At 57.9% G+C, this 55,028-nt stretch carries 63 protein-coding genes and 1 tRNA gene (2 of these 64 cut by a window edge); 33 read left to right on the top strand and 31 right to left on the bottom strand.

Annotation, left to right across the window (positions count from 1 at the left end; genetic code table 11):
* The 4 genes from GS632_RS06110 to rsmA all read left to right on the top strand — a co-directional run.
* Positions 1 to 1,912: the 3' portion of an LPS-assembly protein LptD gene (locus GS632_RS06110; RefSeq protein WP_171721463.1), read on the top strand. 245 nt of this gene lie to the left of the window's left edge; 1,912 of the gene's 2,157 nt are visible here — the last part of the coding sequence; its start codon lies beyond the left edge, outside the window; its stop codon occupies positions 1,910 to 1,912.
* Entirely contained in the window at positions 1,903 to 3,156 is a 1,254-nt protein-coding gene (locus GS632_RS06115; protein ID WP_171234418.1) for a peptidylprolyl isomerase, read from the top strand. The genes GS632_RS06110 and GS632_RS06115 overlap by 10 nt, the downstream gene beginning before the upstream one ends.
* Entirely contained in the window at positions 3,153 to 4,118 is a 966-nt protein-coding gene (gene pdxA, locus GS632_RS06120) for a 4-hydroxythreonine-4-phosphate dehydrogenase PdxA (protein WP_171237714.1), read from the top strand. The genes GS632_RS06115 and pdxA overlap by 4 nt, the downstream gene beginning before the upstream one ends.
* A gap of 84 nt (positions 4,119 to 4,202) precedes the next feature.
* A complete protein-coding gene (gene rsmA / locus GS632_RS06125) occupies positions 4,203 to 5,045 on the top strand; it encodes a 16S rRNA (adenine(1518)-N(6)/adenine(1519)-N(6))-dimethyltransferase RsmA (RefSeq protein WP_171237715.1) in 843 nt (280 codons plus the stop codon).
* Positions 5,046 to 5,097: 52 nt separating this feature from the next.
* Here rsmA and GS632_RS06130 read toward each other — a convergent pair whose 3' ends face one another.
* From GS632_RS06130 to prfA, 3 genes are all read right to left on the bottom strand, one after another.
* A complete protein-coding gene (locus GS632_RS06130; protein WP_171179851.1) occupies positions 5,098 to 5,676 on the bottom strand; it encodes a DUF4167 domain-containing protein in 579 nt (192 codons plus the stop codon).
* 241 nt (positions 5,677 to 5,917) lie between these two features.
* Positions 5,918 to 6,763, bottom strand: a complete 846-nt coding sequence (prmC, locus tag GS632_RS06135) for a peptide chain release factor N(5)-glutamine methyltransferase (RefSeq protein WP_171237716.1) — start codon at positions 6,761 to 6,763, stop codon at positions 5,918 to 5,920.
* Positions 6,760 to 7,815 carry a peptide chain release factor 1 gene (prfA, locus tag GS632_RS06140; protein WP_171619443.1) on the bottom strand — a complete coding sequence of 352 codons (1,056 nt, stop codon included), beginning with the start codon at positions 7,813 to 7,815 and terminating at the stop codon, positions 6,760 to 6,762. The genes prmC and prfA overlap by 4 nt, the downstream gene beginning before the upstream one ends.
* Before the next feature lie 62 nt (positions 7,816 to 7,877).
* Between prfA and GS632_RS06145 the strand changes: the two genes are divergently transcribed.
* Positions 7,878 to 8,159 (top strand): hypothetical protein, encoded by a 282-nt coding sequence (locus GS632_RS06145; protein WP_171179847.1) that lies wholly within the window; start codon positions 7,878 to 7,880, stop codon positions 8,157 to 8,159.
* 15 nt (positions 8,160 to 8,174) lie between these two features.
* Here the strand turns inward: GS632_RS06145 and GS632_RS06150 are convergent, their stop codons facing one another.
* The 4 genes from GS632_RS06150 to GS632_RS06165 form a co-directional block, all read right to left on the bottom strand.
* The gene (locus tag GS632_RS06150) at positions 8,175 to 8,576 is read right to left on the bottom strand and encodes a DUF1499 domain-containing protein (RefSeq protein ID WP_171179845.1); all 402 of its coding nucleotides are present in this window, start codon (positions 8,574 to 8,576) and stop codon (positions 8,175 to 8,177) included.
* A gap of 77 nt (positions 8,577 to 8,653) precedes the next feature.
* A complete protein-coding gene (speB, locus tag GS632_RS06155; RefSeq protein WP_171721464.1) occupies positions 8,654 to 9,589 on the bottom strand; it encodes an agmatinase in 936 nt (311 codons plus the stop codon).
* Between the two features lie 87 nt (positions 9,590 to 9,676).
* Positions 9,677 to 10,651 carry an agmatinase gene (gene speB, locus GS632_RS06160; RefSeq protein ID WP_171721465.1) on the bottom strand — a complete coding sequence of 325 codons (975 nt, stop codon included), beginning with the start codon at positions 10,649 to 10,651 and terminating at the stop codon, positions 9,677 to 9,679.
* Between the two features lie 12 nt (positions 10,652 to 10,663).
* On the bottom strand, positions 10,664 to 11,827 hold the full coding sequence (locus tag GS632_RS06165; protein WP_171721466.1) for a M20 aminoacylase family protein: 1,164 nt from the start codon (positions 11,825 to 11,827) through the stop codon (positions 10,664 to 10,666).
* Positions 11,828 to 11,893: 66 nt separating this feature from the next.
* Between GS632_RS06165 and mazG the strand changes: the two genes are divergently transcribed.
* The 3 genes from mazG to GS632_RS06180 all read left to right on the top strand — a co-directional run bounded on the left by mazG (position 11,894) and on the right by GS632_RS06180 (position 14,200).
* Positions 11,894 to 12,751, top strand: a complete 858-nt coding sequence (gene mazG / locus GS632_RS06170; RefSeq protein ID WP_171237850.1) for a nucleoside triphosphate pyrophosphohydrolase — start codon at positions 11,894 to 11,896, stop codon at positions 12,749 to 12,751.
* A 61-nt stretch (positions 12,752 to 12,812) separates the two neighbouring features.
* Entirely contained in the window at positions 12,813 to 13,754 is a 942-nt protein-coding gene (locus tag GS632_RS06175) for a nucleoside hydrolase (protein WP_171237717.1), read from the top strand.
* Positions 13,751 to 14,200, top strand: coding sequence for a GNAT family N-acetyltransferase (locus tag GS632_RS06180; protein ID WP_171179832.1), 450 nt, complete (start codon positions 13,751 to 13,753; stop codon positions 14,198 to 14,200). Before GS632_RS06175 ends, GS632_RS06180 begins: the two co-directional genes overlap by 4 nt.
* On the opposite strand, the gene GS632_RS06185 is transcribed toward GS632_RS06180, so the two are convergent.
* The 6 genes from GS632_RS06185 to GS632_RS06210 all read right to left on the bottom strand — a co-directional run bounded on the left by GS632_RS06185 (position 14,197) and on the right by GS632_RS06210 (position 18,716).
* Positions 14,197 to 14,361: a hypothetical protein gene (locus tag GS632_RS06185; RefSeq protein ID WP_171179830.1), complete on the bottom strand. Its 165-nt coding sequence runs from the start codon at positions 14,359 to 14,361 to the stop codon at positions 14,197 to 14,199. The two genes, GS632_RS06180 and GS632_RS06185, sit on opposite strands and share 4 nt — an antisense overlap.
* A gap of 141 nt (positions 14,362 to 14,502) precedes the next feature.
* Positions 14,503 to 15,042 (bottom strand): GNAT family N-acetyltransferase, encoded by a 540-nt coding sequence (locus GS632_RS06190; protein ID WP_171237718.1) that lies wholly within the window; start codon positions 15,040 to 15,042, stop codon positions 14,503 to 14,505.
* A 48-nt stretch (positions 15,043 to 15,090) separates the two neighbouring features.
* A complete protein-coding gene (gene eno, locus GS632_RS06195) occupies positions 15,091 to 16,368 on the bottom strand; it encodes a phosphopyruvate hydratase (RefSeq protein WP_171237719.1) in 1,278 nt (425 codons plus the stop codon).
* A 136-nt stretch (positions 16,369 to 16,504) separates the two neighbouring features.
* A complete protein-coding gene (locus tag GS632_RS06200) occupies positions 16,505 to 17,383 on the bottom strand; it encodes a DMT family transporter (RefSeq protein ID WP_171721467.1) in 879 nt (292 codons plus the stop codon).
* Positions 17,384 to 17,514: 131 nt separating this feature from the next.
* Positions 17,515 to 17,928, bottom strand: coding sequence for a Fur family transcriptional regulator (locus GS632_RS06205; protein ID WP_050602224.1), 414 nt, complete (start codon positions 17,926 to 17,928; stop codon positions 17,515 to 17,517).
* A gap of 83 nt (positions 17,929 to 18,011) precedes the next feature.
* Entirely contained in the window at positions 18,012 to 18,716 is a 705-nt protein-coding gene (locus GS632_RS06210; RefSeq protein WP_171179822.1) for an endonuclease/exonuclease/phosphatase family protein, read from the bottom strand.
* Positions 18,717 to 18,937: 221 nt separating this feature from the next.
* Here GS632_RS06210 and GS632_RS06215 point away from each other — a divergent pair, with 221 nt between their 5' ends.
* A complete protein-coding gene (locus GS632_RS06215; RefSeq protein ID WP_171721468.1) occupies positions 18,938 to 19,825 on the top strand; it encodes a DMT family transporter in 888 nt (295 codons plus the stop codon).
* Between the two features lie 15 nt (positions 19,826 to 19,840).
* Here GS632_RS06215 and GS632_RS06220 read toward each other — a convergent pair whose 3' ends face one another.
* On the bottom strand, positions 19,841 to 21,259 hold the full coding sequence (locus GS632_RS06220) for a YdiU family protein (RefSeq protein WP_171237722.1): 1,419 nt from the start codon (positions 21,257 to 21,259) through the stop codon (positions 19,841 to 19,843).
* 86 nt (positions 21,260 to 21,345) lie between these two features.
* Here GS632_RS06220 and GS632_RS06225 point away from each other — a divergent pair, with 86 nt between their 5' ends.
* From GS632_RS06225 to GS632_RS06235, 3 genes are all read left to right on the top strand, one after another.
* Positions 21,346 to 21,765, top strand: coding sequence for a cupin domain-containing protein (locus GS632_RS06225; RefSeq protein WP_171237723.1), 420 nt, complete (start codon positions 21,346 to 21,348; stop codon positions 21,763 to 21,765).
* Between the two features lie 96 nt (positions 21,766 to 21,861).
* Positions 21,862 to 22,593: an extensin family protein gene (locus tag GS632_RS06230; RefSeq protein ID WP_171721469.1), complete on the top strand. Its 732-nt coding sequence runs from the start codon at positions 21,862 to 21,864 to the stop codon at positions 22,591 to 22,593.
* Between the two features lie 45 nt (positions 22,594 to 22,638).
* Positions 22,639 to 23,529 (top strand): fatty acid desaturase, encoded by an 891-nt coding sequence (locus tag GS632_RS06235; protein WP_171721470.1) that lies wholly within the window; start codon positions 22,639 to 22,641, stop codon positions 23,527 to 23,529.
* A gap of 67 nt (positions 23,530 to 23,596) precedes the next feature.
* Here the strand turns inward: GS632_RS06235 and GS632_RS06240 are convergent, their stop codons facing one another.
* The 3 genes from GS632_RS06240 to GS632_RS06250 form a co-directional block, all read right to left on the bottom strand.
* On the bottom strand, positions 23,597 to 24,058 hold the full coding sequence (locus tag GS632_RS06240) for a hypothetical protein (protein ID WP_171237726.1): 462 nt from the start codon (positions 24,056 to 24,058) through the stop codon (positions 23,597 to 23,599).
* A gap of 10 nt (positions 24,059 to 24,068) precedes the next feature.
* The gene (locus tag GS632_RS06245; protein ID WP_171179807.1) at positions 24,069 to 24,359 is read right to left on the bottom strand and encodes a hypothetical protein; all 291 of its coding nucleotides are present in this window, start codon (positions 24,357 to 24,359) and stop codon (positions 24,069 to 24,071) included.
* A 78-nt stretch (positions 24,360 to 24,437) separates the two neighbouring features.
* A complete protein-coding gene (locus GS632_RS06250; RefSeq protein ID WP_348540094.1) occupies positions 24,438 to 25,559 on the bottom strand; it encodes an anhydro-N-acetylmuramic acid kinase in 1,122 nt (373 codons plus the stop codon).
* 243 nt (positions 25,560 to 25,802) lie between these two features.
* On the opposite strand from GS632_RS06250, the gene tyrS reads away from it, so the two are divergent.
* The gene (gene tyrS / locus GS632_RS06255; protein ID WP_171237727.1) at positions 25,803 to 27,056 is read left to right on the top strand and encodes a tyrosine--tRNA ligase; all 1,254 of its coding nucleotides are present in this window, start codon (positions 25,803 to 25,805) and stop codon (positions 27,054 to 27,056) included.
* A gap of 85 nt (positions 27,057 to 27,141) precedes the next feature.
* Here tyrS and GS632_RS21975 read toward each other — a convergent pair whose 3' ends face one another.
* Complete coding sequence (locus GS632_RS21975) at positions 27,142 to 27,894, bottom strand: hypothetical protein (protein ID WP_216601719.1); 753 nt, start codon at positions 27,892 to 27,894, stop codon at positions 27,142 to 27,144.
* A 200-nt stretch (positions 27,895 to 28,094) separates the two neighbouring features.
* On the opposite strand from GS632_RS21975, the gene GS632_RS06265 reads away from it, so the two are divergent.
* Both GS632_RS06265 and GS632_RS06270 read left to right on the top strand, forming a co-directional pair.
* Positions 28,095 to 28,850, top strand: a complete 756-nt coding sequence (locus GS632_RS06265; RefSeq protein WP_171237728.1) for a 3-hydroxyacyl-CoA dehydrogenase — start codon at positions 28,095 to 28,097, stop codon at positions 28,848 to 28,850.
* 27 nt (positions 28,851 to 28,877) lie between these two features.
* Entirely contained in the window at positions 28,878 to 29,408 is a 531-nt protein-coding gene (locus tag GS632_RS06270; RefSeq protein ID WP_253284433.1) for a sugar O-acetyltransferase, read from the top strand.
* Here the strand turns inward: GS632_RS06270 and GS632_RS06275 are convergent.
* The 3 genes from GS632_RS06275 to GS632_RS06285 form a co-directional block, all read right to left on the bottom strand.
* Positions 29,405 to 31,213 (bottom strand): ABC-F family ATP-binding cassette domain-containing protein, encoded by a 1,809-nt coding sequence (locus GS632_RS06275; protein ID WP_253284434.1) that lies wholly within the window; start codon positions 31,211 to 31,213, stop codon positions 29,405 to 29,407. The genes GS632_RS06270 and GS632_RS06275 overlap by 4 nt on opposite strands.
* Before the next feature lie 67 nt (positions 31,214 to 31,280).
* Positions 31,281 to 32,021 (bottom strand): GNAT family N-acyltransferase, encoded by a 741-nt coding sequence (locus GS632_RS06280; RefSeq protein WP_171721471.1) that lies wholly within the window; start codon positions 32,019 to 32,021, stop codon positions 31,281 to 31,283.
* A gap of 100 nt (positions 32,022 to 32,121) precedes the next feature.
* On the bottom strand, positions 32,122 to 32,595 hold the full coding sequence (locus tag GS632_RS06285) for an outer membrane protein assembly factor BamE (protein ID WP_171237731.1): 474 nt from the start codon (positions 32,593 to 32,595) through the stop codon (positions 32,122 to 32,124).
* An 85-nt stretch (positions 32,596 to 32,680) separates the two neighbouring features.
* Between GS632_RS06285 and GS632_RS06290 the strand changes: the two genes are divergently transcribed.
* From GS632_RS06290 to GS632_RS06325, 8 genes are all read left to right on the top strand, one after another.
* Positions 32,681 to 33,217: a DUF177 domain-containing protein gene (locus tag GS632_RS06290; RefSeq protein ID WP_171721472.1), complete on the top strand. Its 537-nt coding sequence runs from the start codon at positions 32,681 to 32,683 to the stop codon at positions 33,215 to 33,217.
* A gap of 205 nt (positions 33,218 to 33,422) precedes the next feature.
* Positions 33,423 to 33,629 carry a 50S ribosomal protein L32 gene (gene rpmF / locus GS632_RS06295; RefSeq protein ID WP_008756996.1) on the top strand — a complete coding sequence of 69 codons (207 nt, stop codon included), beginning with the start codon at positions 33,423 to 33,425 and terminating at the stop codon, positions 33,627 to 33,629.
* 24 nt (positions 33,630 to 33,653) lie between these two features.
* Positions 33,654 to 34,742, top strand: a complete 1,089-nt coding sequence (gene plsX, locus GS632_RS06300) for a phosphate acyltransferase PlsX (RefSeq protein ID WP_171234439.1) — start codon at positions 33,654 to 33,656, stop codon at positions 34,740 to 34,742.
* A 21-nt stretch (positions 34,743 to 34,763) separates the two neighbouring features.
* On the top strand, positions 34,764 to 35,735 hold the full coding sequence (locus tag GS632_RS06305) for a beta-ketoacyl-ACP synthase III (protein ID WP_171237733.1): 972 nt from the start codon (positions 34,764 to 34,766) through the stop codon (positions 35,733 to 35,735).
* A gap of 96 nt (positions 35,736 to 35,831) precedes the next feature.
* A complete protein-coding gene (gene ihfA / locus GS632_RS06310) occupies positions 35,832 to 36,134 on the top strand; it encodes an integration host factor subunit alpha (protein ID WP_152458234.1) in 303 nt (100 codons plus the stop codon).
* 18 nt (positions 36,135 to 36,152) lie between these two features.
* Positions 36,153 to 36,758: a MerR family transcriptional regulator gene (locus tag GS632_RS06315; RefSeq protein ID WP_171721473.1), complete on the top strand. Its 606-nt coding sequence runs from the start codon at positions 36,153 to 36,155 to the stop codon at positions 36,756 to 36,758.
* A gap of 61 nt (positions 36,759 to 36,819) precedes the next feature.
* Positions 36,820 to 36,896, top strand: a tRNA-Pro gene (locus GS632_RS06320).
* A 61-nt stretch (positions 36,897 to 36,957) separates the two neighbouring features.
* Positions 36,958 to 38,037 carry a 2'-deoxycytidine 5'-triphosphate deaminase gene (locus GS632_RS06325; protein WP_171237735.1) on the top strand — a complete coding sequence of 360 codons (1,080 nt, stop codon included), beginning with the start codon at positions 36,958 to 36,960 and terminating at the stop codon, positions 38,035 to 38,037.
* A 3-nt stretch (positions 38,038 to 38,040) separates the two neighbouring features.
* On the opposite strand, the gene GS632_RS06330 is transcribed toward GS632_RS06325, so the two are convergent.
* The 6 genes from GS632_RS06330 to argS form a co-directional block, all read right to left on the bottom strand.
* Positions 38,041 to 38,256, bottom strand: coding sequence for a hypothetical protein (locus GS632_RS06330; protein ID WP_171721474.1), 216 nt, complete (start codon positions 38,254 to 38,256; stop codon positions 38,041 to 38,043).
* 65 nt (positions 38,257 to 38,321) lie between these two features.
* The gene (gene scpB, locus GS632_RS06335; RefSeq protein WP_171179788.1) at positions 38,322 to 38,972 is read right to left on the bottom strand and encodes an SMC-Scp complex subunit ScpB; all 651 of its coding nucleotides are present in this window, start codon (positions 38,970 to 38,972) and stop codon (positions 38,322 to 38,324) included.
* A complete protein-coding gene (locus GS632_RS06340; RefSeq protein ID WP_171179786.1) occupies positions 38,965 to 39,759 on the bottom strand; it encodes a ScpA family protein in 795 nt (264 codons plus the stop codon). The genes scpB and GS632_RS06340 overlap by 8 nt, the downstream gene beginning before the upstream one ends.
* Positions 39,749 to 40,756 carry a beta-N-acetylhexosaminidase gene (nagZ, locus tag GS632_RS06345; RefSeq protein ID WP_171721475.1) on the bottom strand — a complete coding sequence of 336 codons (1,008 nt, stop codon included), beginning with the start codon at positions 40,754 to 40,756 and terminating at the stop codon, positions 39,749 to 39,751. The genes GS632_RS06340 and nagZ overlap by 11 nt, the downstream gene beginning before the upstream one ends.
* Positions 40,753 to 41,808 (bottom strand): SPOR domain-containing protein, encoded by a 1,056-nt coding sequence (locus tag GS632_RS06350; protein WP_171234445.1) that lies wholly within the window; start codon positions 41,806 to 41,808, stop codon positions 40,753 to 40,755. The genes nagZ and GS632_RS06350 overlap by 4 nt, the downstream gene beginning before the upstream one ends.
* A gap of 88 nt (positions 41,809 to 41,896) precedes the next feature.
* Positions 41,897 to 43,642 carry an arginine--tRNA ligase gene (argS, locus tag GS632_RS06355; protein WP_171237737.1) on the bottom strand — a complete coding sequence of 582 codons (1,746 nt, stop codon included), beginning with the start codon at positions 43,640 to 43,642 and terminating at the stop codon, positions 41,897 to 41,899.
* Between the two features lie 53 nt (positions 43,643 to 43,695).
* On the opposite strand from argS, the gene GS632_RS06360 reads away from it, so the two are divergent.
* Positions 43,696 to 44,040, top strand: a complete 345-nt coding sequence (locus GS632_RS06360) for a hypothetical protein (protein WP_216601720.1) — start codon at positions 43,696 to 43,698, stop codon at positions 44,038 to 44,040.
* On the opposite strand, the gene GS632_RS06365 is transcribed toward GS632_RS06360, so the two are convergent.
* Positions 44,041 to 45,180, bottom strand: coding sequence for a deoxyguanosinetriphosphate triphosphohydrolase (locus tag GS632_RS06365; protein WP_171237739.1), 1,140 nt, complete (start codon positions 45,178 to 45,180; stop codon positions 44,041 to 44,043).
* 76 nt (positions 45,181 to 45,256) lie between these two features.
* On the opposite strand from GS632_RS06365, the gene GS632_RS06370 reads away from it, so the two are divergent.
* Together GS632_RS06370 and xth are read left to right on the top strand one after the other, a co-directional pair.
* A complete protein-coding gene (locus GS632_RS06370) occupies positions 45,257 to 45,580 on the top strand; it encodes an iron-sulfur cluster assembly accessory protein (protein ID WP_171179775.1) in 324 nt (107 codons plus the stop codon).
* A gap of 280 nt (positions 45,581 to 45,860) precedes the next feature.
* Positions 45,861 to 46,640, top strand: a complete 780-nt coding sequence (gene xth / locus GS632_RS06375) for an exodeoxyribonuclease III (RefSeq protein WP_171179773.1) — start codon at positions 45,861 to 45,863, stop codon at positions 46,638 to 46,640.
* Between the two features lie 4 nt (positions 46,641 to 46,644).
* Here the strand turns inward: xth and GS632_RS06380 are convergent, their stop codons facing one another.
* On the bottom strand, positions 46,645 to 47,796 hold the full coding sequence (locus GS632_RS06380; RefSeq protein WP_171721476.1) for an FAD-dependent monooxygenase: 1,152 nt from the start codon (positions 47,794 to 47,796) through the stop codon (positions 46,645 to 46,647).
* Positions 47,797 to 47,867: 71 nt separating this feature from the next.
* Positions 47,868 to 48,290 carry an RNA polymerase-binding protein DksA gene (gene dksA, locus GS632_RS06385; protein ID WP_050602554.1) on the bottom strand — a complete coding sequence of 141 codons (423 nt, stop codon included), beginning with the start codon at positions 48,288 to 48,290 and terminating at the stop codon, positions 47,868 to 47,870.
* A gap of 382 nt (positions 48,291 to 48,672) precedes the next feature.
* On the opposite strand from dksA, the gene GS632_RS06390 reads away from it, so the two are divergent.
* From GS632_RS06390 to GS632_RS06420, 7 genes are all read left to right on the top strand, one after another.
* Positions 48,673 to 49,518, top strand: coding sequence for a MoxR family ATPase (locus tag GS632_RS06390; RefSeq protein ID WP_171234450.1), 846 nt, complete (start codon positions 48,673 to 48,675; stop codon positions 49,516 to 49,518).
* A 102-nt stretch (positions 49,519 to 49,620) separates the two neighbouring features.
* The gene (locus tag GS632_RS06395) at positions 49,621 to 50,070 is read left to right on the top strand and encodes an N-acetyltransferase family protein (RefSeq protein ID WP_371809962.1); all 450 of its coding nucleotides are present in this window, start codon (positions 49,621 to 49,623) and stop codon (positions 50,068 to 50,070) included.
* Positions 50,067 to 51,443 (top strand): DUF2927 domain-containing protein, encoded by a 1,377-nt coding sequence (locus GS632_RS06400; protein WP_171179768.1) that lies wholly within the window; start codon positions 50,067 to 50,069, stop codon positions 51,441 to 51,443. Before GS632_RS06395 ends, GS632_RS06400 begins: the two co-directional genes overlap by 4 nt.
* Positions 51,444 to 51,450: 7 nt before the next feature.
* A complete protein-coding gene (locus tag GS632_RS06405; RefSeq protein ID WP_171234453.1) occupies positions 51,451 to 51,621 on the top strand; it encodes a hypothetical protein in 171 nt (56 codons plus the stop codon).
* 4 nt (positions 51,622 to 51,625) lie between these two features.
* Positions 51,626 to 52,810, top strand: a complete 1,185-nt coding sequence (locus tag GS632_RS06410) for a VWA domain-containing protein (protein WP_171179764.1) — start codon at positions 51,626 to 51,628, stop codon at positions 52,808 to 52,810.
* A gap of 176 nt (positions 52,811 to 52,986) precedes the next feature.
* On the top strand, positions 52,987 to 53,700 hold the full coding sequence (locus GS632_RS06415; RefSeq protein WP_171721477.1) for an FkbM family methyltransferase: 714 nt from the start codon (positions 52,987 to 52,989) through the stop codon (positions 53,698 to 53,700).
* A 97-nt stretch (positions 53,701 to 53,797) separates the two neighbouring features.
* Positions 53,798 to 54,484, top strand: coding sequence for a M48 family metallopeptidase (locus tag GS632_RS06420; RefSeq protein ID WP_171179760.1), 687 nt, complete (start codon positions 53,798 to 53,800; stop codon positions 54,482 to 54,484).
* Positions 54,485 to 54,554: 70 nt separating this feature from the next.
* Here GS632_RS06420 and GS632_RS06425 read toward each other — a convergent pair whose 3' ends face one another.
* A protein-coding gene (locus GS632_RS06425; RefSeq protein ID WP_171179758.1) for an RSP_2648 family PIN domain-containing protein crosses the window boundary here: on the bottom strand, positions 54,555 to 55,028 show its 3' portion. The gene runs 69 nt beyond the window's last position; the window shows 474 of its 543 coding nt (coding positions 70-543); its start codon lies off the right edge, out of view; its stop codon occupies positions 54,555 to 54,557.

Raw genomic sequence — 55,028 nt, forward strand, 5'->3', positions numbered from 1 at the left:
CGAACTGACGCTGGACGGCCCTATCCGCATCGATCAGGGCGGTCAGACAACGTTGCTTGCGGATTCGGGACAGCTGGACAGCGGTATTCAGAACGGTTTGCTGGTCGGCGCGCGCATGGTCTTTGAACAACAGGTCCAGATCGCATCTGTTCAGGCAAAGCGAACAGCCGGGCGTTACACGCAATTCAGCAAAGTCTCGGCCACCTCTTGCCATGTCTGCGCCAATGGCAGGCCGCCAATCTGGCAGATTCGGGCCCGCCGCGTCACTCATGACCAATTGGAACGGCAGTTGTATTTCGAAGGCGCGCAGCTTCGGGTGTTGGACTACCCTATCTTCTATTTTCCTTATCTGCGACTGCCCGACCCCACACTGGACCGCGCGACCGGTTTTCTTGTGCCATCGATCCGCAGCACGTCGCAGTTGGGAACAGGCGTGCAGATTCCGTATTTCTTCAAACTCGGGGACCACAAGGACCTGACACTGACACCTTATGTATCAGGCAAAACAACAACGTTGGGCTACAGATACCGCCAGGCCTTTGTGAACGGGCGTATTCAGCTGGAAGGCGCCTATACGCGCGATGACATTCAGCCAGACCAGGATCGCGGCTACCTTTTCGCAAACGGTTGGTTCAACCTAAAAAATGATTTCCGACTGACCTTCCAAGTGCAAACCACTTCGGACGACGCGTATCTGGTGGACTACGGCCTTCCTGACCCGGACCGTTTGCGAAGCGAAGTTGCTTTGGAGCGGATCAAACGTGATACTGCCTTCAAGACAAGCCTGATCTACTACAAAACGCTTCGAGAAAGCGAAAACCAAAACGAGATTCCGTCGCGTGTTTTCGATCTGAATTACGAAAAGCGTTTCTTTCCCAACGCGTTGGGCGGCGAAGTGCGATTGGCCTTTGTCGGCCATGCACATGAGCGTACCAGCGACGTGGATGTAATCGGCCGCGACATCGCCCGCGCCACGTTTGACGCCGAATGGCTGCGCAGCTGGACCTTCGCTTCGGGCCTACGCGCCGATGCAACTCTGGGCGCGTCCGTCGATACGTTTAACATTCGAAACGACAGCAACTTCCCCTCGCAAGTCACGCGTTCTACCCCCAGAGCTGCCCTGACCCTGCGCTATCCCACGACGCGACGCGAGCAATCCGGCGCAGTTCAATTCCTTGAACCCATTGCTCAGATCGGATGGACGCATGTCTCGGATACGGATGTGCCAAATGACGAGAGCACCTTTCAGGAGTTTGATCAGGGCAACCTGCTTGCGCTCTCTCGTTTTCCAGCAGAGGATCAGCGCGAAGTTGGCGCGACCGGAGTCGTTGGTCTGAACTGGGCCCGTTACGGCGTGGACGGCTGGCAGGCCTTGGCCACCGTGGGTCAAGTGTTTCGGGCAGATGCCGATCCGAACTTCACTCTGACTTCGGGGTTGCAGGGCACCACATCAGATCTGCTGGTTGCCGGACAGATCAGAACCAACAATGGCTGGTCACTGAGTGGGCGTGGACTGATCGACAGTGATTTCAGCTTTGTCAAAGCTGAATTGCGCGGCGCATGGTCGAACGAGTTCGCGAGGATTTCCGGCAGCTATGTCTGGCAGGAACCCGATCCCGCCGAAAACATCGTCGATGAGATATCGGAAATTTGGCTTGTAGGCCGGTATCAGGTCGACGAGAACTGGCGGACAAATGCTCTGGCCCGCTATGATCTTGGCCAATCCGAACCGATCCGTCTGGGTTTGGGCGTGACATACCTCAACGAATGCGTGCAGGTTAACATGTCTGTAAGCCGGCGCTTTACTTCAACATCTACTATTGAGCCTTCGACAGAATTCGGCTTTACCCTGTCACTGACAGGGTACTCCGTCGAAGGCGGTGGCAAGACATACAAGAGAAGATGCAGTTGATATCAGGTTTCTCCAGGTTTCTTCGTTCCGGTTGGCTTAAACCGGCCGCGCCGGTTCTCACCGCCGCAGTTTTTGCAATTGCGGGCTCGCAGGCCGTGGCACAAAGCCTGTTTTCTCCTGCAATCCGGGTCAACCAAGACATCGTAACCTGGTATGAACTGGAACAACGCCTGCAATTTCTGAACGTGTTGGGCCTGCCTGGCGGCAGCGAAGCTGATGTGCGAGACGCTCTCATTGATGCGAAACTGCGCCAACAGGTCATGCGCGAGGCCGGCGTGCAGGCTACCCCCGAGGCCGTTCAACTGGGCATCGACGAGTTTGCGTCGCGAGGCCAGTTATCTTCAGAACAGTTCCTGAAATTGCTGGGCGAGTCGGGCGTTGACCCAGAAACCGTACGCGACTATGTGGCGGACCAGCTGGCCTGGCGCGACTATATCAGCTCACGCTATCTGTCTCAGGCCCGCCCCACTGAGGATGAAATTGACCGCGCTCTGGGGCAGACCGGAGGCGGTGGCCTTCAGGTCCTTTTGTCGGAAATTATCATCCCGGTGAACCAGCAAACCGTTGCTCAGACCGAGCTTCTGGCTCAGGAAATCTCGCGCTTGGAAGGCATTGATGCCTTTTCAGCCGCCGCCGCACAGTATTCGGCCGCAGCCACCCGAGATCAGGGCGGTCGGTTGGAATGGTTGAACATCACCGACCTCCCCCCCGCCCTGCAACCGGTCATCCTGCGTCTGCAAAACGGCGAGATTACCGAGCCGATCTCGCTGCCCAATGCTGTGGCCCTGTTCCAGATGCGTGGCCTGCGTGAAGTTGCAACTTCGGCGGCTCCAATCTCGACGCTGGATTATGCAATCTATTACATCGCCGGAGGGCGCAGCGCCGACGCTCTGTCACAAGCTGCACGCCTGAAGGAAGAGATCGACACCTGTGATGACCTGTACGGCATCGCCAAAGATCAGCCCTCCGAAGTATTGGAACGCATCGACGCCGCCCCTTCCCAGGTACCGCGTGACGTTGCCGTCGAATTGGCCAAGCTGGACCGCTTTGAGGTATCGACCAACCTCACCCGCAACAACGGCCAGACGCTGATGTTCCTGATGCTGTGCAATCGCACGCGCGATCTGGGTGAAAACACCTCGCGCGCGGATGTGGCAAACGCCCTAGCCCAACAGCGCCTTCAGGCATTTGCCGAAAGCCTGGTGGAACAGCTGCGGGCCGATGCCGTCATCATTCAGGAATGACACGTCCGATTGCGCTCAGCTGCGGCGAACCGGCCGGGATCGGCCCTGAAATCGCTGCCAAAGCCTGGGCCCAGCTGCGCGGCACTTGCCCGTTTTTCTATATCGGAGATGTCAGCCACCTGCCTGCTGACACGCCTGTCGCGCAAATCGAACACCCATCTCAGGCCGTTGCCTCCTGCGAGCAGGCACTGCCGGTCCTGCAATTGGATTTCCCGGCCCCCAACGTGCCCGGCCAACCCGACCCCGCCAACGCGCCCTCGGTGATTGATGCCATCGAAACGGGTGTTGAGTTGGTCAAAACGGGCGATGCAGCCGCGCTTTGCACCGCGCCTATCCACAAAAAAGCTCTGATCGACGGGGCCGGGTTCACCTATCCCGGCCATACCGAATTTCTCGCGGCCCTCTCTGGCACAAAAAGGGTCGTGATGATGCTGGCCAGCGATCAACTGCGGGTCGTGCCCGCCACTATCCATATTCCACTGTCTCAGGTCCCTGCGGCCCTGACCCCTGACCTACTGCGCGAAACGATTCAAATCACTGCGCGTGGCCTGCGTGACCGGTTCGGAATCGATAGCCCACGCATCGCCATCACTGGCCTCAACCCCCATGCAGGCGAAGGTGGCAAAATGGGCACCGAGGAAGGCGACTGGATTACTTCGCTTATAGCTGAACTTGATCCGGACGGAGCAACTCTTACAGGCCCCCACCCAGCGGACACTTTGTTCCACGCCGCTGCTCGCGCCCGTTATGACGCGGCCATTGCGATGTATCACGATCAGGCCCTGATCCCGATCAAAACGCTGGATTTCGACCGTGGCGTGAACGTGACACTCGGTCTACCCTTCATTCGCACCTCCCCGGATCACGGCACCGCACTGGACATTGCCGGGAAGGGCATCGCTACACCCACCAGCCTGATCGAAGCCCTGAAACTTGCCCGACGCATGGCTAATGGCACTTGACCCTTCACCTGGCTGAAAATACCTCCGCCGGAGGCAAAAAATCTCTGGCGTACTCCCTCCACCTTGCGTCACGGTAATTGGATCATGAGCGCTATCGACAATCTTCCCCCGCTGCGCGAGGTCATCGCAACCCATCAGCTTTCAGCACGCAAATCGCTGGGTCAGAACTTCCTGCTGGACCTCAACCTGACCGCCAAGATCGCCCGCCAGGCCGGGGACCTGACAGAATGTGATGTGCTGGAAATCGGACCTGGCCCCGGCGGCCTGACACGCGGGCTTTTGTCTGAAGGCGCGCGCAAGGTCGTGGCAGTGGAAAAAGACACGCGCTGTATCGCTGCCCTGAACGACATCGCCGCCGCCTATCCCGGACGGCTTCAGGTCATCAACGGCGATGCGCTGGAAATCAATCCGCTGGAATACCTTACACCGCCGATCCGTGTTGCCGCCAACCTGCCCTATAACGTGGGCACCGAATTGCTGGTCCGTTGGCTAACACCACCTGAGTGGCCACCATTCTGGCAAAGCCTGACGCTGATGTTCCAACGAGAAGTGGCTGAACGCATCGTCGCGCAACCCGGCAGCAAAGCGTATGGCCGTCTCGCCATCCTCGCCCAATGGCGGGCTGAGGCGCGCATCGCCATGTCGCTGCCCCCGGGCGCGTTCACCCCACCGCCCAAGGTGTCCAGCGCCGTGGTTCACCTGTCCGCCCTGCCCGATCCCCGCTATCCCGCCGATGCTGCCACCTTGTCCCGCGTTGTAGCTGCGGCCTTCAATCAACGCCGCAAGATGTTGCGAGCTTCATTGAAGGGCGTGGCCTCCAATATCGAAGACCGTTTGCTGGCCGCAGGCATACAACCCACGGAACGCGCCGAACAAGTCCCGCTGGAAGCATTCTGCGCGCTGGCCCGCGAAGTTCAAAAGACCTGAAAACAAAAAAGCCCCGGCTCTACCGGGGCTTTTGTTCAAACCGCTTTTTTGCTTATTCAGCCGCTTCCGGTGCGTCCCCATCGGTTTTGGGGGCATCTTCCGCCGCTGGCGCCGGTTTGGGCTTACGTGTGCGCGGTTTGCGCGCAGGTTTTTCCTTTTTCTCCTGTGCCGGAGGTTCGGCGCCTTTGCTTTCCGGTGTCTCGACCAGACCGCTTTCCGGCGTTGCCTCGGGCGCCGCAAAATCCATCACATCCGGCTGCGGCGCTTCGGCCGGGTCGGCCTGACGGGCGGCTTCGCGTTCCTGCCGTTCGGCGCGTTCGCGATCACGCTCTGCCTGGCGTTCGCGGTTTTGGCGCTCTTGCTCTTCCCGGCGGGCTTCCATTTCGCGCTGCGCTTCACTCAGCATCCGAAGATAATGCTCGGCGTGCTGCTGAAAGTTCTCGGCGGCCACGCGGTCATTGGACAGTTGCGCGTCACGAGCCAATTGGTTGTATTTGTCAATGATCTGCTGCGGCGTGCCACGCACCTTGCCCTCGGGGCCCGAGCTATCAAAAACACGGTTTACGACGTTGCCGCCGGAGGGACGATTGCGGTTATTCTTGGCCCGCGAGCGGGATTTGGAAGATCTCATCTTACTTTACGTCAGCCTTGTCAATTCGCTGTCGAACCACCCGTTTCTTGCACTGCTCTGAGGCGTTTGCCGTGACGGGATCTCGACTTTTTTGGGCTTGGCGTCAGGGGTGAGCTGCAACAGCATCAACCTCGCCGACTAATCCTGAGTAAACATGTCCTGAGCGCGCAGACAAGAGGAATCTCGGGTTTTCACCAGCTTTTTTAGTCTGGGCAGCGCTTTTTGGTCGCAATCTCGCCGATCAACCCGGCATTTTTGCGCCAACCACACGGTCGCGCCCATCCAGATCAGGGATCACCCGGACATCAACAAGCCCCGCCGCATCAAACAAAGCGCCAACTTTTTTTGCCTGCGTTGGGCCAATTTCCACAAGAATCCGCCCACCCGGCAACAGGAAATCCGGGGCCGACGCAGCGATCCGCCGATAAGCGCCCAGCCCGTCACCTTCGTCGGTCAAAGCCATGCGTGGTTCGTGCTCTTTCACCTCCGGCGACAGATCAGCCATTTCCTCGACCGAGACATAGGGGGGATTGGAAACAATAAGGTCAAATTGACCATCAATGTTCTCAAACCAGTTTGAACGTACAATATCAACCCGCCCCTCTACATGATGCTCAACGGCGTTGGCGCTGGCCTGGAGACAGGCCGCCTCGCTCAGATCGACCCCAACACCTGAGGCACTGGTGCGCTCGGCCAACAACGTGATCAGAATGCACCCCGACCCCACACCGAGGTCCAGAACATGATCAAACGGCGCGCTCAGGGCTGCTTCTATCAATGTTTCAGTTTCGGGGCGTGGGTCCAGCACATCTCGGCTGACCCGAAATTTGCGCCCATAAAACTCGCGCTCGCCCAACAAATGTGAAACCGGCACCCGAATGGCGCGAAGCGAGATCAATTGGTCATAACGCTCGGCAATCTCGGGCTGCAACTCTTCCGGTGCAATCAGTGTTACCCGGCTGGCTTCAATACGCGCCGCGTGGGCCAGCAGCAGGCGCGCATCCCGGGCAGGATCATCCACGCCAGCCGCCCGCAAACGGGCCGTTGCCGCCACCATGGCCTGTGCCGCTGTTTGCAGGCCGGTCATTGCGCCATCTCGGCCAACAGCCGCGCCTGATCATCAGCCGTCAACGCGTCGATAACCTCATCCAGATCGCCCTGCATCACCTGATCAAGCTTATAGAGCGTTAGGTTGATCCGGTGATCCGTCATGCGACCTTGTGGGAAGTTATAGGTGCGAATACGTTCCGAGCGGTCGCCCGAGCCCACCTGACTGGCCCGATCTGCCGAGCGTTCACTGTCGATCCGTTGCCGCTCCAGATCATAGAGCCGCGTCTTCAGAACCTGCATGGCAATCTCGCGGTTTCGATGCTGAGACTTCTCGGAACTCGTTACAACCAACCCCGTCGGAAGGTGCGTGATCCGTACCGCCGAGTCGGTGGTGTTCACGTGCTGCCCGCCCGCGCCCGAGCTGCGCATCGTATCGATTCTTATGTCATTTGCGTCGATCTGAATGTCCACATCCTCGGCCTCCGGCAGAACCGCCACGGTTGCAGCCGAGGTATGAATGCGCCCACCGCTTTCCGTCTCGGGCACGCGCTGCACGCGGTGCACACCAGATTCGTATTTCATCCGGGCAAACACATTGTCGCCCTTGATATGGGCCACGACCTCTTTAATGCCGCCCAAATCCGAAGCCTGTTCCTCAATGATCTCAAACCGCCAGCCCCGCGCCTCGGCATAGCGCTGGTACATGCGCAAGAGGTCGCCTGCGAACAAAGCGGCCTCATCCCCACCGGTCCCAGGACGAATTTCCAGCATCGCCGGGCGCGCATCGGCTTCGTCTTTTGGCAGCAGCGCCAGCTGCAGGGCTTGTTCCGCCGCCGGAATACTGGCCCGCAACTGAGGGATTTCCTCCTCGGCCAGTTCTTTCATATCCGGGTCGGCCAGCATCGCCTCGGCCTCGGCCAGATCCGCGACCAGCTGACGCCAGGCCATGATCTGATCAACCACCGGCTTGAGGTCGGAGTATTCCTTGGCCAGCGTCGCAATATCGCCCCCCGACGCGCCATCGGCCATGGCTGCTTCGAGGTATTGAAAACGCTGGGTGATCTGTTCAAGACGTTCTTCAGGGATCATCCGGGCGGTGTCTCTCATCCCGGGGCTTTGGTCAAGGGCAACGTCATGCTAAGCTCGCTGTCATGAAACGGATTTTGCTTGCTTTACTGCTGACATCCACGCCGGTTTTCGCCGATTACGTCGGCCCGGACGGTAAAACCCGCGATTGCTATTGCACCGATACATCGGGGTCTCGCATTGAGTTGGGCGAGATGATCTGCCTGCAGGTCGATGGTCGCATGTTCACCGCGCAGTGTCAGATGTCGCTGAACGTTCCCATGTGGCGAGAGGTTCAGGAAGGGTGCCTGTCATCAAGGTTGCAAAGTACACCCCTCGGAAACGCAGCACCGGACGGGGCGTCTTAAACCACAGGCGCAAAGTCACATCTGTTTCAACCACCCATCAACCCGCGCCTTGTTCACGCCAAAGTCTTTGCGCCCAAACCGCAAGCGGCCATGAACGCGCAGAGAGTTGCCGTCCTGCTGAACCGTGGTGTAGTCGGGAAAGCCGATCCATTTCGTGCGGGTGATGTAGGTGATCATGCCTGCTTCGACGGAACCTGCCAACACCGATGTGCGGGGCGTGGCGCGGATGATCTGGTCCAGCCGCTGCAACCCGTCTGGACCGGTTTCGACAACGCGCACCACACCGCCGGGCAGGTCCTGATCCACGGGTGCGACCGGCGCAATGTTCCAGTGCGCGGGGTCGGATGGGGCCAGTCGGATATAGGCGCCCAGCCCGATCACAAGCGCGAATACCCCCCAAAGAACCATCTTTTTCATCCCGCATTATCCTTTTGGAGAAACCCTATGCGGATCAAGCGCCGGGACAAGCCATTCCGCCCCGCTTTACCGTGACGTCACCCCGGTAGGATGCACAGCATCTCGTATATCAGGTTCGCCGCTGTAAGCGCCGTGTTGCCCGACGGATCATAAGGCGGAGAGACCTCGACCAGATCACATCCCACCACGTTCACCCCCTGCAGCGCATGGATCAGTTGCAGTGCTTGTGGTGTTGTCAGCCCCGCAATCTCGGGTGTGCCGGTGCCCGGAGCAAAAGCAGGATCCAGGCTGTCGATGTCATAGGTGATATAAACCGGTTGCTCGCCGATGGTCTTGCGAATCTGCGAGCCGATTTGGGTCAGGTTCTGCTGCCAGAGCTCCCAGGCGGGAAACTGGCGAAAACCCCAATCCTTGGCCTCGGTAAAGTCTGAGGCCGCGTAGCCAGATCCACGAATGCCGATCTGAAAGGTCTTGTCGGGAACGATCAGCCCCTCTTCATACGCGCGGCGAAAAACGGTGCCGTGGGTTTCCTTTTCGCCAAACATCTCTTCATTCACGTCCGCATGGGCATCCACATGCACCAGCGCCACCGGCCCGTGCTTTGCCGCAATCGCCCGCAGGATCGGCAATGTGATCGAATGATCTCCCCCCATCGCGACCGGGATCACATTTTTTGCCAGTATCGCATCATAGCTTTCTTTGATGATCCTCAGGCTGTCCGACAATGAGAAGGTATTGATCGCCAGATCGCCAATATCGGCAATCTGCAGACTTTCGAACGGGGCCGCAGACGTGGCCATGTTATAGGGCCGGATCATCGCGCTTTCGCTGCGGATCTGTTTCGGGCCAAATCGTGTGCCCGACCGCCACGAGGTGCCGATATCCATCGGAATCCCCAGTACCGCTACGTCCAGCCCTGCCAGTGAAGCGGCCTGCGGAAGGCGCATAAACGTGTTCGGCCCCGAAAATCGCGCCAAGTCATTGCCACTGACCGGTTGGTTGAATTCTGTCATGCGCGTGCCGCCCCATCCTTTTTTTCACGTCTTCCAGCACATACCGGAAGTATGGCTAACCAGAAGTTAACGCGTATCCCAACGGGTTTACTCTTTCGCCTTTGCCAACTTGCCCCAGCCCAGCAGACAGATGATCTGCGTCGCCACATGCGCCCCGGCAATCGCTGTTGCACCCGACGTGTCGAAAGGCGGAGAGACCTCGACCACGTCTCCGCCCTTGATGTTAATCCCGGCAATGTCACGCAGGATGATCTGTGCCTGAATGGAACTTAACCCGCCCCAGACCGGCGTGCCGGTGCCCGGCGCAAAGGCAGGGTCCAGCCCGTCGATGTCAAAGCTCAGATAGACTGGGCTGTTACCCAGTATTCCTTTGATCTTCTGCGCGACCGCGGCTGGGCCGGATTCATAGACCTCGCGCGCGTCGATGATGTTGACGCCCAATGTGTCCTCATTGGTGGTGCGAATGCCCACCTGAACGGACCGCTTTGGGTCTACGATCCCAGACTTTACTGCCTTGTAGAACATTGTTCCGTGATCAACGCGGGACATATCATCATCGGCCCAGGTGTCTGTATGCGCATCGAATTGCAGCAACGACATCGGCCCGTATTTCTCGGCATAGGCTTTCAGGATCGGGAAACTGATATAGTGGTCCCCGCCCAGCGTGACAGACGCTACATCGGCCGCCAGAATGGTGCGGATATGATCGGTCAGTGTGTCGGGAAAGGCCGGAATATTGGCATAGTCATAAGCCATGTCTCCGTAGTCCACGATGGCGAGTTCGCTGAGCGCATCAAAAGGCCAGCCATAGGGCGCATCGGGCGATTGCAGAGCGCTGGCCTCGCGGATCGCACGTGGGCCAAGGCGCGTTCCGGGGCGGTTGGTGACAGCCTGATCGAAGGGTACACCGGTCACGGCGATGTCCACCCCGTCCAGATCTTTGGTATAAAGCCGCCGCAGGAACGAGGTCGCTCCGCCAAAAGTGTTCTCATAAGACAACCCTTTGAGATCGGGATTAGTGAACGCTTCGTCCACCTGGTTTTTTGCGTCTTCCAGTGCCATTTGTTTACCCCATCAACCCAACGGCTGCGCCTTTTCCACGATGCGTGCGAAAAAGGACGCGCCGATAGGCGCTATATCGTCGTTAAAGTTGTACTTGGGATGGTGCAGCCCTGCACCATCGCCTTGCCCCAAGAACAGATACGCACCCGGTCGTTCCTTAAGCATGTATGAAAAATCCTCGGCTCCCATATCGCGCCCCATAGTGTCGACCACGCGTTCAGGCCCAGAGACTTCGCGCGCAACATCGGCAGCAAAAGCGGTTTTTTCGACATCATTGATCGTCGCGGGATACCCAACCTGATAATCCAACCGCGCCTCAACCCCGTAAGACGCGGCCTGCCCCTGAACGATCTGCTCCATCCGCTCCATGACCATCTTCTGCACAGACGGGTCAAAGGTGCGCACCGTGCCGTTCAGATAAGCAGTGTCCGGAATTACGTTGTTAACCGTTCCCGCATGGATCTGTGTGACCGAGACCACCAGATCTTCCACTGCATAGTGGTTGCGGCTGACGATGGTTTGGATCGCCTGCGCAATACCGCAGGCCGCCATAACGGGGTCTTTGGTTTGATGGGGCAACGCGCCATGCCCTCCGACACCCTGTATATGAATCTCGAACGAATCCACCGCCGCCATAATCGGGCCCGCCGTGGTATAGAAAGCGCCTTCCGGGTTTCCCGGGTCGTTGTGTATTCCGTAAACCTGCGAGATGTCGAACCGGTCCATGATGCCTTCTTCGACCATCACCCCGGCACCGCCGCCCTCTTCCTCGGCAGGCTGAAAGATCAGCGCCACGCGACCGCTGAAGTTCCGTGTCTCGGCCAGATAGCGCGCCGCGCCCAACAGCATCGTGGTGTGGCCGTCATGACCGCAGGCGTGCATCTTACCTGGGTTCTTCGAAGCATATTCGACACCTGTTTCTTCTGGAATCGGCAGGGCATCCATATCCGCGCGCAGGCCGATGGTCGGCCCCTCGCCCTGCCCGTTGATGATCGCAACCATTCCGGTCTTGGCGATGCCTTCATGCAGTTCATCCACCCCGAACTCGCGCAGACGCTCGGCCACAAAGGCGGCTGTCTCATAGCACTCGAACTCCAGTTCAGGGATCGTGTGCAAGTGCTGACGCCACGCAGCCATATCGGCTGAGAAATCGGCAATTCGGTTGACGACGGGCATCTGGGGTGGACTCCTGATCGGGACTGCGGGATGGATGCATCTGACACCGGAACGAAAGGGTTCGCAATGGCCGAAAATCCTCTAATCCACAACAGCGACGCTGGTATCGAACGGTTACTCGAAATCATGCGCCGCCTGCGCGACCCGCAAAGCGGTTGCCCATGGGACATCGAACAGGATTTCGCGACCATCGCACCCTATACGATTGAAGAAGCGTATGAAGTCGCCGACGCCATTGAGCGCGAGGCTTATGATGAGCTGAAAGGAGAACTGGGCGATCTTCTGTTCCAATCTGTCTTTCACGCGCAAATGGCTGAAGAGGCCGGGCATTTCACCTTTCAAGACGTGGTCCGCACCATGTCGGACAAGATGGTCAGCCGTCATCCCCACGTATTTGGCGACGAATCCCGCGATAAGTCAGCCGATCAGCAGACCAAGGATTGGGAAGCGATCAAGGCCGCCGAGCGTGCAGGCAAGGAACAAAAGGGCGCGTTGGACGGTGTCGCGGCGAACCTGCCCGCCCTGCTGCGTGCGCACAAACTGCAAAAACGCGCTGCACGCGTAGGCTTTGACTGGCCCGATGCCAGCCATGTGTTGGCAAAGATCACCGAAGAAGCGGCTGAACTGGAAGAAGCGCGGGACAAGATGGACGCCGATGCGCTGGAGGACGAATTCGGTGATCTCCTGTTTGTGATGGTCAATCTGGGTCGTCATCTGGGTATCGAACCCGAAGCCGCCCTGCGCCGTACCAATGCCAAGTTCACCCGCCGCTTTGAACAGGTCGAGGCCCGTCTGGCCGAGCGGGGCAAGACCCCCGCGCAAAGCGATCTTGCCGAGATGGATGCGCTTTGGGACGAAGTCAAAACCGACGAGCATCGCGCCAATGGCAAACTCCCGCCGGTGGACGCGCCGACCGGGGCCTGAAACTGCTGGACAAGTGCGGTGACACTTGCGAGTGTCCGCGTTTCAAGACCCCGGAGGCATAATGGCACCGCGCAAAATCATCATCGATACCGACCCCGGACAAGACGACGCCGTCGCCATCCTGCTGGCCTTGGCCAGTCCGGATGAGATCGAGGTTCTGGGTATTACTGCCGTCGCCGGGAATGTGCCCTTGTCGCTGACTGCCAAGAACGCACGGATTGTCTGCGAACTAGCGGGGCAGACGGGTGTTCCAGTCTATGCGGGTTGTGATCGCCCCCTGATCCGCCCTTTGGTCACGGCAGAACATGTGCACGGCAAAACCGGGCTAGACGGGCCCGTTCTGCCGGACCCTGAAATGCCGCTGGCAGACGGACATGCGGTTGATTTCATCATCGAGACACTGCGCAAACATGACTCAGGCACCGTGACACTCTGCCCGTTGGGGCCGCTGACCAACATCGCCATGGCGTTCCGCAAGGCCCCCGACATCGTCGATCGGGTGCAGGAAATCGTGCTGATGGGGGGCGCATATTTCGAAGTAGGCAACATCACACCCACAGCCGAATTCAACATCCACGTCGATCCAGAAGCTGCTGATATCGTTTTCCGATCCGGCAGGCCCATCGTGGTTATGCCCCTGGATGTCACGCATAAGGCGCTGGTCACCAAACCCCGCAATGATGCGTTCCGAGCATTGGGAAACAAGGTCGGCATTGCAGTGGCTGAAATGACCGACTTTTTTGAGCGCTTCGACAAGGAAAAATACGGAAGCGCAGGTGCACCGTTGCATGACCCCTGCGTGACCGCTTATCTGATCCGGCCTGAGCTATTCTCGGGCCGCCACGTGAATGTCGAGGTTGAGACCCGGTCGGAACTGACCATGGGTATGACCGTCGCCGATTGGTGGGGCGTAACCGACCGCGCACCAAACGCCCTGTTCATCGGTGATCTCGATGCGGATGGCTTCTTTGAGCTACTGACAGAAAGGCTGGGCCGACTATGAGCGCCGCTCTGCGCCTTGCGCGCCCCGAAGATCTGGACCGCTTGATGGCGCTGGTCACTGCGTTTCACGCCGAAGCGCGAATAGAACAGGACGCCGACAAAACCCGAAATGCCCTTGCCCCCTTACTGGAAGGCATCCCTCATGGCTGTGTCTATCTGATCGGACCGGGGCGTGCACCGTTGGGGTATATCATCCTGACCTTCGGCTGGTCGGTCGAATTTGGTGGCATGGACGGTTTCGTGGACGAAATCTATATCCGTCCTGCCGTTCGTGGCCGCGGTATCGCGACCGAGGTTTTGCTGGATCTGCCCAAAGCTCTGGCTGGAGCAGGATTGACGGCATTGCACTTGGAAGTCGACCGCACCAGCGAGGCCGCTCAGAAACTGTACCTGCGCACCGGATTCAAACCGCGTGACAGATACATGCTGATGAGCAAAGCGCTTTAGCGCGACTCGCCTCTGAAGATATTCGCTGGATTCATGTCCTGAACCGGATCGTTCGCTGAAACTGGTTCTCCGGTTATCGGATATGTCCCCGGCTCGGAACAAGCGGACAGAACTGTGATGGACGCTGCGGTGATGATCAGAAGGAATTTTGATACAGACATCGTACTCCCCTTTCTGCAATGAAACGAGATTACTGCATTCAGAATGAACTTGGTTAGTAACAAGTTCACACATAACTTTACTAAAGCAGGGTTCTCGTAAACAGATCAGGGCAATCCTGGTTGCTAAAACACTGATTAAATTCAACTATCGTTATTTTTAGTTTTTTTGAGTTTCGTAAGCGACATCTCGAAAAAAATCAGGTGGTCCCGTGCGATTTCTGGAATCTCAGAGTATGCGTCGCGCAGGGTAAACCCCAACGACAGGTATAATTGAGTCGCTGCCTCCAGCGGTTTTCCGGTATCCATTCGGATATAGTCAAAGCCAAGATCCCTGCAGGTTTCAATCAGCGACAACATAATGGCACGGCCCGCGCCAGATCCCCTTGCCGCATCAATTACATACACCCGCTTTATCTCGGCCACGCCCGGCGCGATTGTATGAAACATGCCGCAACCAATCGGCTCACCTTCCAACACAGCCAACTTGATCCCACCATTTGGCGGTGCGTGATCCACCTCGATGTTGTCCATCAAACGGGCGTATTTTTCCTTTGGATAAAAGGTCTGAACGATCTGAACGGATTTTTCATCCAAGGTCAGCAGGAAATCCCGATAGTCCCAACACAAACGCCGAACCGCGTTCAACTGGTCCGGCGTTTCTGGTTCAATGATCTTTAGCAAGACGTGGCCCCCGGATTGTGTCCGAGGGTCAGCCTAGCATCAGATGTGTTATTTGCGAAGGATCGACGCGCCCGCGTATTCCGCGACCTCGCCCAGCGATTCCTCGATACGGATCAGTTGGTTGTACTTAGCCAACCGGTCCGACCGCGCCAACGAGCCGGTTTTGATCTGACCGCAATTGGTTGCCACGGCCAGATCGGCGATGGTTGCATCCTCGGTCTCGCCCGAGCGGTGGGACATGACGTTGGTGTAACGCGCGCGGTGGGCCATATCGACAGCGCGCAGAGTCTCGGTCAGCGAACCGATCTGGTTCACCTTGACCAGCATCGAGTTGGCGCAGCCGCGTTCGATCCCTTCGGCCAGACGTGCGGGGTTGGTCACGAACAGGTCGTCGCCCACCAACTGTACTTTGTCACCGATGGCGTCGGTCAGGGCTTTCCAGCCGTCCCAGTCATCTTCGGACATGCCGTCCTCGATCGAGATGATGGGATAGTCGTTGACCAACGCCGCCAGATAGGCGGCGTTTTCTTCCGAAGTCAGAGTCGTGCCCTCACCCGCCAGAACGTATTTGCCGTCTTTGAAGTATTCAGTCGCGGCGCAATCCAGCGCCAGATGGATTTCCTCGCCCGGCTTATAACCCGCCTTTTCGATGGATTTCAGAATGAAATCCAGCGCTTCGCGGGTGCTTGCGATGTTCGGAGCAAAGCCACCCTCATCACCGACACCGGTGGCCAGACCAGCTGCCGAGAGCTCTTTCTTCAGTGTATGAAACACTTCGGACCCCATGCGCACCGCCTCGCGGATATTCGCGGCCGAGGTCGGCATGATCATGAATTCCTGAATGTCGATCGGGTTATCTGCGTGTTCGCCCCCGTTGATGATGTTCATCATTGGAACCGGCAGAACACGGGCCGAGGTGCCGCCCACATAGCGATAGAGCGGCTGGGTTGTGAAATCGGCCGCGGCCTTGGCTGTGGCCAACGAAACACCCAGAATGGCATTTGCACCGAGACGGCCTTTGTTTTCGGTCCCGTCCAACTCGATCATCGCCTGATCGATGGCCACCTGTTCGGTCGCGTCGAAACCTACCAGTTCTTCGGCGATCTCACCGTTCACGGCGGCAACGGCTTCCAGAACACCCTTGCCCATGTAACGCGCTTTGTCACCGTCGCGCTTTTCCACTGCCTCATAGGCACCGGTTGATGCCCCGGACGGCACGGCAGCACGGCCCATGGTGCCGTCTTCCAGAATCACGTCAACCTCAACTGTCGGGTTGCCCCGGCTGTCCAGAATTTCGCGTGCGTGGATGTCGATAATGGTGCTCATGAGGCCCGTTCCTATGGCTGCAGTCGGTTGCACGCGTCATAGCAGCACCGGCCCAAATGTAAACCGGTTCCGTTATCGCTAACAGGCACATTTTCGGACCTTTAGGGCTAACAGCCTGTTGTTTGCGCCAACACAATTAGACCGGAGCCAGTTCGTTTGCCAAACGCCGCTCGCGAACAAAGGTATAAAGTCCGGACCCAATGATAAGTGTCGCGCCCGCAAGCGTCAGCGCATCTGGCCGCTCCCCAAAAACCAGCATTCCTGCAACGATCGAGAACACCAGACGCGTGTAGCGGAACGGCATCAATGCCGACGCTTCGCCGACACGCATCGCGGTGACAATGCCGTAATACCCAATCACACCGGACCCTACGGCCCCGAGATACGGTAGCGATTGTCCGTCCTGAAGCGGCACAAATGATGCACCGGAAATCGCCATCAACAGCACGCCAGCCAGCGCAACTGCAATGAACGCTTGCATCGCTACAACGGTCGAGGCGACTCGCGCATCCAGCTTACGCGTGATGAGATCGCGCGCAGCAATGGCCAGGACGGACAAAATCACAAAAAGAGACTCGGGCTGGAACCCTTGGAAACCGGGACGAATGATCATCAGAACGCCGATAAAACCCACGCCAATCGCGCTCCAACGCCGCCAGCCGACGTGTTCCCCCAAAAACATTGCTGCCCCCATGGTGACAGCCAGCGGCAGGACCTGAAAAACGGCGGCGACCGTTGAAAGGTCGATCAAAGACAGCGCCGTAACAAAGGTTACTGCCCCGATCCCTTCGGTTGCGGCGCGCGCCAACGGCAATAGCTTCCAGGCCATCGGGTCAAAGACGCGTTTGCGCGAGGCCACTGACAGAGCCGCAAACACGAGCGTACAGACCACGCCGAGGAACACCATGATCTGCCCTGTCGGCACCGAGACCGACAGAACCTTGATGAACATGTCCTCAAGTGCAAAGGCCGCCATCGACCCAATGAGCAGCAGAATGCCGTTTACGTTGTTCATATGCGCGTCCACAGGAAAAAGCACTTTGGGTGCCTATGCGCACAACAACCTCAACCAATGGCCTCTGGCAAGACATTTCCCGTCACGCGTGATGAATTAACGTGAGGGGATCAATCGCGTTTCGTGATGATTTAATCCTGTTCCAGTGGCACGCCATACAGCTCCAGCCGATGGCCTTTCAGTTTGTACCCCAGCTTTGCCGCGATTTTTTCCTGAAGGGCTTCGATCTCAGGGTCGACGAATTCTATCACCTCACCCGATTGCATATCGATCAAGTGATCATGATGGTCACGCTCGGCATCCTCGTACCGTGCGCGGCCATCGCCGAATTCCAGACGCTCCAGAATCCCCGCTTCTTCAAACAGTTTCACCGTCCGATATACGGTTGCAATCGAAATACCTTTGTCGACGGCAGAAGCACGTGAATAGAGCTCTTCGACATCCGGATGGTCGTCGCTTTGTTCCAGCACCTGCGCGATGATCCTTCTTTGACCGGTCATGCGCAGGCCCTTGGCCTCACAACGCCCAATAATCGTTTCCGACATGATGCCCCTCAGACTTGCTCGGGTATCTGTCTTAGTATGTCTGTGCAGTTTGCGCCACAGGGATTTCTGCTTTTCCGCTGATCTTACGCAGCACGTGTCAGATCGGCCCAGACAGGCAGATGATCCGATGCGATATGTGCCGGGCGCGCGTCGTGAACCCCATGCGCGGTGGCTTTCACCCCTGCGCCCAGCGCGATCCGGTCCAACGCGCCAAGCGGTTGCGCTGCGGGAAAGCTGGGTCGGGGCGGTAGAAAACGCATCTCGGGGGCCAGATGGTCCAGAACCGGCTGCCGCGACCATTCGTTGAAATCCCCGGCCCAGACGGTTGGCATCTTGGCCAGATCATCATCAAAGCGCCGGATGTGCGAAATCTGCTGCCGCCGCGATGCCGGCAGCAACCCAAGATGCATCCCCATCACCCGCAACGGCCCGATTTGAGTATCGAACTCGACTCGGACCGCGCCGCGCGGCTCTAACCCCGGCAAGTCATGATGCCCTTTTTGACGTACGGAAATACCATCCCCACGCCATATGACTGCATTACCATGCCACCCAAGGCTGCCGGCCCCGCCAAGATCGACGATCTGCCAACCCGCCTCGTCCAGCATGAAATGCGGCAGGGCTGCCGGGCGCGGCGGCAGGCGTTTGTCTGCCTCTTGCAGCACAACGATGTCGGCCCGCATGTGTTCGATGACCTGCAGGATACGCTGCGGTTGACGCCGGAAATCCAGCCCGAGGCATTTTTGAATGTTATAGCTGGCGATACGTAGGGTTGAAGACTGTTTCATAAGGGCTTGACCAATGGGCTTGCGCTCAATGTGCCACCTCTGGCGCGGCGCGCAACCCCCCCTGTTCCGATACAGAACGAATGCCTCGGAAAGAAACAACGCCAATCGCACGATTTATTGGCAAACGACCCGCAAGCGATCACCAAAGGATTGTTCCTTTTGATCCCCTGCTCTATCCGGTTGCAGTGGAACGGCCAAACCGCCGCAACCTGAGGGGCTGAATGGAACTGCATCAGACACAGCCGGTCAACAGCACCCGCGCCAGCCTGGTTCTGGTCATGGGCGGCGCGCTATGGGGGCTCTACTGGATCCCGGTTCGGTTCTTTCTGGATCAGGGTCTGACCGGCCCCTGGCCCGGGATTGTCATGTATTGCGCGGCCCTGATCGCTCTATTCCCATTTGTTTGGAGCGACCGACACACACTTGTTCGCGAATGGCGCAACCTGATGCTCAGCGGGATGTTCACGGGTGCCGCGTTCAGCCTGTATTCCATCAGTCTTGTATACACTGACGTTGTCCGGTCGATCCTGCTGTTCTACCTCACGCCCATTTGGGGCACGCTTCTGGGCGTCATGGTTTTGGGTGAACGCCTCAACCTTATGCGTCTTGCCGGTCTCTTCTGCGGGTTGGGCGGCCTTTTTGTTGTTCTGGGCGGCGCGGGTTTCGTGCCCTGGCCGCAAAACATAGGCGATTGGCTGGCATTGGCATCAGGCGTATGCTGGGCCCTGGGCTCTATGGGCCTTTATCGCGTCAATCGCATCTCGATTTCGGGGCAGGTCTTTGCCTTTGTTTTCGGTGCGCTGATCCTGTCCCTATTCAGCCTTCTTGTTCTGCCCGAGCAGGCTTTACCATCCATCGCGCAAAGTGAAGCGATCCGCGTTCTTCTGTTGGCCCTGTTGTCGGCCTTCTACATCCTGCCCATGGTCTACATGACGATTTGGCCAGCAACAAAGCTTTCCCCATCGCGGGTCGGCCTGCTGCTGATGAGCGAAGTGGTCGTCGGCATCGCCTCGGCTGCCGTACTGTCCGGAGAACCCTTTGGTCTGCGCGAGTTTCTAGGCGCTGCGCTGATCGTCAGCGCCGCAGTATTGGAGATTGTTCGAAAGTAACGCCCCCGAGTTGGGTCACGTCCCACAGAAGGTTGCGTGCACCACCTCGTTCTTGGCCGGGGGCCGTCTCAAATCTGCGGCATCATCCTGATCATCGTAAGGCCGAGCGAGGATGGCATTCAGCCGATGGAACGGCGCGTAATCCCCTTGCACCGCAGCTTGGATCATCTGTTCGACACGGTGGTTGCGTGGAATGAACGCCGGGTTAGAAGCGGCCATCACGTCCATCGGTTGCGCTTCGCGCTCTAATCGCGCGCGCCAGCCCTGGGCCCAACTGTCATAGCTGGCCGGGTCAACAAATTGATCCCGCGCGGAAACGCTGCCCAAAGCCCGGAAAGTGTTGGTGAAGTCCGCCTGCCCTTCAGCCATCCGCTTCAGAAGATCCGTCACAAGCTTTAAATCACCTTCTTCGTCAGTCGTCAGACCAATCTTAGCCCGGAACAGCGTCAACCAGTTCTGATGCAAAAGCTCTGGCATGGCATGAACGATCTCAGTCGCCTCTTCGACAGCGGCCTCCTTGTCATCCATCTGCTGGATCAAGGACGTCGCCAACTGCGCAAGGTTCCATACGGCAATGTCGGGCTGGTTCGAATAGGCATACCGCCCCATCCGGTCAATCGAACTGTAGACCGTGTTGGGGTGATACGTGTCCATGAAAGCGCAAGGACCATAGTCAATCGTCTCACCCGCGATCGAGCAATTGTCAGTGTTCATAACACCGTGAATGAATCCCACGCTCATCCACTGCGCGATCAACTTGGCCTGTGCGTCCCGCACCGCCCGCAACAAACCCATCGGCCCGTCAGCCTCAGGATAGTGACGCGCGATGGCGTATTCCGTCAGTTGGCGCAAACTGTCCAGTTGCCCTCGTGCGGCGAAAACCTGAAACGTGCCCACCCGCAGATGGCTGCTGGCCACGCGCGTCAACACCGCCCCCGGCATCGGGCCCTCGCGAAACACCGTCTCACCTGTTTCTACAGCGGCCAGAGCACGTGTGGTCGGGACGCCCAGCGCGTGCATCGCCTCGGACACCACATATTCACGCAGAACCGGCCCCAGCCAAGCCCGACCATCGCCTCGGCGTGAAAAGGGCGTGGGGCCCGAGCCTTTTAATTGTATATCCCGGCGCGCCCCATCGGTGCCCACGGTCTCGCCCAGCAACACCGCACGCCCATCCCCCAATTGAGGGTTATACTGTCCGAATTGATGCCCCGAATACAGCTGCGCGATAGGCTCCGCGCCTTCGGGCAGACGATTGCCGGCAAAAGCCTGGGCCATGTCCTGCACATCTCCTGGGGTGATCTGCAGCAACTTTGCCAAATCATCGTTGAACGCAATCATCTGCGGCGCACGGACGGGAACAGGAGACTGCCGCGCAAAAAATGCATCTGGCAAGCGGGCATAGGTGTTATCAAATGGGATCGTCAGGGTCATGTCGCATTACATATTGTTTAGGCGCACGAATACCATAGCGGATCGTATCGTCCCGTGCATAATCGCGCCGAACCAAGAGGGCACTTATGACCGCACAAGACATTATCGACCACCTGAACCTGCAACGTCATCCCGAAGGCGGGTGGTATGCCGAAACATGGCGTGCCGAAAACGCAGGCCGCCCGACCGGCACTTGCATCTATTTCTTGTTGCAGGCCGGTGAAAGCAGCCACTGGCACCGGGTCGACGCCACTGAAATCTGGCTCTACCACGCAGGCGCACCTCTGGTCCTGTCTCTGAGCGCAACAGATAAAGGGCCTGCGGTCGATCATCTGCTGACCCCTGACCTGTTAAAAGGCGCGCCGCAGCTGATCGTTCCTGAAGGCCATTGGCAGGCTGCACGCAGCACGGGCGACTACACCTTGGTCAGTTGCACGGTCTCTCCCGGCTTTGATTTCCAAGGTTTTGAGTTGGCCGCGCCGGGTTTTGACATCTCAAGGGAATAACCTGACCCAACAAATCACTGAAAAGTTGAGTTTACAGACGGCCCTGCTTTGCCCATCCTGTACCCGTAACCGTGTGTAACGGAGTATCGAGTAACCATGAGGCAGGCCTGTCTGACAATTCTGTTTCTCTGCTTAAGTGCAGGGCTTACAAGCGCCAGCATCGACTGCGCCAACCCTGACGCCGAACTTGATCTGTCACTGCCCGACACATCAGCCGACGCCGCCCCCGCTGCATTGACGCCCGAGGACCTTCCCCCTTGCGCAACTATGCAGCTGGAACAGGGGCGCGACAGGATGCGCGATCGCGGCGCGGTTTGTGGTGACTGGACAATTTTAGGGGAAACACGCAAGGCCCTAAAAAGCAAAGCACGAGGCTGTGGCATATCCAATCCGGTCAGTGTCTACCGGATATCGGATGTTGCGCTCAGCCAATTCTCACTGATGGATTGCCAGACGGCGGTCACGCTCAAAACATGGATTGAAAACACCGCCAAACCGGCGTTTGCCGACATGGGCGGCGGGCTCAAGGGGATGCGGGTTGTGGGGCACTATGCCTGCAAAACCCAGAACAACCAGCCACGCGCACGCCTGTCGCAACATGCGCGAGGAAGCGCCATCGATATCTCGACCTTTGTGTTACAGGACGGCACGCAAATCACTGTGCAGGACGGGTGGAAGGACGAGGCACAAAGCGCGGTTTTACGCAAACTGCACAGCGGTGCTTGTGGCGTGTTCAGTACCGTGCTCGGCCCGGACGCCGACCGCTATCACGTTGGACATTTTCATTTTGACACCGCCCAACGCAAAGGTGCTCCGGTTTGCCGATAGCTCTTCGGACTTGACCGGACTTACGCCGGACTTAACGATGTCCGCATGGACCACAAAGACCTGATCGCTTCTCTGCCTGCGGAAACCAAGGACCGATTGCAACGCCGGTCGAACGCCACTGGGCTGAAGCATTTGTCGATCTATCTGGCTGCGCTGTCAGCCCTAAGCGCCGCAATCGTGGCGCAAATCCCGTTCTGGCCGGTCTTGATCCTGCCGCAAGGCGTTTTGCTGGTGTTTCTCTTTACGCTCAGCCACGAATGCACCCATAAGACCCCTTTTAGAACAGGATGGCTAAACGATGCGGTCGGACATCTGGTCTCGGTACCAATTGCCTTGCCTTTTGTTTGGTTTCGCTATTTCCACCTCGCCCATCACAAATGGACCAATGACCCTCAGCGCGACCCCGAGCTAGGCGGCAAACCGCGGCCCGATAGCTGGTCTGACCTTTTGATCTACCTCAGCGGCTGGCCCTATTGGAGCGGCATGGCAAAGGTACTGGTTCAAAACGCGAGCGGCCACCTGGATGCGCCTTACCTTCCGAAACGCCAACAAAACGCAATGAAGGCCGAAGCCCGCATTCTGCTTGGTCTCTATACGTTAACGCTCATCAGTCTGACTTACAGTACGATACTGTTCTGGGTCTGGCTTCTTCCGGTGCTGGTCGCTCAACCCGTTTTACGCCTTTACCTGCTGGCCGAGCACGGCCTCTGCCCGCCGGTGGCAAACATGCTCGAGAACTCCCGCACGACCTTCACCAACCGAGCCTTGCGGTTTCTGGCCTGGAACATGCCATACCATGCCGAGCATCATTCCTTCCCCAATGTGCCATTCCATCACCTGCCCGCGCTGCACCACTGGATGCGCGCGCATCTGAAATCTACGTCCAACGGCTATACGGAGTTCACCAAAGACTACACCCGCACGCTCAGCTCATAAGATCCGCTCTTCATCTGGCCCCAAATACCTCGGGGGAGGCGCGCTTGCGCGACGGGGGCAGCGCCCCCTATTCGTTGCTTCGGCTTTTGATCAACATGCTGATCAGAGGCACCAAAACCGTCGTCGCCGACCCCAATGGATTCGAGCCGATGCTTTTGACCGCCTGCACGACTTCGCGCGCTTCAGTCGCCACCTCCTCCAACTCATCCTCAATGTCTGCGATTGCCATGTCACGGACCTCAACCGCCGGCGCGACTTCATCCTCAACGCTGCTGCGGCGTGCAATCAGAACCAGCAGCGCGGCAAAACCAAGATTGCCAAGCGCCAATACCGCAGCAGCTGAAGCTGACGACATTGTACTTTGCAGGGCAAAGAACAGCGCAAGGTTCAAAAGCACGAGGGCCAACAGGGCAACAATACCCGCTATTCCAAATAATATCGTCTGCTGCTGCACCACGGCCAAGCGACGGCGCGCAATCAGGCGTTCTGTCCGATAGATCGTTACCAGATTTCTGCTTAATCTGCTCATGGCTTGCCTCCTAACCCTGCGCGCGTCCGACGACATACCCCAGCGAGAACGCAATCAGTAACGCTGTGATCGGATATTCTTTTTGCAAGCGGCCAAATTCCTCGACCACATCCTCGCCCAAAGCCTGCGCTTGACTCAGGTCGATCCCATGCTCTTCCAGAAGCTTTCGAATTTCATCCGATGATTTGGTATGCTCATCTCGCTCCTTGGGGGCCGGGTCTTGGTTGACCCGCACTTCCAACGTTGCGTTGCGCTTCCGTAATTTCTCTAATTCAGCTTCAAGCTCTGCCTTGGTCGCCATAATGCCTTGCCCTTGATCCGTGGGTCCGGGGCAACCGTCGCACAACAAGCTGTTATTTTGAACTGTTTTCGGCTGATGCTAGCCAACAGCGTCCATCGAAACCGAACTTACAACCCCACCCCCAACCAGCGCCTGTACGCCGGTTGTGCCGGGGCACGACGTCGGCAGGCCACGCGCCACACGTACCGCCAGATAGGCAAAGGCCTGCGCCTCGAGCATATCACCATCCAGTCCCACTGCTTCAACCGGCTCCACCGGGCAATCCAGCGACACGCGCAACATCTCCATCAAAACCGGATTGTGGCGCCCACCTCCAGTGACCAGCACGCAGGACGGAGGTTTCGGACAATGCTCCATCCCCTGTACGACACCTGCGGCACACATCCCGGTCAGGGTCGCCACGGCGTCCGCATCGTTCAATTCCTTCACCAGACCGATCATTTCCGCGAAATCATTCCGGTCCAAAGACTTGGGTGGCATTCGAGCAAAGTATGGCTCAGCCAGAAACAGCTCCAACGCGCCCATTTCGACGGTTCCATCCCGCGCAAGCGCCCCGTCCCGATCCATGGGCAGCCCCAGTCGGGCTTGCATCAGATCGTCCACAGGCGCGTTTGCAGGCCCGGTGTCAAAGGCGAGCAAAGCGCCCGGCGCTTCGGGGCCGTCAAAGGACGGGTCAACATAGGTCAGATTGCCGACCCCACCCAGGTTCAGAAAACACAGGGGTCGGTCCGCGCCGAACCACTTGGCGCAGGCAAAATGAAAGAACGGCGCTAGCGGAGCCCCCTCGCCCCCCATCGCCACATCATCGCTGCGGAAATCCCAAACCACCGGACGCCCCAGCGCCTGCGCCAGCCCCAGACCGTCACCCACCTGCAAGGTTCCACGCCCGCGCGGCTCATGCGCAACGGTCTGGCCGTGAAAACCGATAAGATCGACCTCTTCGAATTCAGACAGTGCCTCGGCATGGGCAAAAGTGACCATCTCAGCCGCTGCATCGACATCGGGCCCATGCCACTGACCCAGCGCTGCCCGCAGCACGTCTCGCTCTGCGTCTGAATAAGCGCGATAGCTACTTTGTCCAAACCCCATAATCTGGTGGCCGTCAGTTTCGACCATCGCGGCATCCACCCCGTCCATCGAGGTGCCCGACATCGCGCCCAGTGCCCGGATCACCCCGTGTTTGCTGATGGTCTGGCTCACGCCTGCCTCCTGAACTGGCTGTCTTCTTCGCCGCATCCGAGTCCTTGAGTACACCTCTGGGTTGCAGCCCGGTCAAACTGCCTTTTGTTTGCACAAAAACGCAAGCGTTCTCATGCAGCGGTTCATATTTTTCGCTAACCGCGTGGCCGGATCGACACCCACCCTCAATTAAAAAACGTGGCTTTTCCTCATCGGCGCTGCCGCCTATACAGTGCCCCGCAACATTAACCCAAAGGGCACGATATGACCTACCACCCCAAATCGGATTTCATCGCCACGATGATCGAGCGCGGCTTTCTCGCCGATTGCACCGATTATCAGGGCCTTGACGACGCGCTGATCAGTGGGTGTAAACCGGCCTATATCGGCTTTGATGCAACGGCCAAGTCGTTGCATGTGGGCAGCCTAATCCAGATCATGATGCTACGCTGGTTCCAGAAAACCGGCCACCAGCCGATCACACTGATGGGCGGTGGGACGACCAAGGTGGGCGATCCGTCGTTCCGCGCGGATGAACGCCCCCTTCTGGGCCCCGAACAGATCGACGAGAACATCTCGGGCATCAAGAAGGTGTTCGCCGCATATATCGACTATGACACGGACGCCGAGAACAAGGCGCTTATGCTGAACAATGCCGAGTGGCTGGGTGATCTGAACTACCTCGATTTTCTGCGCGATATCGGGCGCCATTTCTCGGTCAACCGGATGCTGTCGTTTGAATCTGTGAAGTCGCGGCTGGATCGTGAGCAGTCGCTGAGCTTCCTCGAGTTTAACTACATGATCCTGCAGGCCTATGACTTCCTGGAACTGAACCGCCGTTACGGCTGTGTTCTGCAAATGGGCGGCAGCGACCAGTGGGGCAACATCGTCAACGGGATCGACCTGACCCGCCGTGTTCTGGATCACGAGATCTATGGCCTGACCTCGCCTCTGCTGACCACCAGTGACGGCAAGAAAATGGGTAAGTCTCAGGACGGTGCGGTCTGGCTGAACGCCGAGATGCGCTCGCCCTATGAGTTCTGGCAGTTCTGGCGCAACACAACCGACGCGGATGTGGGCCGGTTTCTGAAGCTCTACACTGAATTGCCGGTGGATGAGTGCGATCGTCTGGGCGCGCTTGCCGGGTCCGAGATCAATGAAGCCAAAATCCGTTTGGCCAATGAGGTCACAACCCTGCTGCATGGCGCACAGGCTGCGGCCAATGCCGAAGCCACCGCGCGCGAAGTGTTCGAAAAAGGCGGCGTAGGTGGCGATCTGCCGACACTGACCCTCAGCCCTGACGAATTGGGTGACGGCATGTCCATCGTGCAGATCATCGTCAAATCGGGTTTGGCAAAATCCGGCAAAGAGGCCAAGCGCCTGATCGCCGAGAACGGGGCCAAGCTGGATGATGCGCCGCTGACCGATGCGGGAATGATGATCGACGCAGGCGCGCTGTCATCGCCCATCAAGCTGAGCGCAGGCAAAAAACGTCATGCGCTGGTTCAGCTCGGTTGATGGCTCGCCCGCCTCTATGCACCTAAGACACAACTCAAACGGCCACCTGACGGTGGCCGTTTCTTTTTGAAGAACCTGGCGGAGCTTAACGGAGACCCCTTCCGCCATTGCCGTTTCCGCCACCGCCGTTTTGGGCACCGTTGCCCTGGCCATTGTTGCCGCCACCGTTGCCAGTGCCAGGCCCAGAGCCCCCGGTGTTCCCCCCGCCATTACCGGGGTTCCCGTTGTTGCCGTTTCCGTTACCAGGGCCGCCGTTTCCACCGCCGCCGTTGCCACCGTCTCCACCGCCGCCGTTGCCACCGTCTCCACCGCCGCCGTTGCCGCCGTCTCCACCGCCACCGTTGCCACCGCCGCCGTCTCCACCGCCGCCGTTGCCACCGTTTCCACCGCCGCCGTTGCCTCCGTCTCCACCGCCGCCGTTGCCTCCATCTCCACCGCCGCCGTTACCGCCGTTTCCACCGCCCGGCGATCCTGGATTTGCAGCATCCGCAAACGCCTCACCAAGCGGTTCAGACCCTCGGCTTTCACCACGATTATTGCTTAACCCCGACAGGCTTGCCGTCGGCAAATCCGTCAAAAGCGAGGCAAGCCCCGGACATTGCGACCCGACAACTTGCAGCGTTGTTTCAAAATCCGACCGTCTCTGAAGCCTCTCCAGAAAACTCGGCGTCACCTGAACGCAGTCACACAACCCCGCGTAATCCCCGGCATTGGCCAGGCTTCGGGCCGTTTTTCTAGTACAGACTTCCGGTGCAGCAGATGCACTGCTAATCATCACCAATCCCAAAACAGGCGCGACAAAAACCGCACCCAGCGCTTGTTTCTTACTCGTAACCATATCGGCACCTCCTGGCGAAAAAACACATGACGGTCCAAATCTCTTCGCTCACGAAAAGGCGCTTTTTCGTAGGACCGGATTAATTTGTCTTCAGGAACGGAAGCGCAGCCCGGATGGACAGCGTCTTCATCAAAGGTATGGACACCGCACCCGCGAACCAGTTATTGAACAAGTGTTCATATCTATGGGAGGAGTTCACCATGCACCTGTCCACCACAGCAGCACTTGTCACCGGCGGCGCGTCCGGCCTCGGCGAAGCCACGGCCCGCCATTTTGCCTCTGAGGGTGCACAGGTCACGATCTTGGACCGCGACGTAGAACGTGGCACGCAGGTCGCCGCCGAGATCGGCGGGCATTTCGCGCAGACGGATGTGACCGATGAGGATTCGGTGGCCGCTGCTGTAGGTCATGGCATGGCCAAGATGGGCAAGATCACCGCAGTCGTGAATTGCGCGGGCATCGCGTATGGCATCAAAACGGTTGGCAAGGAAGGCCCCCACCCTCTGGATGCCTTCCAGCGCACAATCGACATCAATCTGGTTGGTACGTTCAACGTCTCACGTCTGGCCGCTGCCGAGATGTCAAAGAATGACCCCGAACCAGACGGCGCGCGGGGCGTGATCATCAACACGGCCTCTATCGCGGCATATGACGGCCAAAAGGGTCAGGCGGCCTATGCAGCATCCAAAGGCGGCGTCGTCGGCATGACCCTGCCGATGGCCCGCGATCTGGCCTCGACCGGCATTCGGGTCATGACCATCGCGCCGGGCATCTTCATGACCCCGATGCTGGCGGGGCTGCCCGAAGAAGTACAGCAGCAACTCGCCGCCGACGTCCCGAACCCGGCCCGTTTAGGGGACCCGAAAGAATACGGACGGCTGGCCGCATTCATTGTCGAGATGGGTTACCTGAACGGTGAGGTCATCCGCATCGACGGAGCGCTGCGGATGCGCTAAATCTGTCGCATGTCGGAACGTGAAAAAATGCAGTCCGGACAGTGGTATTGCTGTCTGGACCCAGAACTGGACGAACTTCGTGCACGGGCAAGAGGTGCGGTTCACGCGCACAACACCAGCCCACCTGACGCACGCGGCGCGATGGCACCCGAGCTGCGTGCCTTGCTAGGTCAAGTAGGTGAAGACTGTTTCCTCGAAGCCCCGTTTCATTGCGCCTATGGGATGAACATCCATCTGGGCAAACGGGTTTATTTCAACGCCGGTTGCGTCGTTCTGGACACCGCCCTGGTGCGGGTCGGAGACGACACGATGTTTGGCCCCAATGTCCAGATCTATTGCGCCCAACATGCCAAAGACCCGGCTGAGCGGGCCCAAGGACTGGAAATCGGCTTACCAGTCACAATTGGCAAGCATGTTTGGGTGGGCGGAGGCGCAATTCTGTTGCCCGGTCTCTCTATCGGCAACAATGCCACGATTGGCGCAGGCAGCGTCGTTACCAAGGACGTTGCCGCCGGAGAGACCGTAGTGGGAAACCCAGCAAAAAGCCCGAACCGCTAAGCGCTTTCAGACTTTTCTTCGAGCATTAGCCACTCTTCCTCGGCCGCCGACAGCTTTTCCTGCCGTTCAACCAGCGCCTCGGTGGCCTTCTGGAACTTGACAGGCTCACGGGTGAACAGCTCGGGGTCAGACATCAGTTCTTCCAGCTTGGCGATCTCGGCCTCAAGACGCGCAATCTCGTCAGGCAATTTGTCCAACCGGTGCTTTTCCGAGAAAGACAGACCCGACTTCGGCTTAGCCTCTTGCTTGACCTTTGGCTTTGAAGCTTTTGCTTTTTCTTCCTTTTTGTCGCTCACATCACCGCGTTGCGCGATGTAATCCGACCACCCACCGGCATAAACCGTGGCACGACCATTGCCCTCCATCGCAATGGTCGTCGTGGCCACCCGATCCAGAAAATCCCGGTCATGGCTGACCAAAAGAACCGTGCCGTCGTAATCGTCCAGAAGCTCTTGCAACAAATCCAGCGTTTCGACATCCAGATCGTTGGTCGGTTCGTCCAGCACCAGAAGATTCGAAGATTTCGCCATCAACTTGGCCAGCAACAAACGTGCTTTTTCCCCACCAGACAAGGACTTAACGGCCGCTCTTGCCTGCCGTTCGTCGAACAGGAATTCCTTGAGATACCCAACGACGTGCTTTGGCTGTCCGCCCACCATCACCTGATCGGCCTTACCCGACACCCGCATTTCGGGATCTCCGGTCAAGCTATCCCAAAGAGACATCTCGGGATCCAGTTGAGCACGCGTCTGATCAAACACCGCAATTTCAAGATTCGTGCCCAGCGACACCGTACCTTCGTCTGGCTGGACCTGCCCCAACAACATCTTCAGCAGCGTGGTCTTACCCACCCCGTTTGGCCCAACAAAGGCCACGCGATCACCGCGCTGCACCAGCAGATCAAAACTCCGAACGATCTGCTTGTCCTCAAACCCTTTGAACAGCCCTTTGGCCTCAATCACTTTACGACCCGATTTCGGCCCGGCCTCCAGCGTCATGGCAGCCGAACCCTGACGCTTGATCTGCGCAGCCTTTTCGGCGCGCAGAGCCTGCAGTGCCCTAACCCGGCCTTGATTGCGCTTGCGTCGGGCGCTGATGCCCTCAACCGCCCATTTGGCTTCAGACTTGATCAACCGGTTAAGCTTGTGACGCTGCTGATCCTCTTCTTCCCACACCTTGTCCCGCCAGGCCTCAAAAGCGTCAAAGCCCTGCTCTTGCCGCCGCACCGCGCCTCGATCGATCCAAAGCGTTGCCCGCGTCAACGCCCGTAAAAAGGCCCGGTCGTGCGAGATCAGCACAAAGGCGGCGCGTGTTGCGCCAAGCTCGCGCTCAAGCCAAGCAATGGCTTCAATATCCAAGTGGTTTGTGGGCTCATCCAACAACATCAGATCCGGTGCTTCAGCCATCAACTTGGCCAAGGCCGCCCGCCGCCGTTCGCCACCCGATGCCGTCTCAACAGGGCGAGACGGGTCAAATTTCAACCCTTCGCCAGCGCGCTCAACCTTGTACAATTCGCCCAGTTCCAAACCGCTGGACGCATAATCCCCCAGCGTCGCAAACCCTTCCATGGTTGGGTCTTGCTCCATGTACCCCACGGATTTTCCCGGCGGCACAACGATCTCACCTTGATCGGCTTCGACCAGACCCGCCATCACTTTCATCAGAGTCGACTTCCCCGACCCGTTTCGCCCCACCAAGGCAACGCGGTCGCCGGGCTGGACTACCAGATCAAGGTCGGAAAACACCGGATCGCCCCCGAAGGTCAGGGAAATGCCGGACATCTGCAACAAAGGAATTCTCGCCATGCCCGCCAGCTAAACCGGCTAGGCAGGCGCGTCAACGCCCCTGCTTCTTCTCGTCAAAAATACGGAATCATTCGGCCACCGCCCTCAGCAAACGTTTCCGCGCCGGGGGAATCGCCCCAATCTCCAGCCCGGTGAACACATGCAGCGTGTTCATGTGCCGATCTACAACCGCGTGATCACTGACCCAGCCGCCCATCAACAGGTAAGTTCGCAACAAGGGCGGCATCCGTAACATGGCCCGTTTCACATCCGGTCTGCGCCGCAAACGCGCAGCAAAGCGAAACACATCCGGTGCCTTCACCCGCGGCAACCAGCGTTTAGGCGCAAGATGGCGGTCTTTAAGCATGGCAAAAGCATCCAGATAGTGCTCGGTCTCGGTTCCTGCAAAAGACGAACAACCAAACAGCATCTCAACACCATTTTGGTCCACATATGCCGTCATCGCCCCCCAAGCGGCTCGCAGGATATCTGCGTCGTTACAACCGGGGTGGACGCAAAACCTGCCCATCTCGACCATACGACCGGAAAAACCTGCCAGCGCTGAAAGATCATAAAATTGTGCCGAATAGCTACGCCCGATCTCGCGCCCATGATCCATGGTCAGCATCCGAAAGCAGCACACCAACTGCTGCTCATCGCGCATGTCTTCGACCAAGACATGGCTGCACCGTACATCCAAAGCGTCGCTGTCTAATTGTTGCGTGCCAAACGCAAATGTACGCAACGCCTGCGCGGCGTTGATATCCACTGCCGATTGCGCCAATCGGGCGCGATAGCGCCCTTTGCTCAACAGTACCGCTGTCGCCACGGTCGCATCCTCCACGGTTGCTGACCCATTGTTGTCGTCGTGACCTCGCTAACACAAGACATGTGACTGTCTTGTGACCCGCACACTGCAGAAGACAAAATTAGTTGGCGCCCGGAATATTGGCCGGGTTGAAGTTGCCGATATTGCCAAGCAGCTGTCGCAGGAAGCCTTTGTCCTGAACGTTGGAATCGGTCACACGGCGTTCCAAGGGAATAACCAGGCCGTCTTCAAGGCCAAAGCGCTCGATATTGCTGACGACGCCACGCTGGTCAAAGCTGATAGCGACCAACTCGCGCGATACAACCTCGGGCCGTTTCGGGCCGTAGTGGCGCACCCGCGAGCGGACATAGTAAAAGCCTGAATCCCTCACCACACCCGAAGCGCCCGGAGCGCCGATGGCTTTTTCCACGGTGTCGCGCGTGTCGACACCAACTTTGATTTCGGCCAGATCCTCGGCCGGCGGCACGTAACCGTGATTCTTGAAGATTGGCGTACAGGCCCCGATCGCGGCCAGACAGGCAACAAACACAAGCGATTTCGTCGCTGGTTTCAACCGGTTCATTACCTTCAACATGCGCACCCTCTTGCCTTGGCCTTCTGCGGCTTCTATCCGATTACAGAAACCGCTGCCACGGTTCAACACATAGAAAGGCTCACAAATGAGCAACCTTACATCACTTCGAGTGGCCGATCTGCCTCAGAACGCTCCAACTCCGTTCGATCTGCGCCCCTCTGCCGCTTCGTTGGACGAGATTCGGCAAGATCTGGGATTGCTGGGTTTGCGCAAGCTCAGCTTTGTCGGAGAGGTCCGAGCGCAGGGCAAGCGCGACTGGGTTCTCAACGGCAAACTGGGCGCCACTGTCATCCAACCCTGCGTCGTGACCCTCGACCCTGTCACAACCCGTATTGATATCCCGGTTCGTCGCACCTTTCTGTCCGATTGGACCGACCCGGATGAACCCGAGTTCGAGATCCCCGAAGATGACGAATCCGAGCCGCTGGGTCCCGAGATTGACCCGGCATTGGTCATGGTCGAAGCGCTGTCGCTGGCTCTGCCGCAATATCCGCGCCAGGACGGGGCAGAACTGGGCCAGGTCGGCTATACAGAGCCGGGCAAACCGGCAATGACCGACGAAGACGTCAAGCCGTTTGCCGGATTGGCAGGATTGCGCGATGCGCTTAAAAAAGACGAGTGACATCAAACTGATTTCCTGTCATAGCAGGCGGTCAGAAAAATCGCTTGAACATGACGAGAATCGCAGTATTTTCGCGCGCTCATCGGATTTTGGGTTGGACATTGCGAGGCGGGTCGCCTAAACGCGCGTCAAACCACGATAAACGAAATATGAAACCCCGGTCGGCGGCGAATCTGCTGACCCTCAGTAGACAAAGGTTGAGACCATGGCCGTCCAACAGAACAAAGTTTCCAAGTCGCGTCGCAACAACCGCCGCGCACACGACGCTCTGGTTGCTGCAAACCCGAACGAATGCCCGAACTGCGGCGAGCTGAAGCGCCCCCACCACGTTTGCGCATCTTGCGGCCACTATGACGACCGTGAAGTCGTCGCTCAGGCCGACGAAATCGACCTGGACGAAGACGCAGCCTAAGCCTGATTGAGCGCAGGCCAAGGCATGACTGAACAGCCCACGCACGCCGGACGGATCACCATCTCGGTCGACGCTATGGGTGGGGACGAAGGTCCAGCAGTTGTTGTTGCTGGCTTGGCGAAATCGGCCGATAAGAACCCGGATATTGGGTTTTTGCTGCACGGCCCGGAACAGGTACTGCGAAAGCTGGTCGCCAAACGGCGTGTCCTAGAAGGGCGCGTCGTTTTTCGTGATTGTCCAGACGTCGTCACGATGGCGGATAAGCCCAGCCAGGTTGTACGCAACGGCAAGCAGACCTCGATGTGGTCCACCCTTGAGGCCGTGCGCCGGGGTGAGGCACATGGGGCGGTTTCCTGTGGCAACACCGGAGCGTTGATGGCGCTGTCGATGATGCGCTTGCGCAAATTGCCGGGTGTGAACCGCCCGGCAATTGCGATTCTGTGGCCTTCGCGCAACCCTCAGGGTTTCAACGTGATGCTCGACGTGGGCGCAGACGTCCGCGCCGACGCCAAGGATTTGCTGCAATACGCCCTGATGGGCGCTTCTTACGCGCGCAATGGCATGGCGCTGACCCGGCCCCGGATCGGGTTGCTGAATGTCGGCACCGAAGAGCACAAGGGTCGCGCCGAGTTGAAAGAAGCGCATGCGATGATCACTGAATTCGCAGAGCAGGCAAATTTCGATTTTGTGGGCTTTGTCGAAGGCAGCGACATCCCCGGTGACAAGGCAGATGTCATTGTCACGGATGGGTTTACAGGCAATGTTGCAATCAAGACCGGCGAAGGCACAGCCAGCTTGATCGGCGACCTGCTGCGTCAGGCTTTTAAGTATTCTCCGCTGTCACGGCTGGCGTCTATCCTGGCCATCACATCGCTGAACCGCCTTAAAAAACGCATCGATCCACGACGCGTGAATGGCGGTGTTTTTCTGGGACTGAACGGCACCGTGGTGAAATCTCATGGTGGCGCAGATGCGACCGGTGTGTCAGCCGCAATCAAGCTGGCCTTTACGTTGGCGCAATCGGGCTTTTCCGAAAAATTGGCCGCGCGGGTTGCATCCACAGCCCAGCTTGCACAAGATGCCGCGCAAGCTGCGCCGCAGACCGAAAAATAATCAAAAAGGCAGTACCCCAACATGGCAGGCCGTTCAGTTGTAGTAGGTGTCGGGCATTATTTGCCGGAACGCATTGTTCCCAATTCCGAGTTTGAGAAAACGCTGGACACAACCGACGAGTGGATCCGAACGCGATCGGGCATTGAACGCCGCCATTTCGCAGCCGAGGGTGAAACGACCTCGGATCTGGCGACAAAAGCTGCCGAGGCGGCTTTGGCAGATGCCGATTTGAGCGCAGACGACATTGACGCCATCGTCGTAGCGACATCGACTGCTGATCTGACCTTCCCGTCTGCGGCAACCATGGTTCAGGCCCGGCTTGGCATGACCAAGGGTTTTGCCTTTGACGTACAGGCCGTCTGCGCGGGGTTCGTTTTTGCACTTTCCAACGCAAATGCGCTGATTGTTTCGGGTCAGGCCAAGCGCGTACTTGTCATCGGCGCCGAGACGTTCTCGCGGATCATGGACTGGACGGATCGCTCTACTTGTGTCCTGTTCGGCGACGGAGCCGGAGCTTTGGTGTTGGAAGCTCAGGAAGGTAACGGCACCTCTGAGGATCGCGGTATTCTGGCAACCGACCTGAACTCGGACGGCCGCTACAAGGATCTGCTGTATGTTGATGGCGGTGTTTCAACGCAATCCACCGGGCATCTGCGTATGCAAGGCAATCAAGTGTTCCGCCATGCCGTTGAAAAGCTTACAAAAACTGCTGAAGCCGCGCTCGAGCGTGCGGGCCTGACCAACGCCGACGTGGACTGGATCGTGCCGCATCAGGCCAATATCCGCATCATTCAGGGCACCGCCAAGAAAATGGGCCTGCCTATGGAGAACGTCGTGGTTACGGTTCAGGATCATGGCAACACTTCGGCCGCATCGATTCCGCTGGCCCTTTCGGTGGGCAAACAGCGCGGGCAAATCAAGACCGGCGACCTGATCGTGACCGAAGCAATTGGCGGCGGACTGGCATGGGGCGCGGTTGTTCTGCGCTGGTAACCGGCGCAAACCGGCTTACACAGCCGCCTGCAATTCATTGATATTGACAGCGAATTTGCCATACTCATATGCTTTGACATCAAAAGGGGAAATGGCATGGGCGATAAAACACTGACTCGAATGGATCTGAGCGAAGCCGTCTTTCGCGAGGTTGGGCTTTCACGAAACGAAAGCGCACAGCTGGTTGAGAGCGTTCTGAACCACATGTCGGACGCGCTGGTGCGCGGTGAGCAGGTCAAGATTTCATCCTTCGGCACGTTCAGTGTACGCGACAAGACCGCCCGTGTTGGTCGCAATCCTAAAACCGGTGAAGAAGTTCCAATTCAGCCGCGCCGCGTGCTGACTTTCCGCCCGTCGCATCTGATGAAGGATCGCGTCGCTGCCGGGAATCGCAAGTAACCCCGAGGTCGCGCGGATATGAGCAAGTCTCCCGACGCGTTTCGCACGATCAGCGAAGTTGCGGATTGGCTTGGTGTTCAGGCCCATGTTCTGCGTTTCTGGGAAAGCCGGTTCACGCAGGTGAAACCGGTCAAACGGGCGGGTGGACGCCGGTATTATCGCCCCAATGACATGCGGCTTTTGGGCGGGATCAAAAAGCTTCTCCACGAAGACGGAATCACCATAAAAGGCGTGCAGCGAATTCTGCGTGAACAAGGCGTGGCGCATGTTGCGTCGCTATCGCAATCCTTGGACGACCCGTCCCCGGCCCCATCCTCGCCCCTTGAAAACACAGTGGTGCCTTTCGAGCCGAAACCTGCACCAATCACGGAACAGATCCATTTGGATTTGGGCGAAACATCTGCGCCGAAGGTAAAAGAGGATGCTCAGATCGACGCTGCACCAGCGGCCAACCAGCAGCCGGTTGCAGAGCCCCAGCTTGACGCCGCTCCGATCTTGGGGGGAATCGCCTCGTTGGCGTGGAACCGGGCAGAGTTTGACGACGACCTGTTGCGCCGCATCGCACCGATTGCAAAAGACCTGCGTCACTGGCTGGATCGTGTCGAGACACAGGCGACGGGTTAGGAAAAAAGGCAGTGTTTTCCTCTTGCCCCTGCCGGGAAAATCTTTATGAACACCCCAACGTCGGGCTATGGCGCAGCCTGGTAGCGCGTCCGTCTGGGGGACGGAAGGTCGCAGGTTCGAGTCCTGCTAGCCCGACCAAATCACACCGACGTTTATGGCACACAGGCCAGATCCCGCTCTGGCACCAGAGGGGATCGAGATGACAGGTGTTTGCCCAAACCAACAGATTGAGGCGATGATCGCGCGCGGCGAGATCACGGCCAGCCCGGACGTTCTGCCTGCTCAGATTCAACCAGCAAGCCTTGATTTACGTCTGGGAACAGTCGCTTACCGCGTCCGCGCTTCGTTTCTTGCAGGCGAAGGGCGAACCGTCGAAGATCGTTTGACCGAGTTCGAGATGCACCGCATCGATATCACGGACGGGGCCGTTCTGGAAAAAGGTTGCGTCTATCTAGTCCCGCTAATGGAATCAATCGCCCTGCCCGACGATATGAGCGCCGTGGCAAATGCCAAAAGCTCGACCGGGCGGCTGGACCTTCTGACCCGGACTATCACCGATGGCGGCACCGAGTTTGACCGGGTGCCTGCTGGATACGCAGGCCCACTCTATGCCGAAATCTGTCCGCGCTCGTTCTCGGTGCTGGTCCGTCCGGGCATGCGTCTGAATCAGATTCGCTTCCGTCAGGGTCAAGCCGTGCTCTCGGACGCTGAATTGAAAGCCTTACATGCTGAATCGCCACTGGTCGACGGCCCTGCTGTTATTCAGGACGGACTGGGTTTCTCAGTGGATCTGCAGCTTCCCGAGACCGATCTGGTTGGCTACCGCGCAAAACCTCACACCGGGGTCATCGATCTGGATCGTATCGGCGAATACGACCCGCAGGATTATTGGGAAGAAGTGCGCACCAAGGATGGTTGTATTATCCTTGATCCTGGTGCGTTCTATATTCTTGTCAGCCGTGAAGCAGTACATATCCCGCCAATGTACGCCGCTGAAATGGCACCTTATCTGGCGATGGTTGGCGAATTCCGGGTGCACTATGCCGGGTTCTTTGACCCCGGCTTTGGCCATGCCGCCGCCGGCGGGGCCGGATCGCGCGGTGTTTTAGAGGTTCGCTGCCACGAAGCACCTTTTGTGCTGGAGCACGGACAAGTTGTCGGGCGTCTGGTCTATGAGAAAATGGCCGAAATGCCGACGCAATTGTACGGCGCGGGCATTGCATCAAACTATCAGGGTCAGGGCCTGAAACTGTCCAAGCACTTCAAGGCTGTTGGGTAAGTTCTAGAATTTCATGAACCTGCGCATCTGCTGGCTCATCTTCTCGGCCTGCCGAAGCTTTTGGGCATGATCAGATGAATTGGCGTGCTTTGGCCCCTTGGATGTGGCGTCGCCCTTGCCCATGCGACTGGCCATATCAATGCCCTTGTTCACGCCTTTGTTGACCAGTCGGCGCATGACCTGACGCACAATCATATCAATGATCCGATTTGCATTCATTGCTCAACTCCCTGTCCTCAGGGTTAAAGATAGGCGCTTTATGCGGCAACAAAAGGGCTGCGCAATCACTCTTCCTCGAACAGCTCGGTCTGATCTTCGTCGGCCTCGTCCTCACGCCCTTCACCCAGGGGAATGGCACCCGGCGGAGGCCGGTTTTCGAGAAGCCCAGCCGCCCGAAGTTCTTTCAGGCCAGGCAGGTCACGCGCGTTTTCCAGACCAAAGTGATCCAGGAATTCTGGCGTTACAACAAAGGTCACAGGACGACCCGGTGTCATACGACGGCGGCCCAGCTTGATCCACTCCATCTCCAAAAGCTGATCAATGGTTCCGCGCGAAACCGAAACCCCACGGATTTCCTCAATCTCGGCCCGTGTACAGGGCTGATGATAGGCGACGATGGCCAGAGTTTCGATCGCTGCGCGGCTCAGCTTGCGGGTCTCGACCGTTTCCTTCTGCATCAGAAAACCCAGATCCGGGGCAGTCCGAATGGCCCAGGCATCGCCCACACGCACCACGCGCACGCCACGCCCTTCATAGCGTTTCTGAAGCAATTCAACCGCTTGCGCCGCATCGCTTCCGTGGGGCATCCGGGCCTCCAGATCCGCAATTGTCACCGGCTCAGAACTGGCAAACAGAACAGCCTCGACCATGCGTTCCTGTTCCGCCAGCGGAGGAGCTTCGAACAGAGTACCGGTCTCTTCAGGGGCGTCAGTCACGTGTCTCGGTCCTCTTTCGCAGATGGATCGGAGCGAATGTCTCGCTCTGTTTCATCTCCATATGTCCTTCTTTCACCAGCTCTAACGAGGCCGCAAAAGTTGCCGCCGTTGCGGACCTGCGGCGCACCGGGTCGGCGTCCCAGCCCTCCGGCAGGTACGTCTCCATGTCGGTCCACGCTCCGGCAAAGCCAATCAACGGTCGCATCCGTTCCAGCGCTTGTTCCATCGTGAAGACCGAGTCGCGATCCATCACAAAGGGGCGGAATTCGTCGCGGGTGCGGATACGGGCGTAACCCTGCATCAAATCCAGCAGCGTGGCGGAATAGGTTACAGTGCGGATACGGGTGATATCTTCGCCCTGCCCGCGCTTGAAGAAATCGCGGCCCAACTGATCGCGTGCCATCAACCGCGCAGCCGCATCGCGCATGGCCTGAAGGCGTTCCAGCTGAAACGCCAGATGCGCAGCCAGTTCCTCGCCCGATGGACCTTCGTCATCGGGGTCCGGAGGTAACAGCAACCGGGATTTGAGAAAGGCCAGCCACGCGGCCATCACCAGATAGTCGGCGGCCAGTTCGATCCGCAGCGCACGGGCCTTTTCTACAAAAGCCAGGTACTGCTGCGCCAGCGCCAGAACCGAGATTTTCCGCAAGTCCACTTTCTGCGTACGCGACAAGGTCAGCAGAACGTCCAGTGGTCCTTCGAACCCGTCGACATCAACAATCAGCGCTTCGGCCGCAAGACGATCCGCGACCGAGACAGGGTCTTCGCTAAAGAGGTTATCGTTCATATACCTGCCCGCCCATTAGGGCAGATAGTTCCGCCTCGGCGGCGGGGATGTCAAGTTCCTGAGGAGGTTTGCGCATCGCCAGCGCCCGTTCTGCGCGGGCTTGTGCCTGATCGGTCATCTCTCCGGCACTTTCCATCACTGCGGCACGATCTGCAAAACTGCCATTGCAGTGCAGAACAACGTCACAGCCTGCCTGAATGGCCTGACGTGACACGTCCGACGGTGTACCGCTCAGCGCTTTCATCCCGATATCGTCGGTCATGATCAGCCCTTCAAAGCCGATCTTGTCGCGGATCACACGCATCATGGTGACTGAAATCGTGGCTGGTTGGGGATCGATTTGATCGTAGACCAGATGTGCGGTCATCCCCATCGGCAAATCGTTCAGTGCACGAAACGGCGCGAAATCACTGCTGTCCAATTCGTCCAATGACAGATCGACATGAGGTAAGTCGTAGTGGCTGTCCAGCGTGGAACGGCCATGTCCTGGCATGTGTTTGATTACAGTCAAAACGCCCCCGTGCAAATGCCCCTTTGCTACGGCCCTGCCAATTTTGGAAATCTGTTCAGGATCAGAAGCGTAACAGCGATTCTTGAGAAAAGCGTGCGTATCAGTACGCGCAACATCGACCATGGGGGCGCAGTTGCTGTCGATCCCAAGACTGAACAATTCATCCGCGATTAGGCGATAGCGCAGATACATGGCTCGCTCGGCCTGATCGCCTGCACGGGTCACATGATCCAAGGGTGGCAGCCATTCGCGGGCCAAGGGCGCGCGCAAGCGCTGCACGCGCCCGCCTTCCTGATCAATCGTGATAGGGCAATTGCGCCCGACCGCCTCGCGGAAATCATCGCACAAGGCGCGGACTTGATCGGCGCTTTCGATGTTGCGGGCAAACAGTATGAACCCGAAGGGGTTCATTTGGCGAAACAGGTCCCTTTCTTCCTGCGTCAGACGCAGCCCTTCGGCATCGGTGATCGTGGCGCCAAACTTCACCGGACGGCGACCGGGATACAGTCTGCCCCTTGTGCGACCAGCGCGGCACAGAACTGGCGCGAGTCGCTCAGGTCTTCAAATCCCAAAACACGCAGGCGGTAAAAGGTTCGACCGCCGCTTGAGGTTTTCTGGATAACCCGTTGTTTGTCAGCCATATATTCCCCGAATCGACCACTTAGGCGATCCCATTCGGCCTGCGCCACCTGCGAGCTGTCATAGGCGCCAAGCTGCGCCAGTCGGGTGCCCTTGGCCAACGTGTCGGGGTCAACATCCAACCCAACCGCAGCCTTGACGGCGGCGTTGATGGCGCCCTCAGACGCCTCGCTGGGCGAGATTTGACTGCGCGCAGGGCGTTTAACCGGACGCAAAGACCTGCGAACCCCTGGCAATTCAGCAAGAGCCGGATCCGGCAAAGCCGCTGCAAAATCAACAGGATCAATTGCCGGCTCTTCCTCGGGCGTGGCCAGTGACGCTACTTGCGTCCCGTCTTCGAATTCCTGCTGGGTCTTGGCCGCCTCACCCGCAAGTTCAGCCACCAACGCGTCCACCGCACTTTGGCGCAGACGCGCGGCTTCCTGGGTCGTGATCGGCTCTTCCACCACATGCAGCGCCGGAGTTGGCTTCAGATCGCTGCCAGGCAAATCTTCATCGGTCAGCGACACGGGGCGCGGTGCAAGGATCAGGCGATCAGCCGGGGCCGCGGCGGTGCCTCTGGCGGCAACTGCATTGACGGCCAGACCCTGGTGATCTGCGGGCGTCCCGCCCGGGTTTTCCGGTTGGACGCGCATTGGACCTTCGGCGGCACGTACCACGGGCACGCCGCTCACATCCCGCATGACCAGTTGATAGCCCCATACTCCTACACCAGCGACCAACGCCAATGAGGCGACGGCCCCAAGAACGTTTACGACCCGGCCCAGCCCATACGTGCCGCGCGGTGCGTCATAATCTTGCATATCGTCGGGGTAATCATACGCATCCTCAGAATACGCTTGATTCGGGTAATGCATCTGCTCGGGGCTTTGCTGCCCCGAGTAATCGTAACTCGCCATGTCCGCCTCACTGCCCGTTTCGCACCTGAAAATAAGGCGCGCGGGTCATTTCTTGCCTACCTCGTACCGGCGGTTCGGGCGATATTTGTTACCGCATCTCCTGCGCCGGAGTAACGCCAAGAATACCCAAGCCCGCTGAAATCACAACAGAAACGGCACGGGCCAATGCGATTTTCGACTGGCTTGTGGCAACATCGCCATCCTGGATAAAGCGCAACTGGGTTTCGTCATTGCCCTTGTTCCACAGCGCGTGGAAATCCCCTGCAAGTTCATAGAGATAGAAAGCAACGCGGTGCGGTTCATTGGTGCGCGCGGCGATCTCCACCAGACGCGGCCATTCGGCCAGCTTTTTGGCAACGGTCAGTTCCGAGGCATGGTCGTTCTTGCTCAGATCAGCACCAGACAGGGTCGCGTCATCTGCGGCAATCCCGGCCTCAGCAGCACGGCGCAGAACGCTCATCACACGGGCATGAGCGTATTGCACATAGAACACGGGGTTCTCACGGCTTTGTTCCAACACCTTGTCGAAATCGAAATCCAAGGGCGCATCGTTCTTGCGGGTCAGCATCACGAAACGGGTCACATCAGGCCCAACCTGATCGACCACATCGCGCAAAGTGACAAAGTTCCCGGCGCGCTTGGACATCTTGAACGGCTCGCCATTCTTCCACAGCTTCACCAACTGCGTCAGCTTGATATCCAGCGGCACCTTTCCACCAGACAGAGCCGACACCGCTGCCTTCATCCGTTTGACATAGCCGCCATGATCGGCCCCGAACACATCGATCAGCGCGTCAAAGCCACGGCTGACCTTGTCATAGTGATAGGCGATGTCGGGCGCGAAATAGGTCCAGCTGCCATCCGATTTCTTGACCGGGCGGTCCACATCATCGCCGTGCTCGGTCGATTTGAACAGGGTCTGTTCACGCGGCTCCCAATCCTCGGGCTTCTTGCCCTTCGGCGGCTCAAGCACGCCCTCATAGATCAGGCCCTTGTCGGTCAGCGATTGCAGCGCCGCTTCGATCCGGCCTGTGCCATAGAGCGACTTTTCCGAGAAGAACACGTCCATCTCAACGCCCAGCGCCTTCAGGTCAGCGCGGATCAGGTCCATCATCGCATCCGTGGCGAAGTTGCGCAGATCTTCCAGCCATTCGCTTTCAGGCTTGTCGATCAGGCTGTCGCCGTATTTCTCTTTCAGCGCCTCACCGATCGGGATCAGGTAATCGCCGGGATACAGGCCTTCCGCGATCTCGGGGCTCAGGCCATTGGCTTCGCGATAGCGCTCATAAGCCGAGCGCGCCAGTACATCCACCTGCGCGCCGCCATCGTTGATGTAGTATTCGCGGGTCACATCATGGCCGGAATAGGCCAGCAAGCTTGCCAAAGCATCTCCGAACACGGCCCCCCGCGTATGCCCCACATGCAGCGGACCGGTCGGGTTGGCCGAGACATACTCGACATTGACCTTTTGTCCCTGCCCCATGGTCGAACGGCCATAGTCCGTGCCCTTCTCCAGCACCGCCGTTAGCACGCCTTGCCAGACTGCGGACGCAAGGCGCAGGTTCAGGAAGCCCGGTCCGGCAACCTCGGCGCTGGTGATCCGGTTATCCGCCGCCAGTTTGCCAGCCAGCACATCGGCAATATCGCGCGGCTTCATCTTGGCCGGTTTCGCCAGCACCATCGCCGCATTGGTCGCCATGTCGCCATGCGCTGCATCACGCGGGGGTTCGACCGCCACGTTGTCAAAGCTCAGCCCTTCCGGCAGCGCGCCTTCGGACTGCATCTGTGCCAGCGCGTCCAATACAAGGCCGCGGATCTCGGAAAACAGGTTCATTTCGGATGTCCTTTTGCTTGTCCGGCGGTTTACCACGCAGCACGGCAAGGTCAATGGACGCCTTGGAACAGTTTGAGGTCACGATCCCCGACGGCCCACGGGGTAACCAGCGGGACTATGCGTTTTCAGGGCCCCTTCTTTTCGAGGTCATGATCATGGCAGGTGCGGAAGGTAAAACAGCACTTCCCATGGCGTTAGAAGGGTATCAGGCCGAAATCGCTTGGGACAGTATTGACACCGACAAACCAACCATCACCACGCACGCTGTTGGTTCACCTATAGGGATCGGAGGGTATGGCCCCACGATGATCGTATTCCCGCCAACAGACGACGCTGATCAATCGACGAAACAAGCGGGTCAGCAAGTCTGGGGCATCGCTTACATCGCTGTGAAGTGATCAGCCTGTCAGCCGGGCGTGATCCTGCAGAGCAAACCGGTCAGTCATACCCGCAATGTAGTCCGAAACAATACGTGCCAAAGCGGTCTCATCCTTGGCAGCTTCAATGTCATTGTGCCAGCGCGCAGGCATCTGTTTCGGGTCATTCAGATAAATGGGGAACAGGTCTTCTACAATCGTTGCGACTTCGGCCCGTACCTTCATAACACTGGGCGCACGATACATCCGAGTGAACAGAAACGCCCGGATTTCACGAAGCTGCGCCCAAACCCCATTTGAAAACTGTATGACGGGATAGCCAAGATGGCGGATATCCTCGACAGACTGCGCCCCCGAATTTTCAATCAACTCACGGGAGGAGTTGATTACATCGGAAACCATAACGCCAAACACCCGCCGTAACGCTTCGTGACGCCTGCGATACAGGTCCAGCTTCGGGTACTTTGCGTCTACATCCGCGTAACAAGCCCCTACAATGGGAAGATTGCGCAGGTCATCATCTTCAAAAAGCCCTGCGCGCAACCCGTCCAGAAGATCATGATTGTTGTACGCAATATCGTCAGATAGCGCCGCTACCTGCGCCTCTGCACTGGCATGGGTGTGGAGTTCAAGGTCAAAGCCCCGATTGCATTCGGCCAACGCCCAGGGCAAATCACCCACAACCGGGCCGTTATGTTTGGCGATCCCTTCCAGACATTCCCATGTCAGGTTGCAGCCGTCGAACTCAGCGTAATGACGCTCTAACCTGGTCACAATCCGAATAGCCTGTGCATTGTGGTCAAAACCACCATAAGGCTCCATCAAGGCGTGCAAGGCGTCTTCACCAGTATGACCAAATGGCGTGTGGCCGAGGTCATGGGCCAGAGCCACAGCCTCGGTCAGTTCGGGGTTCAGATCCAACGCCCCGGCGATGGTTCGCGCCACCTGAGCCACTTCGATGGAATGGGTCAGACGGGTGCGATAGCTGTCGCCCTCATGCTCAACAAAGACTTGCGTCTTATGTTTGAGCCGCCGAAAGGCACTGGCATGAATGATCCTGTCCCGGTCGCGCTGAAAGCATGACCGGAAATTGCTCTCGTCCTCAGGCACCAGCCGCCCCCTTGCGCGCACCGGATCCGAGGCAAAACTCGCTCTGACCAAAGGTCTAGTCCTTGTCGCCTGTCCTTGGGTTCCATATATTGTAGGACGCTAAGGAAATAAACCTTTGGAGAGCGGCATGAATCTGCCCCCAACAGTCACTGAACGCGCCTTTGAGCGTCTGGCCGAGATTGGCGCCGCAGACCAGGGTCAGGCCCTGCGTGTTGCAGTGGAAGGCGGCGGTTGCTCGGGCTTTCAATACGAAATCGCGTTGGACACCCCAAGAGAGGATGACCTGATCCTTGAAGGCAAAGGCCAGAAAGTTATCGTTGATGCGATCTCGCTGCCTTTCCTTGAGAACGCAGTCATTGATTTCACACAAGAGCTGATCGGCGCGCGTTTTGTGATCGACAATCCAAACGCGACATCCTCCTGCGGATGCGGCACGTCTTTTTCGATGTGAAACCGGTGGGGGCTTTGCCCCCACACCCCCAAGGTATTTCTAGCCAGATGAAGCAGGGATCCGCTCGCTGACCAAACGATCAGAGAGCTTCACCTGGCGCGGTCATCGGCGCCTCCGCCTGTACCGCTTCAGCAGCATTGATCGAGTTGGTTAAGAATCCGTTTCTTCATCTGGCTGAAAATACCTCGGAGCGCGAGGCAGAGCCTCGCAAACCTGCCCTCCACCTTGCCGCTGGGTTCATTCTGAGCGATAGGTTGCCAATTGCTTCGGAGGATCGCGCATGAAAATCGCCACATTCAACATCAACGGCATCAAAGCGCGGGCCGAGGCCCTTCCCCGGTGGCTGGATGACGCGCAACCCGACGTCGTTCTTTTGCAGGAAATCAAATCCATCGATGAAAATTTTCCACGCGAGATGTTTGAAGAGCGTGGATACAACGTGGAAACCCATGGGCAAAAGAGCTTCAACGGCGTGGCCATCCTGTCGAAGCTGCCGTTGGAAGATGTCTCGCGCGGTCTGCCGGGGGATGACCATGATGAACAAGCACGCTGGATCGAGGCGACAGTCATCGGCAAAAAAGCTCTGCGAATCTGCGGTCTGTACCTACCAAATGGCAACCCGGTACCTGGCCCGAAATACGACTATAAGCTGGCTTGGATGGAAAGACTGTACCAGCGCGCGCGTGATCTGATGGACAGTGAAGAGCCGGCACTCATGGCGGGCGACTACAATATCATCCCGCAGGCCGAAGATGCCAAACGTCCTGAGGCATGGCGAGAGGACGCGCTGTTCCGGCCCGAAAGCCGCGCAGCATTTCGCAAAGTCATGAATCTTGGATTCACCGAGGCGTTCCGGGCCACGACCCAAGGCCCCGGACATTATTCATTCTGGGACTACCAGGCCGGTGCCTGGAACCGGAATGACGGCATTCGGATCGACCATTTCCTGTTGACCCCTCAGGCTGCCGATCTGATGCGCGATTGCCGTATCGACTTTGAAATCCGGGGACATGAAAAACCTTCAGACCACGTGCCGGTTTGGGTTGATCTAGATCTGTAAACTCTCAAACCGTCGGATCGTAGCTGTATATCCACTCGTATCGCTGCGCCAGCTTTGGACCTAGCGCCATCAAGGCGGCCTGAGCAGCCAGACGCATCGGGCCGCTCAGGTGAAAGTTACGAGCATTTGACCCTGCGGCTGCTACGACTTTGCGAGCTCGCGGTTTTCGGGCACTTTCATAAGCAGCCAAAGCCTTAACGATCCCGGACTCCAATTCGAATGCGCGGGCAAGGCACCAAGCATCCTCCAACGCCAAACAGGCCCCTTGCGCCATGAAGGGCAACGTCGGATGTGCCGCATCCCCCACCAAGACGATGCGACCGTTTTGCCATTTCTCGGCAACCGGTCGCAGGAACAAAGCCCAAATATTGACCTGTTCGACCTGCGCCAGAATCGTGCCAACTTCCCCACCGAAATCCGCAAACCGCGCGCGCAAGTCGTCTGGATTTCCTTCCTGACGCCATCCCTCCTCGTGCCAGTCTGATCGTTCTTCGACCGCAACGATGTTCATCTGATTCTGATCGCGCAGAGGATAAGTCACCACGTGACGTCTGGGCCCCATGGTCAGCGCGGCACGCGGCGTCTGGTCAGAATGACTCCACGGAATCGTGGCCCGCCATGCAACTTGATGGGTGAACGCGGGTGTTTCGAGGCCGTTGAGGATCGGCCGGATCACACTGCGCCCCCCATCTGCCGCAATGGCACATTCAGCCCGAAGTCTTTCGCCGCTTTCCAGAACAATCTCGGCCTCTCCGGGGTGTTTGAGCACTTCGGTGACGCGCGATTCCAGACGCAACTCCACCCCTGCACGCAGGGCGGCTTTATGCAGCAAATCAAGCAGGTCAGCGCGGTGGTAGTAATAAGTTAGTCCGGCGGCGGGACTGGGTACGCGGCTGATCACCCGCCCCTTGCGGTAATCACGCAGCACCGTACCAAACGATTTCTGGGCGAACGCGGGCTTGCCTTTTGCAACGCCAAGAGCCCTCAGCACAGCCATGCCGTTGGCGCTGATTTGCAGGCCAGCGCCAACTTCGGTCAGTTCGCTAGCCTGTTCGAGCACAGTGACCTGTGCGCCCCTGACTTGCAATGCAAGCGCGGCAGCCAGGCCGCCGATGCCCCCACCAATAACGCAGAAATTCAAACCGTGGATATTCATGTCCCCGCCATAACGCAAAAACGCCGGAGCCACAGGCCCCGGCGCTTAAGATTTTACCCAAAATCCGGCGATCAATCGTCGCGGTGGACCTTTTCGCGGCGCTCGTGGCGTTCCTGTGCCTCAAGCGTCATGGTGGCAATCGGACGCGCGTCCAGACGTTTCAGCGAAATCGGATCGCCGGTCTTTTCACAATACCCGTATTCGCCCTCTTCGATACGGCGCAGGGCCGAGTCGATCTTGGCGACCAGCTTACGCTGACGATCCCGCGTGCGCAGTTCAAGTGCACGGTCGGTTTCCTCGCTTGCGCGGTCTGCGACGTCCGGAATGTTACGGGTATTGTCCTGCAAACCTTCGATCGTGTCGCGGCTGCCTGCCAATAGTTCTGTCTTCCAATCCAGCAGCTTGCGACGAAAATACTCAAGCTGACGATCATTCATGAAAGGTTCATCTTCGGCCGGACGGTAGTCCTCCGGCAGAAAAACTTCCTGCTTCATATTTGCTCCCTCGGTATGGCCAGAAACGTCGGTCGCGGTTGTTTCACCTGACATTTGGCTCTCCCTTCTGCGCAGCGTTTAGCCGACGGGCCGTGGAATGTCACTACACAAACGTTGCATCCACAGTCGCCCGCGCGGATTTGTCTAAATATGAGACAAACATCAGGAAAACCTTGTTTTTATATGAAATTCAGCAGGCTTTTTTGAGGCAGGTCGCGTGAAGCGCCGGTGTCGGCGACGGACGAATCAATCAAAAGCGCTTGGAGACGCAGTAAAATTCCTGTTGACCGACGCAGGGACGCGGGTTGTCAAAAACCTTGCCGCTCTGTAACCCGGAAAACACAGTTTGCCCGACCATACCGCACAACCACACGAGAGGCCCATGACAGCACGTTTTCAAGGTACAGCCGAATATGTCGCCACAGACGATCTGACCATTGCCGTGAACGCCGCCGTCACACTCGAGCGCCCTCTGTTGGTCAAAGGGGAACCCGGAACCGGCAAGACCGAACTGGCCAAACAGGTCGCCGGTGCACTGGGTCTGCGGATGATCGAGTGGAACGTGAAATCAACGACACGCGCGCAACAGGGCCTTTACGAATACGACGCGGTCAGCCGCCTGCGCGACAGCCAGCTTGGCGAAGAGCGCGTGCATGACGTGTCAAACTATATCCGCAAGGGTAAGCTGTGGCAGGCGTTTGAGGCCGATGAAAAAGTTGTTCTTCTGATCGATGAGATCGACAAGGCGGACATCGAATTTCCCAACGACCTTTTACAGGAACTCGATAAGATGGAGTTCCATGTCTACGAGACCGGCGACACGATCCGGGCCAAGAACCGCCCCATCGTGATCATCACGTCGAACAACGAAAAGGAACTGCCCGACGCATTTCTGCGCCGGTGTTTCTTTCACTACATCCGCTTCCCTGATGAGACCACAATGCGCCGCATTGTCGAAGTGCACCACCCCGGTATCAAGGACGCGCTTTTGACCACCGCATTGACCCAGTTTTATGAAATCCGCGAGACACAGGGTTTGAAGAAAAAGCCTTCGACCTCCGAGGTTCTGGACTGGCTGAAGCTGCTGCTGGCCGAAGACTTGACCGCCGAGGACCTCAAGCGCGATGGGGCCAATGCCCTGCCGAAGCTGCATGGCGCATTGCTTAAAAATGAACAGGATGTGCATTTGTTCGAACGGCTGGCCTTCATGGCGCGCGGCAAACGGTAGCTTAAACCTGAACAAATTGGTGATCTTGGCTTGCGTTGCTTCACCCCGGGTGTCAGCATCGCAGGAGTGACCGGATCAACCTCACAGAATTGGACAGATCGCTTGGCGAACACACTGAAAATCCGCCCCCTTCGTGCCGAAGACAAGGATCAGTGGGCTGACATGTGGCGGGACTATCTGGCGTTTTATGAAACCGCCCTGCCCGCAGAAATCTACGAGACGACGTTTTCAAGACTGTTGGGCGGTGATCCGCAGGATTTTTCCTGTTTTGTCGCCGAGCAGGATGGCAATCTGGTCGGGCTGACGCATTACCTGTTTCACCGTCATGCCTGGAAGATCGAAAAGGTCTGCTACCTGCAAGACCTTTTTGCCCGACCCGAAGCCCGTGGCACAGGCGTGGGCCGAGCACTGATCCAGGCGGTTTACGACGAGGCCGACCGGCAAGGTGCGCCGTCGGTTTATTGGCTGACGCAGGAGTTCAACCAAACCGCGCGGCAACTTTATGACCGCATCGGAACGGTCACACCGTTCATCAAGTATTCCCGCTCATGATGCGTTGGTCCGCTCTTGTTGTGGCGTTGTTTGCGGCGGGTTGCACATCGGTTGAACCTATTCAAACAGTTCCGGTATCCGACGAGATCCGCTCGGTTGAGGCGGCACTGCCACCCACCAAATCCTTCGGCGCTCCCCGTCCCTGGCCACCCGCCCGATCCAACAAGAACATCGCCGAGGATTTTGTGTCGCTGCACTTCGCGCTGGAAAGCGGCGCTGCCCTGCCGGTGTTTACCCGGTTTGAAACACCGGTCACAGTACGGCTGACCGGGGCGCCGACCGCCAGTATGCAGCAGGATCTGACGCGCCTGCTGAACCGTTTGAAACGTGAAGCCGGGATCAATATTCGGCAGATCCAAGACGGTCAGGCCAATATCACGATCGAGGCGGTCAGTCAGGAAGACATCCTGCGGATTCTGCCCAACGCCGCGTGTTTCGTGGTACCGAATGCCTCAAGCCTGGACGAATACCGCCGTGACCGCCGCAAGGCCAAAAGCAGTTGGACCGAGCTGCGCCGACGCGAAAGGCTAGGGATATTCATTCCGTATGATGTCAGCCCTCAGGAAATACGTGATTGCCTTCATGAGGAGTTGGCGCAGGCGCTGGGTCCTCTGAATGACCTCTATCATTTGCCGGATTCGGTGTTCAACGATGACAATATTCACACCGTTCTAACCGGGTTTGACATGCTGATACTGCGCGCCACCTATGCGCCAGAGCTGCGTACAGGCATGAGCCAGGAACAGGTGAAATCCGTGATCCCCGACGTGCTGAGCCGCCTGAACCCGCGTGGCGACCGGCTGGCTGTTCAACCCGCTACCGAGACACCCCGTGAATGGGTAGACGCCATTCAAAAATCGCTGGGTCCCGGGCCGGGATCACCGCGGCAAATGCGCGCCGCCAGGAAGGCCGCCCGCATTGGTCAGCAATTGGGATGGACGGATCACCGTCGCGCTTATCCCCACTATCTGCTTGGCCGGATGGAACAGTTCCGCAACCCAAACGAAGCGCTTAGACAGTTTCAGATTGCCCAGCAATTTCTGAAGGCGACGCCTGGCACCGAGGTTCATCAAGCCTATGTGACCACTCAAACTGCCGCATTTGCGCTGGCTCAGGATCAGGGACCACGTGTTTTGCCCGAGCTTAACAATGCCATCAACGTGATGACCAGGGCCGAGAATGCCTCGATTTTGGCCACATTGCTGCTGTTGAAGTCTGAAGCCTTGAGACAGGCCGGACAGCTTCAGCAGGCCCGTTCGGTCAGGCTGGACAGCATTGGTTGGGCGCGATACGGGTTTGGTTCGCAACTGGTGGCCCAGTCTTTGGTTGAAAGCGCAGGCCAGCGGAGCTCGGGCAGCAGGACAGACGGGTGAAACACACATGGTGGTAGTTTTGGGAATGGCGATCCTAGGGGCGATCCTAGGCGCTTTGACCGCAAAAAAACGCAATGGAAACGGGGCTGACATGGCGCAGTATGCTGCTGGCTACGGGATCGCATTTGCGCTTCTTGGGCTGATAATCTCGTTGATTCTGGTGCGCATGGTGGCGTGACGCGATGTTTTTGCCCTTTTTCGAAAACCTCCGCAAAGCAGGCATCCCGGTCTCACTTCGGGAGTATCTGACCTTTCTGGAGGGTATGAAGAAGGGCTTGGCCACCTATGATGTCGAAGCGTTCTACTATCTCGCCCGCGTGTCGATGGTAAAGGATGAGCGCAACATCGACAAATTCGACCGTGCTTTTGCAGCCAGTTTCGAAGGACTGAACGAAATCAGTTTCGATCAGGTTCTGGAAGCTGTCGATATCCCCGCCGATTGGCTAGCCAAGATGGCTGAAAAGCACCTGTCGGACGAAGAAAAGGCCGAAATCGAAGCGCTTGGCGGGTTCGACAAGCTGATGGAAACCCTGCGCGAGCGTCTGAAGGAACAACAAGGCCGCCATCAGGGTGGCAATAAATGGATCGGCACGGCCGGAACCTCTCCGTTTGGTGCGTACGGATATAACCCCGAAGGCGTCCGCATTGGGCAAAAGGAAAGCCGCCATCAGCGCGCGGTCAAAGTCTGGGACAAGCGGGAATTCAAAAACTTAGACGACACAGTTGAACTGGGCACCCGCAACATCAAGGTCGCCTTGAAGCGTTTGCGCCGCTGGGCCCGTGAAGGGGCGGCTGAAGAGCTGGATCTGGACGGCACCATCCGCGCCACGGCTGAACATGGCTATCTCGACGTCAAGACCCGCCCCGAGCGTCACAACGCGGTCAAGGTGCTGTTGTTTCTGGACGTGGGCGGATCAATGGACCCGCATATTAAGGTAGTCGAGGAACTGTTTTCCGCCGCCCGTACTGAATTCAAGCATCTGGAATACTACTACTTCCACAACTGCCTTTATGAAGGTGTTTGGCGCGACAACCGCCGTCGCTGGGATCAACAGACCCCCACCCACGAAGTTCTGCGCACTTATGGTGGCGACTATAAGTGTATTTTTGTTGGCGACGCCTCGATGAGCCCGTACGAAATCGCCTATCCCGGCGGTGCCAATGAACATTGGAACCAGGAAGCCGGGCAAGTCTGGCTACAACGCGCGCGGGACCAATGGACATCCAACCTCTGGATCAATCCGGTGCCCGAGAAGTATTGGGAATACACCCATTCAATCGGCATGATCCAAGAGATCTTCGAAGATCGCATGGTGCCCATGACACTTGCCGGACTGGAACAGGGCATGCGGGAACTGACGCGGTAGGTCGTTCCCCGAAAATGAAAGAAAAAACGCGTGCCACTGATTATTGCACTGCAATAGGCTGCTGGAATTTAAGGTTTTATCACCTTGAGACACAGTCTAAGGTGCATCTGGAAAAGTGGCATTCCCGCCCGGGTTTCGGGGCACACGCTCATCCACGCAAGACTTGAGGTTCGCACATGGCAACAGAATTCGCTGAAGACGGTGGCTCGGTCTGTTATCGCGGCGTCAGAATTCACAAAAAGCCCGGTTTGTTCACCCGCAGAATTCTGAGATCCATGAGGCTGGGACGTTACGAAACAGCCGAGTTGCGCCATGCCGAACGGTGCATCGAACAAGGCGAGCGGGTTCTGGATATCGGAGCCGGGGTCGGTTTTTTGTCCACAAAGATCGCCCAGATCGAGGGTGTCGACAAAGTTGTTTCGGTCGAAGCAAACCCGGCCCTGATCGACGTGATACAAGCAACCTTTGAAGAAAACGATGTGTCCGACAAAGCCGAATGTCTTCATGGCATCCTTGGGCAAACAAATGATGTCAACACTGTCGATTTCTATATCCGCAAGAATTTCTGGGCCTCATCCCTGAGTGGCGAGGAAAGAGCCTATACCGAAAAAGTCGATGTGCCGATTTTGGACTTCAATGACATTGTCGCAAAGTTTGCCCCAACACTGATCATATGTGACATTGAAGGTGGTGAGGCAGACCTGTTCCAACAGTGCGACCTGCGTTCTGTGTCCCGCCTTGTCATCGAGGTCCATCCGGGGATTTATGGCCAAAAAGGTCTGGCCCGGGTATTTCAAGCGGTGATGGATCAAGGGTTTGTTTTGGATATCCGGGCCCCTCGCGCCGGTGATGTTCTGACGTTTATGAATATCAACCACATTTCTGAATGAAACGGCACGAGGCGCAGCTCAGCCCTGTCCTGATCCTTCTATTGACTGCAGTAAAGTTTGTATTGCCCTGACGCCGTTGCGGCCCCATATCTAAGCCATGTTGCGTTTCACCCCGATCCTGCTGGCCATTGCCTATGGTCTTGTGATGTACCGGATTTCCGTCTGGCGTACCCATCGGGAACTGGATGCGAAATCGACGGAACTGGCTGACCCTGCATTGAAACGTATGACGGACCGTCTGGCGGCCGCTTTGGGTATCGATCGGGTGCCCGTTTTTATCTACGAGATCGACCCGGTGAACGGTCTTGCAGCCCCAGACGGTCGGATTTTCATTACGCGCGGGTTTTATCGGAAGTTCCGCAATGGCGAGGTCTCGGCCGAGGAAATGGCCAGTGTTATCGCACATGAGCTGGGGCATGTCGCCTTGGGACATGCGCGGCGGCGGATGATTGATTTTTCCGGTCAGAACGCAATGCGGACGGCGTTGATATTGGTACTGAACCGGTTCATCCCGTTCATCGGCGCGATGATTGCCAATGCTTTGACCGCCCTATTGGCCTCACGTCTGTCACGTGGAGATGAATATGAAGCCGATGAATATGCGGCTGCTTTGCTGACCAAGGCCGGTATCGGAATTGGACCGCAAAAATCGCTGTTTCACAAGCTGGAGGACCTGACGCAGCAGCGCGCCGGGGTCGTTCCTGCGTGGTTGATGAGCCATCCCAAGACGGATGAGCGGATTGCAGCCCTTGAAAAACTTGAACAGCGTTGGGCGCGTGGCTGAGGGCGCGCAGCGAGAGGCCAGCCTCTCGCGCTCTCCGAGGTATTTTTAGCCAGATGAAGCAGGATCGCTTTTACGTGGTAAGGGCTTTACCCAAACGTGGAAGGCGGGCTTTTTTCATCAATGTGCGCAAGGTCCATTGATCACCTGAAAGACGGTTAGCCTCGGCAAGGACTTGAGCCGCGAGTGCGTTCATCCCGATTGCGTCTGCTTGCCAGAAACCGTGAAGCAGGCTGTCTGGGTCACGGCGCTCAAGGCCTTCTTCGGCCAGGATATTCTTGGGAAAATCCTTGGCGTTCACCGTCACGATTACATCGGCGGAAGCCGCAACTGCAGTCGCCAGCACGTGGATATCTGCGGCATCCGGCAGCCAAAGGCGGTTTTGCAACCCTTCGTTCGGCGCGCGCTCGGCATCCGGCCAATTGGCTTGTGTCAGTGAGATTTCGGCACGGGCTTGTGCCTCACCCGTTGGGCCAAGTTTGCGGGCGGCGCGGGCCCATTCCTCGAGGATGCGTGCAGACCAGATCGGAGTGAAATGACCCAGACG

Source organism: Ruegeria sp. HKCCD7296 (genome assembly GCF_013110775.1).
In the GTDB taxonomy this organism is placed as follows: domain Bacteria; phylum Pseudomonadota; class Alphaproteobacteria; order Rhodobacterales; family Rhodobacteraceae; genus Ruegeria.

Bases quoted from the DNA above. Each gene is read 5' to 3' on its own strand.
- GS632_RS06245 (WP_171179807.1), bottom strand. From the start codon at position 24,359: ATGGCGACCAAGGCAGAGCTTGAAGCTGAATTAGAGAAATTACGGAAG.
- pdxA (WP_171237714.1), top strand. From the start codon at position 3,153: ATGACACGTCCGATTGCGCTCAGCTGCGGCGAACCGGCCGGGATCGGC.
- GS632_RS06130 (WP_171179851.1), bottom strand. From the start codon at position 5,676: ATGAGATCTTCCAAATCCCGCTCGCGGGCCAAGAATAACCGCAATCGT.
- GS632_RS06265 (WP_171237728.1), top strand. From the start codon at position 28,095: ATGCACCTGTCCACCACAGCAGCACTTGTCACCGGCGGCGCGTCCGGC.
- rpmF (WP_008756996.1), top strand. From the start codon at position 33,423: ATGGCCGTCCAACAGAACAAAGTTTCCAAGTCGCGTCGCAACAACCGC.
- plsX (WP_171234439.1), top strand. From the start codon at position 33,654: ATGACTGAACAGCCCACGCACGCCGGACGGATCACCATCTCGGTCGAC.
- GS632_RS06175 (WP_171237717.1), top strand. From the start codon at position 12,813: ATGGCACCGCGCAAAATCATCATCGATACCGACCCCGGACAAGACGAC.
- GS632_RS06150 (WP_171179845.1), bottom strand. From the start codon at position 8,576: ATGAAAAAGATGGTTCTTTGGGGGGTATTCGCGCTTGTGATCGGGCTG.
- tyrS (WP_171237727.1), top strand. From the start codon at position 25,803: ATGACCTACCACCCCAAATCGGATTTCATCGCCACGATGATCGAGCGC.
- GS632_RS06290 (WP_171721472.1), top strand. From the start codon at position 32,681: ATGAGCAACCTTACATCACTTCGAGTGGCCGATCTGCCTCAGAACGCT.
- GS632_RS06325 (WP_171237735.1), top strand. From the start codon at position 36,958: ATGACAGGTGTTTGCCCAAACCAACAGATTGAGGCGATGATCGCGCGC.
- GS632_RS06410 (WP_171179764.1), top strand. From the start codon at position 51,626: ATGTTTTTGCCCTTTTTCGAAAACCTCCGCAAAGCAGGCATCCCGGTC.
- GS632_RS06165 (WP_171721466.1), bottom strand. From the start codon at position 11,827: ATGCCCGTCGTCAACCGAATTGCCGATTTCTCAGCCGATATGGCTGCG.
- mazG (WP_171237850.1), top strand. From the start codon at position 11,894: ATGGCCGAAAATCCTCTAATCCACAACAGCGACGCTGGTATCGAACGG.
- speB (WP_171721465.1), bottom strand. From the start codon at position 10,651: ATGGCACTGGAAGACGCAAAAAACCAGGTGGACGAAGCGTTCACTAAT.
- GS632_RS06180 (WP_171179832.1), top strand. From the start codon at position 13,751: ATGAGCGCCGCTCTGCGCCTTGCGCGCCCCGAAGATCTGGACCGCTTG.
- GS632_RS06240 (WP_171237726.1), bottom strand. From the start codon at position 24,058: ATGAGCAGATTAAGCAGAAATCTGGTAACGATCTATCGGACAGAACGC.
- GS632_RS06405 (WP_171234453.1), top strand. From the start codon at position 51,451: ATGGTGGTAGTTTTGGGAATGGCGATCCTAGGGGCGATCCTAGGCGCT.
- GS632_RS06330 (WP_171721474.1), bottom strand. From the start codon at position 38,256: ATGAATGCAAATCGGATCATTGATATGATTGTGCGTCAGGTCATGCGC.
- GS632_RS06200 (WP_171721467.1), bottom strand. From the start codon at position 17,383: ATGAACAACGTAAACGGCATTCTGCTGCTCATTGGGTCGATGGCGGCC.
- speB (WP_171721464.1), bottom strand. From the start codon at position 9,589: ATGACAGAATTCAACCAACCGGTCAGTGGCAATGACTTGGCGCGATTT.
- eno (WP_171237719.1), bottom strand. From the start codon at position 16,368: ATGAGCACCATTATCGACATCCACGCACGCGAAATTCTGGACAGCCGG.
- xth (WP_171179773.1), top strand. From the start codon at position 45,861: ATGAAAATCGCCACATTCAACATCAACGGCATCAAAGCGCGGGCCGAG.
- dksA (WP_050602554.1), bottom strand. From the start codon at position 48,290: ATGAAGCAGGAAGTTTTTCTGCCGGAGGACTACCGTCCGGCCGAAGAT.
- prmC (WP_171237716.1), bottom strand. From the start codon at position 6,763: ATGACCGGCCTGCAAACAGCGGCACAGGCCATGGTGGCGGCAACGGCC.
- GS632_RS06145 (WP_171179847.1), top strand. From the start codon at position 7,878: ATGAAACGGATTTTGCTTGCTTTACTGCTGACATCCACGCCGGTTTTC.
- GS632_RS06415 (WP_171721477.1), top strand. From the start codon at position 52,987: ATGGCAACAGAATTCGCTGAAGACGGTGGCTCGGTCTGTTATCGCGGC.
- GS632_RS06115 (WP_171234418.1), top strand. From the start codon at position 1,903: ATGCAGTTGATATCAGGTTTCTCCAGGTTTCTTCGTTCCGGTTGGCTT.
- GS632_RS06275 (WP_253284434.1), bottom strand. From the start codon at position 31,213: ATGGCGAGAATTCCTTTGTTGCAGATGTCCGGCATTTCCCTGACCTTC.
- argS (WP_171237737.1), bottom strand. From the start codon at position 43,642: ATGAACCTGTTTTCCGAGATCCGCGGCCTTGTATTGGACGCGCTGGCA.
- ihfA (WP_152458234.1), top strand. From the start codon at position 35,832: ATGGGCGATAAAACACTGACTCGAATGGATCTGAGCGAAGCCGTCTTT.
- GS632_RS06420 (WP_171179760.1), top strand. From the start codon at position 53,798: ATGTTGCGTTTCACCCCGATCCTGCTGGCCATTGCCTATGGTCTTGTG.
- GS632_RS06305 (WP_171237733.1), top strand. From the start codon at position 34,764: ATGGCAGGCCGTTCAGTTGTAGTAGGTGTCGGGCATTATTTGCCGGAA.
- GS632_RS06210 (WP_171179822.1), bottom strand. From the start codon at position 18,716: ATGAAACAGTCTTCAACCCTACGTATCGCCAGCTATAACATTCAAAAA.
- GS632_RS06400 (WP_171179768.1), top strand. From the start codon at position 50,067: ATGATGCGTTGGTCCGCTCTTGTTGTGGCGTTGTTTGCGGCGGGTTGC.
- GS632_RS06205 (WP_050602224.1), bottom strand. From the start codon at position 17,928: ATGTCGGAAACGATTATTGGGCGTTGTGAGGCCAAGGGCCTGCGCATG.
- GS632_RS06235 (WP_171721470.1), top strand. From the start codon at position 22,639: ATGGACCACAAAGACCTGATCGCTTCTCTGCCTGCGGAAACCAAGGAC.
- GS632_RS06370 (WP_171179775.1), top strand. From the start codon at position 45,257: ATGAATCTGCCCCCAACAGTCACTGAACGCGCCTTTGAGCGTCTGGCC.
- GS632_RS06230 (WP_171721469.1), top strand. From the start codon at position 21,862: ATGAGGCAGGCCTGTCTGACAATTCTGTTTCTCTGCTTAAGTGCAGGG.
- GS632_RS21975 (WP_216601719.1), bottom strand. From the start codon at position 27,894: ATGGTTACGAGTAAGAAACAAGCGCTGGGTGCGGTTTTTGTCGCGCCT.
- rsmA (WP_171237715.1), top strand. From the start codon at position 4,203: ATGAGCGCTATCGACAATCTTCCCCCGCTGCGCGAGGTCATCGCAACC.
- GS632_RS06350 (WP_171234445.1), bottom strand. From the start codon at position 41,808: ATGGCGAGTTACGATTACTCGGGGCAGCAAAGCCCCGAGCAGATGCAT.
- GS632_RS06340 (WP_171179786.1), bottom strand. From the start codon at position 39,759: ATGAACGATAACCTCTTTAGCGAAGACCCTGTCTCGGTCGCGGATCGT.
- GS632_RS06285 (WP_171237731.1), bottom strand. From the start codon at position 32,595: ATGTTGAAGGTAATGAACCGGTTGAAACCAGCGACGAAATCGCTTGTG.
- GS632_RS06360 (WP_216601720.1), top strand. From the start codon at position 43,696: ATGGACGCCTTGGAACAGTTTGAGGTCACGATCCCCGACGGCCCACGG.
- GS632_RS06270 (WP_253284433.1), top strand. From the start codon at position 28,878: ATGCAGTCCGGACAGTGGTATTGCTGTCTGGACCCAGAACTGGACGAA.
- GS632_RS06380 (WP_171721476.1), bottom strand. From the start codon at position 47,796: ATGAATATCCACGGTTTGAATTTCTGCGTTATTGGTGGGGGCATCGGC.
- GS632_RS06215 (WP_171721468.1), top strand. From the start codon at position 18,938: ATGGAACTGCATCAGACACAGCCGGTCAACAGCACCCGCGCCAGCCTG.
- GS632_RS06220 (WP_171237722.1), bottom strand. From the start codon at position 21,259: ATGACCCTGACGATCCCATTTGATAACACCTATGCCCGCTTGCCAGAT.
- GS632_RS06315 (WP_171721473.1), top strand. From the start codon at position 36,153: ATGAGCAAGTCTCCCGACGCGTTTCGCACGATCAGCGAAGTTGCGGAT.
- GS632_RS06390 (WP_171234450.1), top strand. From the start codon at position 48,673: ATGACAGCACGTTTTCAAGGTACAGCCGAATATGTCGCCACAGACGAT.
- prfA (WP_171619443.1), bottom strand. From the start codon at position 7,815: ATGATCCCTGAAGAACGTCTTGAACAGATCACCCAGCGTTTTCAATAC.
- GS632_RS06225 (WP_171237723.1), top strand. From the start codon at position 21,346: ATGACCGCACAAGACATTATCGACCACCTGAACCTGCAACGTCATCCC.
- GS632_RS06185 (WP_171179830.1), bottom strand. From the start codon at position 14,361: ATGTCTGTATCAAAATTCCTTCTGATCATCACCGCAGCGTCCATCACA.